At 44.0% G+C, this 57,671-nt stretch carries 55 protein-coding genes (1 of these 55 running past the window's edge); 16 read left to right on the top strand and 39 right to left on the bottom strand.

Annotation, left to right across the window (positions count from 1 at the left end; genetic code table 11):
- The first annotated feature begins 53 nt into the window (after nucleotides 1-53).
- From lexA to MKY63_RS24200, 4 genes are all read left to right on the top strand, one after another.
- Entirely contained in the window at nucleotides 54-680 is a 627-nt protein-coding gene (lexA, locus tag MKY63_RS24215) for a transcriptional repressor LexA (RefSeq protein WP_036687720.1), read from the top strand.
- Nucleotides 681-857: 177 nt separating this feature from the next.
- Entirely contained in the window at nucleotides 858-1,196 is a 339-nt protein-coding gene (locus MKY63_RS24210) for a L,D-transpeptidase (protein ID WP_036687722.1), read from the top strand.
- A gap of 152 nt (nucleotides 1,197-1,348) precedes the next feature.
- Nucleotides 1,349-1,729: a hypothetical protein gene (locus tag MKY63_RS24205; RefSeq protein ID WP_038571576.1), complete on the top strand. Its 381-nt coding sequence runs from the start codon at nucleotides 1,349-1,351 to the stop codon at nucleotides 1,727-1,729.
- A 219-nt stretch (nucleotides 1,730-1,948) separates the two neighbouring features.
- Nucleotides 1,949-2,527 carry a hypothetical protein gene (locus tag MKY63_RS24200; RefSeq protein ID WP_036687725.1) on the top strand — a complete coding sequence of 193 codons (579 nt, stop codon included), beginning with the start codon at nucleotides 1,949-1,951 and terminating at the stop codon, nucleotides 2,525-2,527.
- A gap of 48 nt (nucleotides 2,528-2,575) precedes the next feature.
- On the opposite strand, the gene MKY63_RS24195 is transcribed toward MKY63_RS24200, so the two are convergent.
- The 17 genes from MKY63_RS24195 to mutS form a co-directional block, all read right to left on the bottom strand.
- On the bottom strand, nucleotides 2,576-3,358 hold the full coding sequence (locus tag MKY63_RS24195) for an MBL fold metallo-hydrolase (protein WP_076213478.1): 783 nt from the start codon (nucleotides 3,356-3,358) through the stop codon (nucleotides 2,576-2,578).
- The gene (locus tag MKY63_RS24190; RefSeq protein ID WP_052097084.1) at nucleotides 3,359-3,850 is read right to left on the bottom strand and encodes a cupin domain-containing protein; all 492 of its coding nucleotides are present in this window, start codon (nucleotides 3,848-3,850) and stop codon (nucleotides 3,359-3,361) included.
- A gap of 34 nt (nucleotides 3,851-3,884) precedes the next feature.
- Entirely contained in the window at nucleotides 3,885-4,088 is a 204-nt protein-coding gene (locus MKY63_RS24185; RefSeq protein ID WP_076098761.1) for a DUF5316 domain-containing protein, read from the bottom strand.
- 425 nt (nucleotides 4,089-4,513) lie between these two features.
- On the bottom strand, nucleotides 4,514-5,203 hold the full coding sequence (locus MKY63_RS24180; RefSeq protein ID WP_076213476.1) for a hypothetical protein: 690 nt from the start codon (nucleotides 5,201-5,203) through the stop codon (nucleotides 4,514-4,516).
- A gap of 910 nt (nucleotides 5,204-6,113) precedes the next feature.
- Nucleotides 6,114-7,442 (bottom strand): type I glutamate--ammonia ligase, encoded by a 1,329-nt coding sequence (gene glnA / locus MKY63_RS24175; RefSeq protein WP_036687730.1) that lies wholly within the window; start codon nucleotides 7,440-7,442, stop codon nucleotides 6,114-6,116.
- Between the two features lie 33 nt (nucleotides 7,443-7,475).
- The gene (locus MKY63_RS24170; protein ID WP_019910684.1) at nucleotides 7,476-7,886 is read right to left on the bottom strand and encodes a MerR family transcriptional regulator; all 411 of its coding nucleotides are present in this window, start codon (nucleotides 7,884-7,886) and stop codon (nucleotides 7,476-7,478) included.
- Between the two features lie 62 nt (nucleotides 7,887-7,948).
- Entirely contained in the window at nucleotides 7,949-9,223 is a 1,275-nt protein-coding gene (locus tag MKY63_RS24165) for a methionine gamma-lyase family protein (RefSeq protein WP_036687732.1), read from the bottom strand.
- Nucleotides 9,224-9,356: 133 nt separating this feature from the next.
- Nucleotides 9,357-10,646 carry a GTPase HflX gene (gene hflX, locus MKY63_RS24160; RefSeq protein ID WP_036687733.1) on the bottom strand — a complete coding sequence of 430 codons (1,290 nt, stop codon included), beginning with the start codon at nucleotides 10,644-10,646 and terminating at the stop codon, nucleotides 9,357-9,359.
- 254 nt (nucleotides 10,647-10,900) lie between these two features.
- Nucleotides 10,901-11,875: an AAA family ATPase gene (locus MKY63_RS24155; protein ID WP_076098759.1), complete on the bottom strand. Its 975-nt coding sequence runs from the start codon at nucleotides 11,873-11,875 to the stop codon at nucleotides 10,901-10,903.
- A 317-nt stretch (nucleotides 11,876-12,192) separates the two neighbouring features.
- Nucleotides 12,193-12,849, bottom strand: a complete 657-nt coding sequence (locus tag MKY63_RS24150) for a YdcF family protein (RefSeq protein ID WP_036687738.1) — start codon at nucleotides 12,847-12,849, stop codon at nucleotides 12,193-12,195.
- A 2-nt stretch (nucleotides 12,850-12,851) separates the two neighbouring features.
- Nucleotides 12,852-13,406: a DUF402 domain-containing protein gene (locus MKY63_RS24145; RefSeq protein WP_036687739.1), complete on the bottom strand. Its 555-nt coding sequence runs from the start codon at nucleotides 13,404-13,406 to the stop codon at nucleotides 12,852-12,854.
- Nucleotides 13,407-13,592: 186 nt separating this feature from the next.
- On the bottom strand, nucleotides 13,593-16,154 hold the full coding sequence (locus MKY63_RS24140) for a PBP1A family penicillin-binding protein (RefSeq protein ID WP_036687740.1): 2,562 nt from the start codon (nucleotides 16,152-16,154) through the stop codon (nucleotides 13,593-13,595).
- A 139-nt stretch (nucleotides 16,155-16,293) separates the two neighbouring features.
- Complete coding sequence (gene hfq, locus MKY63_RS24135) at nucleotides 16,294-16,533, bottom strand: RNA chaperone Hfq (RefSeq protein WP_036687741.1); 240 nt, start codon at nucleotides 16,531-16,533, stop codon at nucleotides 16,294-16,296.
- Nucleotides 16,534-16,552: 19 nt separating this feature from the next.
- Complete coding sequence (miaA, locus tag MKY63_RS24130; protein ID WP_063829841.1) at nucleotides 16,553-17,533, bottom strand: tRNA (adenosine(37)-N6)-dimethylallyltransferase MiaA; 981 nt, start codon at nucleotides 17,531-17,533, stop codon at nucleotides 16,553-16,555.
- Nucleotides 17,523-18,302 carry a class I SAM-dependent methyltransferase gene (locus MKY63_RS24125; protein WP_036687743.1) on the bottom strand — a complete coding sequence of 260 codons (780 nt, stop codon included), beginning with the start codon at nucleotides 18,300-18,302 and terminating at the stop codon, nucleotides 17,523-17,525. The genes miaA and MKY63_RS24125 overlap by 11 nt, the downstream gene beginning before the upstream one ends.
- 44 nt (nucleotides 18,303-18,346) lie before the next feature.
- Entirely contained in the window at nucleotides 18,347-20,332 is a 1,986-nt protein-coding gene (gene mutL, locus MKY63_RS24120; RefSeq protein ID WP_076213474.1) for a DNA mismatch repair endonuclease MutL, read from the bottom strand.
- 42 nt (nucleotides 20,333-20,374) lie between these two features.
- A complete protein-coding gene (gene mutS, locus MKY63_RS24115; RefSeq protein WP_076213472.1) occupies nucleotides 20,375-23,104 on the bottom strand; it encodes a DNA mismatch repair protein MutS in 2,730 nt (909 codons plus the stop codon).
- A gap of 207 nt (nucleotides 23,105-23,311) precedes the next feature.
- Here mutS and MKY63_RS24110 point away from each other — a divergent pair, with 207 nt between their 5' ends.
- Entirely contained in the window at nucleotides 23,312-24,109 is a 798-nt protein-coding gene (locus MKY63_RS24110) for a GNAT family N-acetyltransferase (protein WP_076213470.1), read from the top strand.
- A gap of 16 nt (nucleotides 24,110-24,125) precedes the next feature.
- Here the strand turns inward: MKY63_RS24110 and MKY63_RS24105 are convergent, their stop codons facing one another.
- The 7 genes from MKY63_RS24105 to MKY63_RS24075 form a co-directional block, all read right to left on the bottom strand.
- The gene (locus MKY63_RS24105; RefSeq protein WP_179086364.1) at nucleotides 24,126-25,436 is read right to left on the bottom strand and encodes a hypothetical protein; all 1,311 of its coding nucleotides are present in this window, start codon (nucleotides 25,434-25,436) and stop codon (nucleotides 24,126-24,128) included.
- 150 nt (nucleotides 25,437-25,586) lie between these two features.
- Nucleotides 25,587-26,144, bottom strand: coding sequence for an outer spore coat protein CotE (locus tag MKY63_RS24100; RefSeq protein ID WP_036687755.1), 558 nt, complete (start codon nucleotides 26,142-26,144; stop codon nucleotides 25,587-25,589).
- Between the two features lie 226 nt (nucleotides 26,145-26,370).
- Nucleotides 26,371-27,393, bottom strand: coding sequence for an HD-GYP domain-containing protein (locus MKY63_RS24095; RefSeq protein WP_051491532.1), 1,023 nt, complete (start codon nucleotides 27,391-27,393; stop codon nucleotides 26,371-26,373).
- A gap of 164 nt (nucleotides 27,394-27,557) precedes the next feature.
- Complete coding sequence (locus MKY63_RS24090; protein ID WP_036687757.1) at nucleotides 27,558-28,544, bottom strand: aromatic acid exporter family protein; 987 nt, start codon at nucleotides 28,542-28,544, stop codon at nucleotides 27,558-27,560.
- Between the two features lie 93 nt (nucleotides 28,545-28,637).
- Nucleotides 28,638-29,474, bottom strand: a complete 837-nt coding sequence (locus MKY63_RS24085; protein ID WP_036687759.1) for an ABC transporter permease — start codon at nucleotides 29,472-29,474, stop codon at nucleotides 28,638-28,640.
- The gene (locus MKY63_RS24080; RefSeq protein ID WP_036687761.1) at nucleotides 29,474-30,250 is read right to left on the bottom strand and encodes an ABC transporter ATP-binding protein; all 777 of its coding nucleotides are present in this window, start codon (nucleotides 30,248-30,250) and stop codon (nucleotides 29,474-29,476) included. The genes MKY63_RS24085 and MKY63_RS24080 overlap by 1 nt, the downstream gene beginning before the upstream one ends.
- A gap of 50 nt (nucleotides 30,251-30,300) precedes the next feature.
- Entirely contained in the window at nucleotides 30,301-31,323 is a 1,023-nt protein-coding gene (locus tag MKY63_RS24075; RefSeq protein ID WP_076213466.1) for an ABC transporter substrate-binding protein, read from the bottom strand.
- Between the two features lie 271 nt (nucleotides 31,324-31,594).
- Here MKY63_RS24075 and MKY63_RS24070 point away from each other — a divergent pair, with 271 nt between their 5' ends.
- A complete protein-coding gene (locus tag MKY63_RS24070; RefSeq protein WP_076213464.1) occupies nucleotides 31,595-33,298 on the top strand; it encodes an alpha-amylase family glycosyl hydrolase in 1,704 nt (567 codons plus the stop codon).
- Here the strand turns inward: MKY63_RS24070 and MKY63_RS24065 are convergent.
- The gene (locus MKY63_RS24065; protein ID WP_076098755.1) at nucleotides 33,285-33,965 is read right to left on the bottom strand and encodes a hypothetical protein; all 681 of its coding nucleotides are present in this window, start codon (nucleotides 33,963-33,965) and stop codon (nucleotides 33,285-33,287) included. The two genes, MKY63_RS24070 and MKY63_RS24065, sit on opposite strands and share 14 nt — an antisense overlap.
- 142 nt (nucleotides 33,966-34,107) lie before the next feature.
- Here MKY63_RS24065 and MKY63_RS24060 point away from each other — a divergent pair, with 142 nt between their 5' ends.
- Nucleotides 34,108-34,347, top strand: a complete 240-nt coding sequence (locus MKY63_RS24060; RefSeq protein WP_036687997.1) for a hypothetical protein — start codon at nucleotides 34,108-34,110, stop codon at nucleotides 34,345-34,347.
- Nucleotides 34,348-35,648: 1,301 nt separating this feature from the next.
- Here the strand turns inward: MKY63_RS24060 and MKY63_RS24055 are convergent.
- Entirely contained in the window at nucleotides 35,649-35,876 is a 228-nt protein-coding gene (locus tag MKY63_RS24055) for a hypothetical protein (protein ID WP_038571602.1), read from the bottom strand.
- Nucleotides 35,877-35,998: 122 nt separating this feature from the next.
- Between MKY63_RS24055 and MKY63_RS24050 the strand changes: the two genes are divergently transcribed.
- Nucleotides 35,999-36,625 carry an FMN-dependent NADH-azoreductase gene (locus MKY63_RS24050; protein WP_038571605.1) on the top strand — a complete coding sequence of 209 codons (627 nt, stop codon included), beginning with the start codon at nucleotides 35,999-36,001 and terminating at the stop codon, nucleotides 36,623-36,625.
- A 103-nt stretch (nucleotides 36,626-36,728) separates the two neighbouring features.
- On the opposite strand, the gene rsgA is transcribed toward MKY63_RS24050, so the two are convergent.
- From rsgA to MKY63_RS24030, 4 genes are all read right to left on the bottom strand, one after another.
- Nucleotides 36,729-37,820 carry a ribosome small subunit-dependent GTPase A gene (rsgA, locus tag MKY63_RS24045; protein WP_076144727.1) on the bottom strand — a complete coding sequence of 364 codons (1,092 nt, stop codon included), beginning with the start codon at nucleotides 37,818-37,820 and terminating at the stop codon, nucleotides 36,729-36,731.
- A gap of 381 nt (nucleotides 37,821-38,201) precedes the next feature.
- Nucleotides 38,202-38,873 (bottom strand): HAD family hydrolase, encoded by a 672-nt coding sequence (locus MKY63_RS24040; RefSeq protein WP_038571611.1) that lies wholly within the window; start codon nucleotides 38,871-38,873, stop codon nucleotides 38,202-38,204.
- Between the two features lie 160 nt (nucleotides 38,874-39,033).
- Nucleotides 39,034-39,489: a DUF3939 domain-containing protein gene (locus MKY63_RS24035; RefSeq protein WP_036688004.1), complete on the bottom strand. Its 456-nt coding sequence runs from the start codon at nucleotides 39,487-39,489 to the stop codon at nucleotides 39,034-39,036.
- 120 nt (nucleotides 39,490-39,609) lie between these two features.
- A complete protein-coding gene (locus tag MKY63_RS24030; protein WP_036688006.1) occupies nucleotides 39,610-40,206 on the bottom strand; it encodes a metalloregulator ArsR/SmtB family transcription factor in 597 nt (198 codons plus the stop codon).
- A 179-nt stretch (nucleotides 40,207-40,385) separates the two neighbouring features.
- Here MKY63_RS24030 and MKY63_RS24025 point away from each other — a divergent pair, with 179 nt between their 5' ends.
- Nucleotides 40,386-41,390 carry a YpdA family putative bacillithiol disulfide reductase gene (locus tag MKY63_RS24025; RefSeq protein ID WP_036688007.1) on the top strand — a complete coding sequence of 335 codons (1,005 nt, stop codon included), beginning with the start codon at nucleotides 40,386-40,388 and terminating at the stop codon, nucleotides 41,388-41,390.
- Nucleotide 41,391: 1 nt separating this feature from the next.
- Nucleotides 41,392-41,835, top strand: a complete 444-nt coding sequence (locus tag MKY63_RS24020; RefSeq protein WP_036688009.1) for a DUF441 domain-containing protein — start codon at nucleotides 41,392-41,394, stop codon at nucleotides 41,833-41,835.
- 70 nt (nucleotides 41,836-41,905) lie between these two features.
- Here the strand turns inward: MKY63_RS24020 and MKY63_RS24015 are convergent, their stop codons facing one another.
- The 3 genes from MKY63_RS24015 to MKY63_RS24005 form a co-directional block, all read right to left on the bottom strand.
- A complete protein-coding gene (locus MKY63_RS24015) occupies nucleotides 41,906-42,841 on the bottom strand; it encodes a DUF4179 domain-containing protein (RefSeq protein WP_339810045.1) in 936 nt (311 codons plus the stop codon).
- Nucleotides 42,834-43,352 (bottom strand): sigma-70 family RNA polymerase sigma factor, encoded by a 519-nt coding sequence (locus MKY63_RS24010; RefSeq protein WP_076213462.1) that lies wholly within the window; start codon nucleotides 43,350-43,352, stop codon nucleotides 42,834-42,836. The genes MKY63_RS24015 and MKY63_RS24010 overlap by 8 nt, the downstream gene beginning before the upstream one ends.
- A gap of 188 nt (nucleotides 43,353-43,540) precedes the next feature.
- Nucleotides 43,541-45,289: an ABC transporter ATP-binding protein gene (locus tag MKY63_RS24005; RefSeq protein WP_076213460.1), complete on the bottom strand. Its 1,749-nt coding sequence runs from the start codon at nucleotides 45,287-45,289 to the stop codon at nucleotides 43,541-43,543.
- A 122-nt stretch (nucleotides 45,290-45,411) separates the two neighbouring features.
- On the opposite strand from MKY63_RS24005, the gene MKY63_RS24000 reads away from it, so the two are divergent.
- Nucleotides 45,412-45,927, top strand: a complete 516-nt coding sequence (locus MKY63_RS24000; RefSeq protein ID WP_038571616.1) for a hypothetical protein — start codon at nucleotides 45,412-45,414, stop codon at nucleotides 45,925-45,927.
- Between the two features lie 113 nt (nucleotides 45,928-46,040).
- Here MKY63_RS24000 and MKY63_RS23995 read toward each other — a convergent pair whose 3' ends face one another.
- A complete protein-coding gene (locus MKY63_RS23995) occupies nucleotides 46,041-46,358 on the bottom strand; it encodes a HesB/YadR/YfhF family protein (protein WP_036688019.1) in 318 nt (105 codons plus the stop codon).
- Nucleotides 46,359-46,851: 493 nt separating this feature from the next.
- On the opposite strand from MKY63_RS23995, the gene MKY63_RS23990 reads away from it, so the two are divergent.
- The 3 genes from MKY63_RS23990 (at nucleotide 46,852) to MKY63_RS23980 (ending at nucleotide 52,093) form a co-directional block, all read left to right on the top strand.
- Nucleotides 46,852-48,600, top strand: coding sequence for an ABC transporter transmembrane domain-containing protein (locus MKY63_RS23990; RefSeq protein WP_036688020.1), 1,749 nt, complete (start codon nucleotides 46,852-46,854; stop codon nucleotides 48,598-48,600).
- 58 nt (nucleotides 48,601-48,658) lie between these two features.
- Nucleotides 48,659-50,746: an ABC transporter ATP-binding protein gene (locus MKY63_RS23985; RefSeq protein WP_076213456.1), complete on the top strand. Its 2,088-nt coding sequence runs from the start codon at nucleotides 48,659-48,661 to the stop codon at nucleotides 50,744-50,746.
- A 108-nt stretch (nucleotides 50,747-50,854) separates the two neighbouring features.
- Complete coding sequence (locus MKY63_RS23980) at nucleotides 50,855-52,093, top strand: winged helix DNA-binding domain-containing protein (protein WP_076213454.1); 1,239 nt, start codon at nucleotides 50,855-50,857, stop codon at nucleotides 52,091-52,093.
- Here the strand turns inward: MKY63_RS23980 and MKY63_RS23975 are convergent.
- The 5 genes from MKY63_RS23975 to MKY63_RS23955 form a co-directional block, all read right to left on the bottom strand.
- Nucleotides 52,085-52,549: a hypothetical protein gene (locus MKY63_RS23975; protein WP_038571625.1), complete on the bottom strand. Its 465-nt coding sequence runs from the start codon at nucleotides 52,547-52,549 to the stop codon at nucleotides 52,085-52,087. The two genes, MKY63_RS23980 and MKY63_RS23975, sit on opposite strands and share 9 nt — an antisense overlap.
- A 44-nt stretch (nucleotides 52,550-52,593) precedes the next feature.
- Nucleotides 52,594-53,307 (bottom strand): hypothetical protein, encoded by a 714-nt coding sequence (locus MKY63_RS23970; protein WP_339810040.1) that lies wholly within the window; start codon nucleotides 53,305-53,307, stop codon nucleotides 52,594-52,596.
- A gap of 14 nt (nucleotides 53,308-53,321) precedes the next feature.
- Nucleotides 53,322-54,266, bottom strand: a complete 945-nt coding sequence (locus MKY63_RS23965) for an ABC transporter ATP-binding protein (protein WP_076213450.1) — start codon at nucleotides 54,264-54,266, stop codon at nucleotides 53,322-53,324.
- A 252-nt stretch (nucleotides 54,267-54,518) separates the two neighbouring features.
- On the bottom strand, nucleotides 54,519-54,866 hold the full coding sequence (locus MKY63_RS23960; RefSeq protein WP_036688030.1) for a four-helix bundle copper-binding protein: 348 nt from the start codon (nucleotides 54,864-54,866) through the stop codon (nucleotides 54,519-54,521).
- A 92-nt stretch (nucleotides 54,867-54,958) separates the two neighbouring features.
- Nucleotides 54,959-55,978, bottom strand: a complete 1,020-nt coding sequence (locus MKY63_RS23955; RefSeq protein WP_326046869.1) for a GTP-binding protein — start codon at nucleotides 55,976-55,978, stop codon at nucleotides 54,959-54,961.
- A gap of 165 nt (nucleotides 55,979-56,143) precedes the next feature.
- On the opposite strand from MKY63_RS23955, the gene MKY63_RS23950 reads away from it, so the two are divergent.
- Together MKY63_RS23950 and MKY63_RS23945 are read left to right on the top strand one after the other, a co-directional pair.
- The gene (locus MKY63_RS23950; RefSeq protein ID WP_036688034.1) at nucleotides 56,144-56,662 is read left to right on the top strand and encodes a molybdenum cofactor biosynthesis protein B; all 519 of its coding nucleotides are present in this window, start codon (nucleotides 56,144-56,146) and stop codon (nucleotides 56,660-56,662) included.
- 504 nt (nucleotides 56,663-57,166) lie between these two features.
- On the top strand, nucleotides 57,167-57,671 hold the start of the coding sequence (locus tag MKY63_RS23945; RefSeq protein ID WP_076103968.1) for a metalloregulator ArsR/SmtB family transcription factor. Its footprint extends 533 nt past the window's final position; the window shows 505 of its 1,038 coding nt (coding positions 1-505); the start codon lies at nucleotides 57,167-57,169; the stop codon falls past the right edge of the window.

Here is a 57,671-nt window from a genome sequence, read left to right as displayed (position 1 = left end):
CGGTAGTTCTATGTTATAATTTTCCCAAACATTACTATATGGGGTTGATTCCAATGTCAAAGATTTCAAGTCGCCAGCTGGCGATCCTGGAATTTATACGAAGCGAAGTCCGCAGCAAGGGTTATCCACCTTCCGTCCGGGAAATTGGAGAAGCTGTTGGCCTTGCTTCCAGCTCCACAGTTCACGGTCATTTGGACCGGCTTGAGAAGAAGGGACTTATTCGTCGAGATCCAACGAAGCCACGTGCAATAGAATTACTAGGCCAAGAGGATTCAGAGAATGTTCACCAATTCGCCCAGACCATCTCACGGATTCCTGTCGTAGGTAAAGTTACCGCCGGGGTACCTATCACTGCTACAGAGAATATCGAGGACTACTTCCCACTTCCTACTCACTATGTAGGTGACAACAAAGTATTTATGCTCTCAGTTATGGGTGATAGTATGGTGGATGCTGGCATTATGAATGGTGATTATGTAATTGTTCGCCAACAACAAACAGCGGACAACGGAGATATCGTTGTAGCCATGACTGAAGAAGATGAAGCAACCGTTAAGACCTTTTACAAGGAACGTGATCATATACGGCTTCAGCCGGAGAATCCAGCTTATGAGCCTCTTCGCCTTAATCGCGTAACTATTCTCGGAAGAGTCATCGGATTGTTTCGAGATATCCACTAAGTATGCACTCCTACCATAAAAGGCTGTTCCGCAAATGCGGAACAGCCTTTTTTCTGTGTATTTTGCTTTCTCAACCACTAACGAACATTTGTTCTCGTTCGCTAAAATGGGCATTTTCTATGAATAACCGTTTAGGCGTTCTGCTCATATCCTAATTAGAAAGGAGTGTTGTGCATAATGCCAAATTACCGAATTATTGTAGATCTGACCCAACGAATGTTATATCTTCTGGACAATGATATTGTGATTAGAGGTTTCCCTGTCGGCATTGGTAAGATGTTAACCCAATCCCCAGTGGGAGAATTCACGATTATTAACAAACAACCCAATCCAGGCGGTCCCTTTGGTGCCTTTTGGATGGGACTGTCTAAACCACACTACGGGATTCATGGAACGAATGATCCTTCCTCCATTGGGAAAGAGGTATCCCACGGCTGTATCCGGATGTACAACGAGGATGTGTTAACACTCGCAGCTATCGTCCCTATAGGAACACGAGTAACGATAAGGAATTGAATTCGCTGAGGACGTCACAACCCCCAAATCACCATATACAGAATGGGGGTCATTACATAAGTAAGTATTTTTTCATTAGCATACTAGGAGTTTGGTGATTATATGTCGAATATTGTTAACAGGATTGCAAATTGAAAAGGATGTGTTTAGTTTTGAATAACTCAAAAATTAGAACCCTCGTCGATTTTAAAGTCGATGCACTGGGTAAGCTGTCCGGTTTACTTTTAAATGATGAACAAGCTAGTGGAAAAAAAGTGAATTTGCTCACCTCTTTTGGCAGCATTCAGGGAATCGTCTCTCCAGCCGTCTCCAACAAAGAGGATGTATTTGATTTAAAATCTTTGATGGATGATGTAATAGTAGACGAATACATATCTTATTTGGGAGCAGAACACCCTGATAAAAATTTCAGCTATAACTTTGTTGTCCTCAATGACGTTACTGTAAGACCTTATGCTAGTTATGGGACTCCGATCGAATACAAACAGCTGATTGTTTATACCGATCATATCACTGCCTTCAATTTTCTATAGGTTACATACTTACCTTAAAAAGCACCCTTGCAGCAACCCCCAATTTTGCGCCATTTGCAGAATCGGCAGGTTTCTCCGGGTGCTTTTTTTGGGCTAATTCCGAAGCCGATCCTATAATTCCACGAATTTCCCTTTTAAAAGATACTAGTGGGGATCATTCAGGCATATCTTTCAATAAGCAACAATTTGAGTCTAATGAGATAACTGGGAGGTGATTATATGCTGATTATCTTAGTGTACTTATTTGCTATTTTAGGAGTTGTTTTAATTCTAAGTGCCGCCATTATAAAATTGAAAACGCTATCCACTTCATCTGATATTTCTATGCTAGTTAATGCGGCTGCATCCTTTAACATCATTTTCACCAAAACATTCATTCCCCCCAATCAATCTCACTTGATCGCACTTAACGAACCTAATAAAAAATTAGCAATAGGCACCAGAAATCCGAAGAGCAACAAAAAAGCAGTAGCAAAGCTATACTCTTTCGATAATGTAATGGGATCCGAGATTGTGGTTAACGCACTTACCCTTTCAAAAGTCTCCAAAAGACAACAAAACAGCAAAACAACTGCAACTAGTGCAGATATTAACGTCCTTAAGGAACCTGATGAAGAAGCTAATGTGATAGAAGAACTCACGCTTAAAATATATATGAACAGCAAAGAAACGCCTGTGTATTGTATTTCCTTCTTGCCAGGTTTATTGCCTATTCGACAATCCGACAACCAGTACAAGGAAGCTTACTCCCAAGTACAACAATTACATGCACTGTTCAGATCAATCGTATCTGAATAATTAAGTTGTTATCGCCACACCTCTCATTTGTTTTCGACATTGAAAGAACTAAAATTGCACACTGAACCCATCAAACTGGTGAATACCCGTACCATGTGCCACTTCCTTTTGCTCACGCAACTCACGAACTGCCTTTTTGACCCCTTGCAAAATAGATGGATCTAAACCCAGCGTATTATGAGAGCCGTATACTTGGGTAACCCCTGGAATTTCTGTAATCTTCTCTAAGGATGCCACTAAATCAGCCGGACTAGTCGAAGGGTAAAAAGCATAGATTGGCGTAACGTCATACAATAAATCACCTGTAAACAGATATCCGTTGGCATGATCAAATAGGCTGATATGACCTGGCGAATGACCTGGTGTGTGGTAAATTTCTATTTCGCGCCCACCTATGTCGAGCACATCCCCCTCTTGTAAAAGAGCCGTTGGTTTCCCTTGAAAAGGTATGTAGGTGTTAGGATCAAAGGTTTCAGGAACAGGAAGGGTGATGTCTCGACTCATATCCTTTCGAATCTGGGCAAGGGACAAGCCTTTTATTCCGTTAATCAGCCAATCCTCATCCTCTTTATGAACATAGATTGTCTCGAATTGTCCGTGACTGCCAATATGATCTGCATGCACATGTGTAGTTATGACAGCGATAGGTAAATCCGTTAACTGATCCGTTATTCTTTTTATATTATCAATACCTAATCCCGTATCAATTAACGCGGCTTGTTTTTGCCCCAAGAGTAAAAAAGAATGCACCTTTTCCCAATGTCCATATTCACTGATTGCATAGGTGGTCGGATCAATTTCCGTTACTGTAAACCAACGATCTTTAACCAATTACGCTCCCCCATTCCATTTTTCCCTTACATGCTCTTCTCCCTTATAATAATCCGCCTGTTCATCCGCTTGATAGATTTCTTGATAAGGCAAAATGTTGATTTTGCCTGAGTCTGGATATTCGCAAACATCTATTCCCTGATTCGTTCGGAGATCCAGATACCTGCATGGTGCATCCGTATGATTATAAAGCTGGTGCGCCCCTTCCGGTCCCATTTCGAAAAATATTACATCTCCTTCCGTAACCTCCGTAATACCCTCAGGCGTTCTTAACATCGCTTTTCCCGCTAAAATCACAAATATCTCTTCAGCATTTCTATGAAAATGATAAGGATAAGAATATTTATCAGGATCTAAAGATCTGATATCAAAAACTAAATGCTTGGAGCCCACCATTTCAGCTAATCTTTCACTCGTATGCCAAGCAAACTCTGGGATCGGGGACTGTTTTTGAGTAAATGAGACCGTATTTTCATTAAAAATCTTCACCATCTGCACACTCCTCCTCCTTATATTTTGCGTTCAATTACAACAAATAAAGAATCCCAGCTATAGCTAATGAAATAAGACCACCTAAAGCGGACCCATTCGCTACTTTGTTTTTAGTTTTACGGTCTTGCTTAGATTCCGAATAAAAGTTACCTCTTTGTTGTGTACCTGTCGTGAAGGCTCCAACACATATACCTGAAATTATAAAAAATCCCAAGCCTATGTAAATAAAAATTTGCATGAACTTACTCCTTCGCAGGTAAGAATTAGTTATCTATATACAAGATATTTTAACATTAAATTCCTCTGCTACGCGCCATGACTTTCGGACCCAGATGACGCTATTTGCTTATTTTCAGCCTTTGGAGCATGGTTTCGGACTCCAGTGACGTTATTCCTAAGAATGAGGCTCATATTGAGTGTTTTTAATGCCAATAGCGACTATGGGGTCCTTTAGTATCCAAAATGTGGGATAAAGCTTCATATAAGGTCTGCTGGGTCCTATACCGGGCTCATACGCGAAATTTGCAACCTCAGCAAATGGAAATTGGCGTTCAAATGAAGTAAGGTACCAAAAAGAAGAAGAAGTGTGCCAACAACCATTTTTTGATTATGGTTATGGCACACTTCTTCTACTCCATACAACCCCTTCGGTTCTGTTTACACTTAATTCCTTTCAAGTTCAAGTGTTGCCAGTGAAACCATCACCCAAGGTGCAAAGTTATTCGACGAATCACCCTTAGGATTGTGTATCCGAAAAAGAAAAGCTTCCCCCGCCTGATTTTTCCAGACCATATAATCTTCTATCCCCTTATCACTGGTAGCCTGCAGATATAATTCTGCAAAACCTAGAGGATGTTCAATTAGTTCCCCGCTATGGTCGTTTGCTTTACCAATTGCAGAAAGCTCGGTTTGTCCCTGTTGCTTCAAAGCTGTGAGATCGTAACCGGCAGGCAAGTGTTCAATTTCGGCATAATAGGTTGGATCCTCAGTTAATGATAAACGACCAGACTGTGAGTCTAGTGTGAAACCCTGAAAAACATACAGGGAATATCCATCACCTTGCCCAAGTGTACCTTCTTGCCCTGAGACCCCTCCCTCCTGTTCACCAAATGCTTTGGTCTTTGGTCGATCGGATGCTAGAGGATCAGTGGCCTCCGGACTGGCGGACTCCTGCGCCTCCATAGAAGGAGTAGCAGAAGGTTCGGGAGTGGTTGTAGCTTCGACAACTGGCGTAGGTGCTGCACTTGACGCTGTAGGCTCTGTCTCGTTTGTTGTTTTATTGTTACTACATGCACCGAGAATTGAGGCAGACAGAAGAATACTAGTAGCTGTAGTTAATAATATTTTTTTCATTACGCACCTCCTTATTACTATAATAGTTATTACCCACATGACTAACGTATCCTCTTATTCTTCAAATCTTTTCTTCATTTTTATTGCTACGGATTGAAAAATTTCATTCAATCGACTCACTCTTATTGACAGCTATGGAGTTGTGCTCGAAATTCAAATTGTTCCCGGACGATTCGGGCACCTACTATCTTAATTAATGCCACCAGATTCCATAAAGTGACCCATGAGATCTTAGTTCTTCTCGGTTTTATAAGGTTAATTGGACTGAGCAAGAGCAAGGTAGACGATAAATCAATTAAAGTGAAAAAAATTTACAATCACTTTTACTTTAACACTTTTAGAATATACAAAAATAATAATATAGCGACTCACAGCCAACCGCGGGGTGGTTCTGTAAATCGCCATCCTTAATGATCTGTAACTCAGATTTGTGTCAACACTCTTTGATAAATCCTTTTAAAGTCAGAGCGATGCGGGAATATAACCAATATCTGTCATGACTATGCAGACTCGTCTGAAGAGTTATTTTTTTGATTTATAACTTCTTACTAATAAACTTATACCTTTAAAAATCAAAACCACTAAAATCCCGAAAATTATCAAAGTTAATATTAAGTTTGACCAAACTATATCCAAATTCACTCCTCCGTCTCTGCATTTAATTCTTCTATATCAAATCATATCCCATTATTTATGATAAATGAACAACTTCTTACACGTTAAAATTGTTAATCAACAATATGCCAATTTTGATATTCACCTGTAAAACATCCTCGAATAACCTTAACCTCAGCTATTTGTGGGCATTTCGCGGGCATTTTTCGTAGACATATCATTGATGGTTACAAAACCACTATTTTGCCCAAACAAAAAAACCCTCAACACCAAAGGTGTCAAGGGTTTAAAGGTTCTAGTACAAAGTCATGTATTGGTTTCTTTCCCACTCGTGAACCTGAGTACGATAGATATCCCATTCGATTTCTTTCAGCTCGTAGAAGTGAGCCAGCGCATGTTCGCCGAGAGCTTCGGTAATTACATGGCTGCGGATCATTTCGCTTAGCGCTTCTTTCAAATCGGATGGCAAGCTCGGGATGCCTTCTTCAATACGCTCTTCCTCAGACATCACATAGATGTTACGGTCAATTGGGGCTGGAAGATCAAGCTTACGCTTAATTCCGTCTAGCCCTGCTTTCAACATAACAGCAAGTGCGAGGTATGGGTTAGCTGCCGGGTCCGGATTACGAACTTCAACACGTGTGCTAAGCCCTCTCGAAGCCGGGATACGAATCATCGGGCTACGGTTACTTGCAGACCAAGCTACGTAACAAGGTGCTTCATAACCAGGAACAAGGCGTTTGTAAGAGTTCACTGTTGGGTTAGTAATCGCTGCAAAAGCACGAGCGTGCTTCAAAATACCAGCCATATAGTAACGTGCAGTTTTGCTCAGACCTAGCTTGTCACTTTCATCGTAGAACATGTTTTCTTTGCCATTAAACAAGGATTGGTGAGCGTGCATACCCGATCCGTTAATACCAAACAAAGGTTTAGGCATAAAAGTTGCATGCAAGCCGTGTTGACGGGCAACCGTCTTCACAACGAGCTTAAAGGTTTGAATTTGGTCAGCAGAAGTGATCGCGTCAGCATATTTGAAATCAATTTCATGCTGGCCGGAAGCCACTTCATGGTGGGATGCTTCGATTTCAAAGCCCATTTCTTCAAGGGTCAATACGATTTCACGACGGCAGTTTTCTCCTAAGTCCGTAGGAGCTAAGTCGAAATAACCACCTTGGTCGTTCAATTCTGTAGTTGGGTTACCTCTTTCGTCTGTTTTGAACAAGAAGAATTCAGGTTCAGGTCCAACATTCATCGCTGTAAAGCCCATTTCTTCGGCTTCCTTCAGACAACGCTTCAGGATACCACGTGGGTCTCCAGCAAATGGAGTACCATCAGGCATATACACGTCACAAATCAGACGTGCAACACGGCTATCAGTCACCCAAGGGAAGATTACCCAAGTATCAAGATCTGGGAAGAGATACATATCGGATTCTTCAATCCGTACATAACCTTCAATGGAGGAACCATCAAACATCATTTTGTTGTCGAGTGCTTTTTCCAATTGGCTAACCGGAATCTCTACATTCTTGATAGTACCTAACAGATCTGTAAATTGCAGACGAATGAAACGAACATTCTCTTCCTTGGCAATGCGTAAAATATCCTCTTTAGAAAAGCTCACGTGATCCTCTCCCTTTCAAAACTCTGTATATTATTATTTATTAAAAAACCGGGATAACTCACCTTGAATAAGCGATACCTGTCCCGGTCTTTTACCGGAAACTAGTTCTTGCTTCAGCAAACGGTGAAGCTGCGAATCTGATAGCTCTCTACGTCTAACCTCTGTGTCAGGGGTAATCACAGTAGCTTCTTCGGATTCCTTAGAGACTGGGTTCATTACTTGCTTGATGCCAGCAATGTTAACACCCTTTTCAATCAAGGCCTTAATTTCTAATAGGCGCTCAACATCATTAAAAGAGAACAAACGTTGATTCCCAGATGTACGTGCAGGTACGATTAGACTGTGCTGTTCATAATAACGAATTTGTCTTGCAGATAAATCAGTTAACTTCATTACAATTCCAATAGGAAATAATGCCATATTTCTGCGGATTTCATCACCCATGACTCATCCAACCTTCCAATGATCTTTTTCTGATCTCATTGTACATTTCCTAATACAGCGTGTCAATGGTGTGTAAGATTTTCTGACAGTAATTTTCGATCACGCATACTTTGGAGTGCCATCAAAACGCCATATTTGACATGGGAGTAGGTTAATCCCCCTTGCATATAGCCGATATAAGGCGCACGGATAGGCGCATCTGCCGATAACTCTAAGCTACCACCTTGTATAAACGTACCTGCCGCCATGATGACAGGATGTTCATATCCCGGCATATCCCATGGTTCTGGAACTACATGGCTGTCTACCGCCGCAGCACGTTGAATTCCCTGCACGAAGGCAATTAAGTGATCCGGTCCATCAAAGGAAACCGCCTGAATCAAATCTGTACGAGGTTCATTCCACGCTGGTTTCGTCTCAAACCCGCAGCGCTGAAATACAGCTGCCGCAAAAATACTGCCTTTAAGGGCTTGTCCAACTGTATGCGGAGCCATGAACAGCCCTTGGTATAACCCGCGGGTAGTTCCTAACATTGCACCTACTTCGCCGCCGATACCAGGAGCTGTAAGACGGTACGCTGTAAGCTCTACTAGATCTCTGCGCCCACAGATGTATCCACCCGTCTCAGCAATTCCACCACCAGGATTTTTAATTAATGAACCCGCTACTAGATCCACTCCAACCTGTGGAGGCTCAAGCTCTTCAGTAAACTCACCATAGCAATTATCAACGAACACAATAACATCCGGTTTCAATGACTTCACTCTCGCTGTCATGTCACCTATTTCGGCTACTGTGAAGGAAGCACGCCAATCATAACCACGCGATCTTTGAATTCCAATTACTTTAGTCTTCTCATTGATAGAGAGAGTTACCTCTTCCCAATCAATCTTACCCTCTGCGGTAAGGGCAACCTCCCGATATGTAATTCCGAAGTCTGCGAGTGAGCCTGTCCCATCTCCTGCTTGGCCAATCACCTTGTGTAAGGTATCGTACGGACGACCTGTGATGTATAAAAGCTCGTCTCCTGGTCGCAGCACACCAAAGAGGGCTGTTGAAATGGTATGTGTTCCTGAAGCAAAATGCGGACGCACCAAAGCTGATTCCGCACCAAAAACGTCAGCATAGACAAGATCCAGCACTTCGCGTCCACGGTCGTTGTAAGCATACCCCGTTGAACCCGCAAAATGATAATCACTGACCTGATGACGTTGAAACGCTTCAATAACCTTCCATTGATTCTTATCGACAATTCGATCGAGGGCTTTGACTGCACCTTCAATTTCAACTTCTGCGGACTCTGCCGCTCCTAAAATATCTTCTGCAAAAACTGCCATTAGTTCTTATTCGCTCCTTACATTTACTTGCCATCATAATGACAGAAAGCGACAGTTGCCTGACGCTTTTTGTCATTAGCTATTATTTTATACCTATACTACAAGCATTTCCACTTTAGGGGAACAAAGAAGATTACGGTTGGTCCACAAAATCAGCAAGCATGTAACCCCATTTATCATAATCCTCTTTATTAAGACGGACGTTATAGATAACATCGTTCTCGTCATAGGTGGTTTCCAGAACCTCACCTACTCTGTAAAGCAGGGAAGAAATATCGCCACGGTCTCCAGGAATTCGAAAATTCAGCGTATCTCCGGCCAATTCATCAGAGATAATTTCGATAATCCGGGTTAAATCCTCAGGGTTAAACGCACTGATCTTCAAAAACCCTGTGCCGGTTGGCAGCATTTCCAGTTGCTCAGGCTCACATAGATCGATTTTATTAAAAAGCACTATTTGCGGTTTGCTGGCTGCCCCTAAGTCCTGCAAAATAGTTTGCACAATCTCCATCTGCTCCTCACGCATTGGAGATGAGGCATCCACTACATGCAACACCAGATTGGCCTCATTGACTTCCTCCAGCGTTGCGCGGAAAGATGCCACAAGATCATGCGGAAGATTCTGAATGAAGCCTACAGTATCCGTAAGCACTACCTCTTTGCCACCCGTTAGCTGAAGCACACGTGAAGTAGGGTCAAGCGTAGCAAACAATTGATTTTCAATATAAACATCCGCATCCGTAAGCTGCTTAAGCAGCGTCGATTTACCAGCATTTGTGTAGCCGACTAGAGCAACCTGCACTGCCCCTGCCTTACGACGGCGTTCACGGTGCAACTCACGGGTCTTAACTACCTCATCCAACTGGCGTTTCAACTCCGTAATCCGATTGCGAATATGCCGGCGATCGGTCTCAAGCTTACTTTCACCTGGACCTCTGGTTCCTATCCCCCCGCCTAATCTGGATAAGTTTTTGCCTTGACCGGATAACCGCGGCAAAAGATAGGACAGCTGTGCCAGCTCTACTTGAATAATACCCTCTCTCGTTTTGGCCCGCCCAGCAAAAATATCCAAAATGAGCTGCGTCCGATCAATAATCTTCAGATCCAAAGACTCTTCAAGGTTCCGTACCTGCGCTCCAGATAATTCCTGATCAAAAATAGCCGTATTAGCTCCAAGACCATCAGCGGCCATGCGGAGCTCTTCTACCTTACCTTTCCCGATAAACCATTTTGAATCCGGTGTTTCCTTATTCTGACGCAACACATCCAGGACTTCAACACCTGCTGTTTCTGCTAACTGTACTAATTCCTGCAGAGAAAGCTCTGGGTCAATACCGGTACGTTTAATTTTATCTGTGACGAGAGTGACCAATATCGCCCGATCTTGAATATCCGTTTCTGTATCATGCGTAGTTATTGCCATTTATTCATGCTCCTTATGACGGTAATAGAATCTTTGTGTACCATTTAATCAGTTTTTCACTTCTTGCTGATGTTATACAGATGAAACTGTTCATTCACAGCACTTCAAAACATTTTATCATAAGTTTCATTGGTAATATAGGCTGATAATGGAACGGCTCCCCATGCTGTCAGCATTTTCATTATGATAATCTTCAATCTTTTATAAAAGATAAACCGACTAAGCACGTATAAACTTAGCCGGTGTCAATTTATTTAAGAGATTATACTCTCCCCTTTTGAATAATCATCGACCGGAAGAACAAGGTCTCTCGGTAAGATCTCCATCAAAGATTGCTTGGATATTTTGACATGTCTGCTTATTAATCTAACCGCTTGATGGCGAATTGCCTGCTCGAGGATATTGCGTACATACCGCGCATTACTAAAATTTTCTTCAATAATTTTCTCATTAAGGATTAACTCTTTTAGTTTCCCGTTTGTTTCCGGAGTAATTATATAGTCTCTTTCAGCTGCCATTTTATGTGCAATCAATATCAGTTCATCTGTTGTATAGTCCTGAAAATCAAGTTGAATTGGAAAACGTGAGGGAAGCCCGGTATTAGCCTCCATGAACATCTCCATTTCATTTGGATAACCCGCTAAGATAATGATGAGATCATCATTCCTGTCCTCCATAACCTTTACAAGACAGTCGATTGCCTCTTTCCCAAAATCCTTATCTCCGCCTCTAGCCAAGCTATAAGCCTCGTCAATGAATAATACGCCACCCATAGCTTTCTTAACAAGGTCTCTGGTCTTTTGAGCTGTATGCCCTATGTATTCCCCCACTAAATCCGCTCTCTCTACTTCGATTAATTGACCTTTACTTAATATGCCCATATTCTTTAACAGCTTGGCAACGATCCTTGCTACAGTTGTTTTTCCAGTCCCGGGGTTGCCTTTAAACAACATATGATAAACCTGATTAACTACATTTAACCCCAGTTCTTGTCTCATTTTTTCCACTTGGATAAGCGCATGAATTTCATATATAAGATCCTTCACCTTTTCAAGACCGATAAGCTCATGAAGCTCTTGCAGGATTTCTTTTGTAGATTCTAAATGATTATTTTGAGCCAGCGCGCTCTCCAATGTTTCATTCGTAATATTTGTTGGGTCTTGATTTTTGAAAGTTATATTCATTCTGGAATCATTAATGGTTATCTTTCTTAAATTTTCTTCACCCATTGTAATCACCTCGTTAGAGCATTATATGCAATAACTGAATGACATCATGCACTTGTTTTAAAGAATGGGGTTTCGACATTGGATTCCCTGCTATCTCTCGCATCTTCTACGATGGTACACGAGGATAGAATGACCGAAATACATAAAAGCCATAAGCAAACGCTTATTTTTTTATCATTTTACACTCCCATTATTTTTGATATACAAATAACAAATAGCCCCCAGTTAGAGTTTAATCCATTTGGGGGCTGGCTTTTCTAATCAAGTCTCTTCCGGAATAGGAGGCGTTATTAGAAGATTCTGATATTCGGGAACAATTACAGGAACAACTGCTGGATTTTCCATTTCGTATAGGCTAGAATTTCACGCGACTTATGCCTTGTCATCGACAGAACAGTGGATTCTGTAAGTCCCAGTTCAGGATTCACATAACCGAGCTCGTCCGCGATTTCGTGTGAACGCCATCCATGATATGTATGCGTAATAATAATTGCTGAAGACAATCCCTCACTTGTCATAATGGCTTTGCTATACAGAAGATTCTCGTAAGTGCTGGTAGCTTTATTTTCAACAGAAATGGCGCTATCCGGAACTCCATGAGCTACTAAATAATTGCGCATGCCTTGACCTTCGGTATATTTAAGATCAGGTTTATCCAAACCTCCAGAAACTATGAAATGCGAGAACATCCCCTCTTGATAAAGCTTAAGCCCGTAATCCAATCGTTCCTTCAATCCCGGGCTAGGTTCATCTCCCCACATCGACATGCCAAGAATGATCCCTGTATCGGCTTTGAGCATAGGATCTGTCGTTGCGGCTTTATTGATATTCCTCAATGCGTACGCACACCACAACAATCCAACTACAACAATAAGCATTAAAGCAATAAGCAACGTTCGTTTAGACCAAATCCGGCGTTTTTTGGGAACAATCCGAATCGGGGAAGAGTCTCTTCCATAAACGTACCATTCCATCTTTATTTCCTCCTGAATTCTCCATGATGAAATAATTCGGCACGATGTTTCAAAGAGAGAGAGAAATAAGGGAAAGCATGAGCATCGATGCCACGTAAAATAGTATGGGCAGTCTCCCAGGCTAGCTTATAATCGCTTTCTGAGATATCTTGCCTCTCCAGTGCTTCCTCCAGTTCATCCTCATCGAGCAAAAACACCTCGCCGTTCCAAAGTACTACCACGTCCAGATACAAATCGTCAAACCAAGGCACACCTTGGTCAGTGACGCCTTGCACCTTACAGGTGTCTATGTACCATTGAACAATATTTTGTTTTTCGTCGAACATAGCCGTCACAATATAGTGACTGTCTTTCGGAAAATATTGCAGCCAGGAATAACCTTTATCTGCAATACGATATGTATGTCGTCCATAGCTCTTCCACAGTGGTTCTTTCAGCCCGTAGATGGTATAAAGCGTAATATATCCGCTGAATTCCCGGCTCTCCACATAGCGGCAGGCAAAATGGCGACGCGTAATCCGGCGCCAGTTGGCCCGGTCTCCGAATTTACGTTTCATAGAAATTACCCTCTCCAGTATGGTCTATTCAGCTTAACACATTTAGAGGATACACTCAAAACATCCCGCAAAATACAAGAAATTTTTCTTCTAAACCTAACAAAAACGGCAGCCTAGCTTCGCTTTTTAAATAAAGCGAAGCTGGGCTGCCATGGATAAAGCTTATTATTTGAAATTCAAACTCGTTTATTGAGCGGAAGAATCTCCGTTCACAAACCCCGCCTCTGGATCAGGGTTTGTGGACACATTCCCGCTCTCATCGCCGGAACCTTCTCCACCGATAGTGGGTTCTGGAGTTGGAGTCGGCACTGGTGTTGGCGGTGGCGGGGTGATTTCAGGGATCGTCCCTGTACCTCCGTCATTTCCGCCACCCTCGTTGCCGCCTCCGTTATTGCCACCATTTCCATTCTCTCCGTTGTTGCCACCTTCCTCTGGGGTCGGGGTCGGAAGATTAGGATCTATGGTTGGTTCAGGGGTTGGCATTTCATCCTGCACGGATACACTAACCACATTGGATGGTTCGCTCTCCACTTTCAGCGCAGGGTCATAAGAAGTTACATAATACTCGTAAACCAAACCAGGCAGTGCACTAAAATCCCCTGCGCTGGTAGTCACTGTATTTAACAGTGAGCCAAACTCAGCTTCCGATGTCTCTCTACGATAAATACGATACTCAACTCCGGAAATAGGAACTGCCTCCCAATTGAGATTTACAGTCATCGTAGAAGGATCATATGCTGCTGATAGTCCAGTAACGGTCTGAGCTGTTTCTGGTGTTTCTGTAGGCTCAGGGGCAATCTCGTTATCGATCTGCGGGAAGGATTTCTTAGGAACATCCTTCAGCGCTTCCTCCATGACCTTACCCCAGAAAGCAGCGGCAAGCGGACTGCTGTTCTTAAGCAGATGCTTTTTACTTGGCTTGTCATAACCCATCCAGACTGCTGCTGTCCATTCCGGCGTGTAGCCTACAAACCACACATCACGGTTCGAGCTGATTCCAGAATATCCACTTTGCGTCGTACCGGTCTTACCGGCCACAGGACGGTCAATCCTAGCTTTTCTACCCGTACCGCTCTCCACGACCTTCTGCATCATCTCAGTCATTTGATAAGCCGTTTCCTTACTCATCACACGCTCAGGCGTTGTATTCGCTTTGTAGACCGTCTCACCACTGCTGTCAGAGATGGATTTAATGGAATAAGCCTCTCTTAGTTCGCCGCCATTTGCAAAAGCGCTGTAGGCTTGCGCCATTTCCAGCGTATTGGTTCCTTTGCTCATGCCTCCAAGAGCCAGCGAGAGGTTCTTATCCTCGTCTTCCAATCCAATGCCTAGTTTCTTGGCAAATTTAAATCCGGTATTCACACCAATTTCATTGAGCAGCCAAACAGCAGGAATATTCTCTGATTTCTGAATGGCATCACTCATGTTGATGCTCTTAGAATATCCGTGCAGGTTGGTTGGACAATAGTTCGCGAAACATTGCTTCTCATTGCTTAGCGTTGAATTCATGGTGAATTTCCCAGATTCCAGCGCTGGAGCATAAGAGACAATTGGTTTGAAAGCAGAACCTGGAGAACGACGGCTGCCAGTTACACGACTGTAGCCTTTTTTCTCATAATTCCGTCCGCCAAGGAGTGCGACAATGCTGCCATTCTCCTGATTCACAATCGTCATTGAGCCTTGTACCAGCTCTTCATCTACACTCTTTTCAAAATTATCACTATCTGCAAAAGCATCTTCAACCGTTTCTTGAGCATGCTTATCCATGGTAGTGTAAATTTTGTATCCGCCGATATTCAGATCATCTTCTGACAATCCAAATTTTTCTTCCGCCTCATCTACTGCAAAATCAATAAATGCTTGATAACGCTGTTTCTTTTCTGGCGGCTTATAGTTATAATCTACGGCTTTTGCTTCGTCTCTTTCCTGCTCCGTTATGTACCCTTGCTCATACATAAGCTGAAGCACTACTGCGCGCCGTTCCTTCGAAAGATCTGGGTTACGCAGCGGGTTGTAACGAGACGGGCCTTTTGGCATTGCCGCCAATGTCGCGATTTCCCAGACCTTAAGCTGACTCAAATCACTTTTACCAAAATATCTTACTGATGCTGCTTTAATTCCGTAAATTGTACCCCCGAAGTTAATCCGGTTCAGATACATCGTAATGATCTCTTCTTTAGATTTCTGATTCTCAAGGGCTACGGCAATAGACACTTCAGTTGCTTTACGGAAAAACGTCTTGTCCCGTGTCAGGAAGATGTTTTTGGCGAGCTGTTGAGTAATGGTACTACCGCCCTCTACCATACTTCGTGCGGCGATATCCTTTACTGCTGCCCGGCCAATCGACCATAAATCCACACCAGAATGTTCGAAGAAACGTTTATCCTCTGTGGCTACAAAAGCATTAACCAATAACGGTGGAATTTCTTCATACTCTACTGGATCACTTTTCTCCAGTGATAATTCGCCGATTAAATTAGCATTGCGGTCATATACCTTAGTAGTTTCATTCACTGTTAGCTTATCTTGGTTCTCAAGCAGAAGCTTTTGACCATTTAGCATAATGAACAGATATCCACCTAATGCACAAAAAATGGCTAATGCCGTAGCGAAGAACAAGCTCCACAGCACACGCTTCTTCGTCAAAAATTTCTTTTTCTTTTTTGGTTTTGATTTTGGTTTTGATTTGGAACTGGACGATCCTCTATCTCTATTGTGATTCGTCCTGGATGTATCGTCTCTAGACATAATGCCTCCTGACTCCCTTTCGGAAATAAACATAAATGGTCTGCCATGAATGAAAAGAACAACCTTCACAGGTTGCTCTCTCACACTCTATTCAAACGATTTATAAACAAGAAAGGTTTCAATTCATTTTTGATAAATATTATTCTTCACTACTGCTGTCTTGCATCAGTGATACACTACGCTGTGGTGTGAACGTGGAAATTGCGTGTTTATACACCATTTGCTGGCGTCCATCACTGTCAATGACGATTGTAAAATTGTCGAATGCTTTAATTATTCCCCGGATTTGAAAACCGTTGGTCAGATATACCGTAGCAGGGATATTTTCTTTGCGTAGTTGGTTCAAGAATGTATCTTGGATGTTAATGGACTTGTTCATATGACGTACCCCCAATGGTTCAATTAGATTGTTCAGAAGTATATTCAAGACCTGAGAGAAACTTTCCTGCTATTATACCACGTATTTTTGAGAAATTCTCAGAAAAGTTTTGTTCACCTTCGACATCGATCCACTCGATTTCCTTCATGTGGCGAAACCATGACAACTGTCTTTTGGCGAATCGGCGAGTATCGCGTTTAAGCAGTATCACAGCTTCTTCCAGCGTCAGTTCTCCCGCCAGGTAAGCGGCAATTTCCTTGTAACCCAATCCCTGCATGGACACAAGGCTTCTGCTGTAACCGTTATCCAGCAGTCCCTTCACCTCAGCAACGAGACCATCCGCCAGCATGCTATCAATTCGGTCCTCAATACGTTTATATAGTATTTTCCGGTCCATTGTCAAACCTATGAGACATAAGTCATAGGGTGATTCCTTCTTTTGAGCAGCATGAGAAGCGGAAAGGGTAGTGTTTGTCTGGTGTTGAATTTCCAGTGCACGGATAATTCTGCGACGGTCGTTAGGATGAAGTTTGGCTGCGCTGACTGGATCAACCGCCTCGAGTCTGGCATGCAGTGCAAGCGCTCCATATTCTTCCGCAAATTGATCCTGCTCTTTACGGAAAGCTTCATCAGCCACTGCTTCCGAGAACTGAAAGCCGTAACATAAAGACTCAATATACAGTCCAGTCCCCCCTACGATAAAGGGAAGCTTCCCTCTAGCGCTTATCTCCTCGATAAGTCTAGTGCCCTGCTCTTGAAATTCAGCGGCAGAATACGCATCCTGCGGATCATGAATATCGATCAGGTGATGGGGAATTCCCTTCATTTCAGCGGGTGTAATCTTAGCTGTACCAATATCCATACCACAATAAACCTGCATCGAATCGCCGGAAATAATCTCAGCGTTATAAGCTGCTGCCAGCTCCAGACTTAACCGGGTTTTGCCTACGGCAGTTGGTCCTAACAGCACTAGAACCTTATGCCTTTCTTTAGTTGTCAATGTGTATCACCCCGTACGATGTTTTGGAGTTGCTTCGGAGCAGCTCAGTAAACCCTAGGCGTTCAAATTCGCCACTCAAAGCCTTTTCTTTTAAAAGAACAGTCTTACGGGCGACCCTAACCGCCTCTGCTACACTCTCTGTCGATAAGGCTGCACGGTTAGCGAATTGCCGCAGCGGGGAAATCGAGGCAGAACCCGTCAGAGGCACGCGAAACATAGGATCGAAGTAGACAATATCCACACTTCGATCTGGTTGAGACCGTAAATAATCCAAATGTTCACTATGCACGACATTAACTCTGCGTAAAGCCTCATTGACCTTTACTTGCCCAGAGGTGTAATGAGACATCCCTTCACTGAGCAGTGCGTACAGCGGTAATGAGCTCTCCAAAGCGGTAACCTCCGAGGACTCACCACCATGCACAGCAAACAGTAAGGAGTCGGCTCCTAATCCGGCTGTACAATCCAATACGCTATCTCCGGGAAGCATTCGAGCAGCAACAAGCATCGGCTCGATCTCACCCTTTAGGATTCGTTTAGCGCGAACGAAGCCCATGCTTGGATGAAACTCCATAGGCTCCATTCCTAAGCGGTGTAGTCGAACAGCGTCCTGAGATAGAATCAGAATATCCTCATCTCCGTAATGTTCAACCATCCTTGTAATTGAGAGTTTCTCACGTGAAGCATAACTACAACCCGTTCTCTCCGCAAGGCTTTGCGCGCGTTCTACTATTTCCATTATCGGGCTATACCCCGTAGTTATAATCATGGTGCCTCCAGTCTTGCTCTCAACAAATTTCAAAAAATGTATAATTACATAACCCGCTTGAACAATTTCTCTAAATCATAGGATGAAAAAGAGATCACAATCGGCCGTCCATGTGGGCAAGTATACGGTTGCTTGCACTCTGCAAGTCGGGATAACAGAGCTTCCACTTCCTGTTCTGTTAGTTTATGGTTGGCCTTAATCGAGGCTTTACATGAACACAGAATCGATGACTTTTCTCGTAGCTTCGCAAGATCAATCATACGCTCACTTAAGACCCACTCCGCCATTTCTTCAACGACCGCCTTCTCATCCCCTTCAGGAAACCAATAGGGCAAGGAACGAACGAGAAAGGTCTGTCCGCCAAAGTGCTCAAGGTATACCCCGGCCTGCTGAAACCAATGTAGACGTTCACTAAGCTGGCGACTTTCAGAAGGCGTGAACTCCAGCGTAATCGGCAGTAGCAGCTCCTGTGAGGCATCCTCCGGCCGACCAAATTTCTCATAGAAGTATTCGTAATTAATTCGTTCATGTGCCGCATGCTGATCGATTAAATAAAGCCCTCCATCATTCTGAGCAATAATATACGTCCCATGATGCTGACCTATATAATTAAGCTCAGGAAAGGCCGGAAGTCCAGGCTCTTCTTGTTGTGGTGGAGCCCATAGCTTCTCAACCGAAAGGAGCTGCTTCTGCGACATTGAGGTTTCTTGCGGGCGATAGCTATTGGAATAACTAGTATTCGCACTAGTTTGGCGCCCCTGCGAAGATGAAGACGGATAGCCTGACCCGTAAGCTGGAGCCACCTCGCGAGCCACCTGATGATCCGCCTGACCTTCCTTGCTAAAATCACGGGAATTACGGTCAAGGCTCGATGACTGTAGTCCACTTAAGAAGTTGGCAGATCCCGTGGGAGCTGTATCCTTCACATCACCAGTCGAAGATGACGGTGGAACGGCCCCTTTGGAAAAAGCAAATTGCTCCTGGATAAAGGAGCTGCTGCCCTTGGGTCCGATTGTTTCCTTGCTTGGACGTGGAATCAGACTTTGCCCCAGCAGTATTTTGCGGATCTCCTGCTCAACAAAGGTGTAAAGCTCATTCTCTTTACTAAATCGAACCTCCAGTTTTGCTGGATGTACATTGACATCTACCAAAGAGGGGTGCATATCCAGTTCAAGAACTAATAGCGGATAACGGTTAATCGGAAGCAAGGTATGATAAGCGCGCATGATTGCTGCGTTCAGACCATTACTGCGAATATAACGGCCACCGACAATAGTAGTGATTGCATTTCGATTGGAACGAGTCCATTCTGGACGACTAATATATCCGGAAATCCGGTAATCCAAGTCTTCTGCCGTAATCGGCAGCATTGCTTTGGCGGCATTGGTTCCGTAAACAGCTGCGATGACCTGCAGCAGATCACCATTTCCGAGCGTATGCAGCAGCTGATTGCCATTATGATGCAAGGTAAAAGAGATCCCCGGATGAGCGAGCGCCATGCGGTACATGGCATCTGAGATATGGCCCAGCTCCGTCTGAATACTCTTCATATATTTCAGCCTTGCCGGCGTATTAAAAAATAATTCACGAACGGCAAGATCACTTCCCCGGCCGGAAGGAGCGTCCTCATTTCGTATGAGATTGCCACCCTCAATGTCTACTAGGCGCCCTTTGCCGTCATCGGCAGTTGCAGTTAGAAGCGATACCTTGGATACCGCGGCAATACTGGGAAGTGCCTCTCCGCGGAAGCCTAAGCTTGTGATTTGAAATAGATCACGGCCATTCAGAATTTTACTTGTAGCATGCCGGTAAAAGGCGGTCTCACAATCTTCAGGATCAATCCCAGAGCCATTATCTTTAACGCGGATGCTCTGCAAGCCCCCCTCTTCTACCGATACCTCAATTCTTGTACTGCCAGCGTCAATCGCATTCTCGACAAGCTCCTTTACAACAGAAGCTGGCCGCTCTACTACTTCACCCGCAGCAATCTGGTTGGCAATATGCTCGTCCAATATATGAATTTTGGCCATTTCATTCACCTCTTATTTAGGCAATCAATTATTATAAAATCTTTATTGCAGATCCTTAACCTTCATCTTCAGCTCGTTCAACAGACTCATCGCCTGCAGCGGCGTCATATTCATAAGATCAGCGTCACGCACAGAAGAAATGAACTCTTTTAGCGCGGGATTCTCATGGATTTCAGTTACCGCTACTTGATGTGCACTACCTTTGCGGTTCTTGCGTGGTTCTTCCTCACCAAAGATAGACAACTGAACAACCTCATTTTCTACAGGTGCCTCAGTGATGACACTTACGGCTTGCGCCACGGAAGATGTGCTAGCAACTTCTCTTACAGCCGCCTGTCTTTCGAGGCTTCCCCCGTAATGAAGTTCAGTACCACCAGGATGGGCTGCCTGCTCAATGCTCTGTAAGAGACCATAAGCTCGGTCAATAATCCCTTCAGGAAGACCCGCAAGACGTGCACAATAGATCCCATAGCTGCTGTCAGCCGCTCCAGGAACTAGCTTGCGCAGGAAGTTTACTTTATCGCCGCTCTCTTGAACAGCCATAGAGTAATTCCGAAGTCCTTTAAGACTCCCTTCCAAATGAGCCAATTCATGAAAATGCGTCGAAACTAGAGCTTTGCAAGAAATAACATCATGTACATATTCAATAACCGCCTGAGCGATGGCCATACCTTCACTGGTCGAGGTACCTCTTCCCAGCTCATCAATAATAATCAAGCTGCGAGCTGTTGCTTTCTCTGTCATAACCTGGATGTCAGCCATTTCCACCATAAATGTACTTTGACCACCGATCAAATCATCAGCTGCTCCAATACGAGTAAAGATCCGGTCTATAAGCGGAACTTCAGCACTGTTTGCTGGAACAAAACATCCAATCTGAGCCATGATGCAGATCAGCGCCACCTGACGCATGTAGGTGCTTTTGCCCGCCATATTAGGACCTGTAATTAGAAGAATGTTACCTGCTTCCTTACTCAGCGTGCTTCCATTTGCAATAAACGCGGAATCTTTAAGCACCGCCTCCACAACGGGATGACGGCCCCCTTCAAGCCGAAGATCATAACCATCCGAAAGGACTGGCTTCACAAAACGATGTTCGGCACTAACTGCCGCCAAGCATTGATACACATCAATCTCGGCAACCTTTTCTGCAAGATTTTGCAGGCGGGGGATTTGCCCGCTGATGCGATCACGCAGCTCGGTAAAGAGGCTGTATTCCAAATCCGTCATTTTATCCTGAGCTTCAAGAATTAGTGCTTCCTTCTCTTTAAGCTCAGGTGTGACAAAACGCTCTGCGTTAGCAAGCGTCTGTTTGCGTTCATAACGTCCTTCCGGCAATGCAGCCAGATTGGATTTGGTGATCTCTATGAAATAACCGAAGATTTTGTTATAGCCGATCTTCAGTGACTTAATGCCAGTGGCCTGTCTTTCCTTAGCCTCCAGTTCAGCGATCCAACGTTTACCGTTACTGCTAGCTTCCCTAAGCTCGTCCAAACGTTCATGATAACCGGAACGGATAATTCCACCGTCGCGCACAGACACCGGGGCATCCTCGACGATTGCACGGTCAATGTCCTCTCGCAGCTCGGCGCATTCATCCATGCTTGCACCGATCTCTCGTAAAGTAGCTGAACCGGAGGTCATACATAATTCCTTCAATGCAGGAATTTGCGCCAGCGATAATTTCAGGGCATTCATATCACGGCCATTGGCGCTGCCAAAAGCAATACGACCCACCAACCGCTCCAAATCATAAATTTCTTTAAGCGCTAAACGCAGGTCCTCGCGAACGATAAACTGATTGTACAAATAATCGACAGCCTCTAGGCGCCGTTCGATCGGAGCTCGCTGCAATAGCGGCTTATCAATTCTACGGCGCAACAGACGGGCGCCCATCGACGTTTCCGTTCGATCCAGCAGCCAGAGCAAGGATCCTTTTTTGGAGCGTTCGCGAACCGTTTCGGTTAGTTCAAGGTTCCGGCGTGTAAATGGATCTAGAATCATATAATTGCCTGGTTCATAAGGAGAGATCTGACTAAGCTGCCCTAGCGAACGCCGCTGGGTCTCATTCAGATAAGAGATCAGAAGCGCCAGACATTGTCCACGTTCCTTCTCTAGACGTACCCATGCCGCTTCACCGAACTGACGACGTGCCAGCTCCTCCTCGCGTTTCTCCCAAGGGGTGTAAACTACAGGTTTGGCTAACAGCGGCGTTTCGCTTCGCAGAATCTCCAACAGTGCAGCGTCTCCGATGATCTCAGCCGGTTCATAGATGCCAATCTCATCACGCAGCCATTCGGCTCCAGATAATACCGAAGTAACATATAGCTCACCAGTTGTTAAATCGCAGGCAGCTAATGCCATCATTCCGTCACTTTCGGTAACGCAAACGAGGTAGTTGTTGCTCTTGTCAGCAATGATTTTTCCATCCATCACGGTTCCTGGTGTCACGACGCGTACAATATCCCGCTTCACCATGCCTTTCGTGACTGAAGCATCCTCTAACTGCTCACAAATGGCGACTTTATATCCTTTTTCTATCAGGCGTTGAATATATCCCTCGGCGGCGTGGTAAGGCACTCCACACATAGGGATTTTCTCCTCGCCCCCGCCTTCGCGGCCTGTCAACGTAATCTCAAGCTCCTTGGAAGCCAAAATGGCATCTTCAAAGAACATTTCATAGAAATCGCCCAGTCTAAAAAATAGGAAGGCATCCTTAGCCCCTTCCTTTACCTTTAAATATTGCTCTATCATCGGCGTATATTGTGCCATGGTCAACCTCCATGCCTATTTAATGCTGTCCCCCATTATAACAGAAAATTGGTGGACAAAGTTACCCTGAAACCTCACATTAGTACAACGAAAGACTAGAATACTTATCAGACAAACACTTACAGGAGGTATATTCTTCTGCTTTTAAATATTGTAAAATATTAACACAGAGCATCAGCCCATATGAAAATCAAAGGAGAATACAATATGATACGAAAGCTAACGAAGGATGATCAAGAGCTGCTGATGGCATTGCTGCGGAAAGAGCCGGCGCTTAATTTATTTATCATTGGCGATGTGGAGAATTTTGGGTTTGAACAGGATTTCATGGATTTGTGGGGAGAGATTGATCCAGCTGACGGGCGGATAAAAGCCGTTCTGCTGCGCTTCTATAGAAGCTACCTTCCTTATGCAGATGGCCCTTTTGATGTCGAGGGGTTCGCTGAGATTATCCGAAAGGATAATGACATGCATATGATCTCCGGAGCCTCAGAGGTGGTGAAGGCTTTTGACGGGGAAATTAATTTCAAACAAGTAAAACAGCTGTATTTTGCTGAATTAAAAGATATGAACAATAAAATAAGTGAGTCCTTCTCTGCAGCTGAGCCTATCAAAAAAGCTACAGTTCAGGATGTAGAAGCGATTTGCGCACTCACCGATACCATTGAAGAATTTGAAAGCAGCCGGAATGGTTCAAGAACCAGCCTGCGTAAAACGCTGGAAAGCAACACCGGCCGCACGTATTATATGGAACGGGAAGATAAGGTCATTGTCACAGCTTCAACTTCAGCGGAAAATTCCATGTCAGCGATGATTGTCGGGGTTGCCACACATCAAGCATTCAGAGAGCAAGGCCTTGCTTCGCGCGTAATGGCACAGCTATGTGCAGACCTGCTTCATGAAGGAAAGTCATTATGCCTCTTTTATGACAACCCACATGCCGGAGTTATTTATAAACGACTTGGCTTTCAAGATATCGGTTCATGGACCATCGTTAACATGTAGACCAAATAGTAAAATATCACACTTTTACTTTGCTGCACCATAACTCACGTATATCACGCGACTCATCCCACGTCCGCTCAGCGGCAATATATTCGAATAAAGGCTCGATATAGGGGGCGGCAATCTCGTAGCCGCCTAGGGAACGCAGCTGCGCCAGCAATGGGGGGATTGCGGCGCGCAGCGGAGGTTTATCGCCGCTGTAGTAGGCGATATGCAGGTCTTCCCGGTCGAGCGGGCGTTGCGTCAGGTCCTCATAATGGCTCACGATTAGGTGGGCCAAATAGACCGCGCCTTTAGCGATGACCGGGGATACCAGGAAGCTCGGCAAGGTCCGGTACTCGAAGCCGCCATGCGGCTGAGTCCGGAAATCGCCGAGCACGCCGTATCGGGGACGACGCGCCCCTGCGCGGACGTCTTCGAGCAGAAGCATGGGCAGCGCGAGATAGTTATCGAGCGCGCGCAGCAGCGGCGCCGTCAGCGTCACGCCGCTGAAGTGCAGATGGCCGCCGAGGGCCCAGCCCGTCAGCGGCATGCCTCCCGCCCGCCAGCGCAGCGAGCGGTCGGCGATGAGCCGGTCCGCCAGCGCCGCGGCGGACATCAGCTGCGCCAGCAGTGCGCGCGGTTCCCCGCGCGGCTGAGGGCGCAGCTCGGCGACCGGGAACGCGCCGCGCGTTCCCGGAGGTCCGGCGTCGCAGCCTGCGACGCCGTCCGTGGGCAGGTACCGCGACGCAGGCACGACGCGGCCGGTGGATTCCCGGAGGATGATGAACTCCGGGTCCATACCCATCAGCAAGCCGCTGCGGCCCGGCTGCTCCAGAGCCAGCTTTCGTTCCAGCGCTAACGCTGCGGAACGATAAGGCTCGGGCAATCGTTGCCCGGAGGTCTTTACTAGTGGAGTGACTCCCTCCACCACATACCTCCGGTTCCCCATTGCCCTCAGCAGTACCTCACCGCTATCCAGCCCCAAGCTGTACAGCGTGCGGACAGCAATCCGCTGGAGCAATTTCATCACCCCGCGAAGCTCTCCCCGCACTCGGCCTCCCGTGGTATTGCTCTCGGCATTAGCAAAGCTCACAGCTTCGCTATAATTATCGGTGGCCGCACGCATTCCAAGACCCGCTCCAAGCAAAGAGATGTGGAGCACAGTCAAATGATAAACCAATATCTTATAACACTGCCTGTGCCCCTTCTCAGTAGCGTGTAAAGCATATGTATCGACAAAACGTTTTACAGATGGCGTCAGCGTTGCTTCAACTCCGCTTCTAAGCAATCTAGACTCTCTCTCTGCCACAGACAATTCTGAATACACCTTAAGACCTTCATTCATACTCTTTAGCGCCTCCATCCGAGCGTGAACCTTTTTTCATCCTAAAAATAAATAAAAAAAAGGAGGGCATTCGCCCTCTACGCCGCCGCACTCCCTACATATAATGGACCATAACCCATTGATACTCAGTTAACGGCGGCGTATCCTTCCTTACAGCTCATCATCCAGATTGTCAGGGTCCAGATCATCGTAATCGAAGCTATCACCTTCAAAATCATAATCCTTGTCTTCTGGATCATCACTTTGCTCAGTGACATACACACGGACTTTGGTCTCAGCCACCAACTCCACTTCGAATTCGCGCTCTACGCGAAGTGTCACACTGCCTCCGCCTGGCGATACGCCCGCTTCTACACAGTTGGGTTCCTGCGTTGCCTCCGCAGAGACCTCAACTGTTGAAGTGCGGTGTCTCGTGTCCAGGTAGGAAAGCGGGATGAGCTCCACATAAGAGACTGTTTCCTTTGCTACCTCGGTCTGCTTGTTCTTGTCGTACGAGTACCAGATGTTTACATCATAAGTACCAATTACTTCGATTCCGTTCCCGGCGGCAACCGCTTCGTATTGGTGGTTGATAATCCAAGCCCCCAAAATACTAGTCGGATGATGTGGCGGAGTCACGGTATGGGTTGCTGTAGAGAACTTACGACCTTTGCCGCAAATTGCCTTCGTAATGATCTCCCTTGTTTGACGTTTATGGCTTAATGACATCTTTGAACCTCCTCCATACAATCATTCACTATCAAGTGTATGCAGGTTCTAGGCATTTGTTGATTGTTAGACTATAAATAAATTTGAGTAAGCCCTCAAGAAGGCTTTTTCAGGAGACTCATAGTTCATTTTATTTCAAAATTTGTACATATATGAGTAGATTCCAAAAATGGTCCAACCTGTTCCAGAGCCATTCCTGACCCCTAAAAAAACCTTAAAACACCAGCTATTGCGGAATTACCCGCACAATTCCAAGCGATCTATGTTTGCTTAAGTCAATAAAATCCTCATCAATATTCACCAGTGGCCGCAAAGGGTCTGTAGCAAGAATCATAACAATTTTTCCTTTTCGCCCATCTGTCAATTCCACTTCGTTCCCTAGCATTGACTGCATTAACTTATTAATAAACACTCTGCAAATATAAGGGTCGAGCTTACCGAACACACTCTCCTCCATTTGCAGTAATACTTCGTATAAAGGAGCCGCTTTGCGATAAAAACGGTCGGAGGTCATCGCGTGAAACACATCAGCCACAGCAACGATTTTACTGAAATCAGTAATCCGGTTCCCAAGCACACCAAATGGATAACCACTGCCGTCCATTCTTTCATGATGCTGTAAGGCTACTAGCGCTTGGGTATGGTTTGTGCCTACCGTATCCCTGATCATCTCATACCCAAAGGTCGTATGCTTTTTCATCAGCTGAAACTCTTCGTCGGATAATGGACCGGGCTTGGTTAATATGTCATCCGGGATTCTCATTTTGCCGATATCATGAAGAGTCGCTGCAATGGTCAACATGCTCAAATCCTCAGACTTTAGCTTCAGCCATTTGCCTAGCAAGGTAGATATTATGCCCACGGCTACATTATGTCTGTATGTATAATCATCTTTGGTCTGCAAAGCAGCCAATACTCCGTAGAAGTCATTCTTTTCGCTTACCTGCTGGATAAACGGAATCACTTCATTTCTAACTTCCAGCATAGGAATTCTTTTATTTTTGTTATGACGAATCTGTTCAAAAATATTCTCAATCGCAGCTGTACAATCATCAATTGCAAGCTGGAAAAATTCCGCGCTATCCAGCTGGACGACGTCATGAGATTCCAGAGTGATCTTATGTTGTCGAATTAATCTAATATGTTCAGCACTCAATAAAGTCAATGCGGGTAAAACAAATACTCCTTTGTCATTAAAGAGGTTAGCTACAAGTTGTTTTCCGATAAATGATTCCATATCTTTGTCCATACGCCTCACCTGCCAATGCGGAAAATTCGTATATGAATTTCCTGCTTGAATTTGAACTCACCCTATAATTGTTAATCCCTTTCGGAGATCAACTTTTAGTTCATACATATTTTATCGTGATTTCAGGGGCGAATGTTAATACTTCACTTTATTAAAGCCTAATTTTAAGCTTTTTTCCGGGTGAGCAAACGTTTCTCAGGCTTATAGCTGACCGGTATTTTATGGCGTTTCGCAATTTTCAAATAAAGTGCCAATTCTCTGCAAAGCTGCAGAATCGCTGATCGCACTTCGAATTCCTCACGTGTCTCCGGCAAATCCATGCTTTCAAATTCTTGTTCAAGCTCTTCCAGCAAATGTTCCGTGCGGCCTGTATATTCTTCAGCCAAAACATCTCCGCTAAGCTGGTCGAACAATTCAGCTACCATCTCTCCATGCGGTAAATGGCGATATACTTGAGAAATCAGCTGCATCATGCTTTGAATCGATTCCAGCTGCTCCTTACGCATATAGAAATAGACATTCCAAGCTTCATCAGGATGAATCACATGATTCTCCATCTCACGAGTAGCGGCAGTCAGTCCCCGCTGCACTGCATTATCCGCATCAATTAATTCTTTGCCATCCCACATATACGCAGGTTCACGCAAAGTACGGGCCATCTGAGTAAAAATAACTGAAAAGTATCGATCCACTTCCTTGCGGATTCCATAAATAACTCCCCCGGTCTGTGGCATGTAAATCAAGTTAACCACCCCCGCTGAACCGAGACCTATGGCCAGAAGCTCTACTTGCTGCAACAACACATGAAGCGATAACTCAGCTTGTCCAAAAACACGAAACACAATAACAGAGCTAGTGACAATCCCTTCCTTGTAGCCAGACTTCACAATCATCGGAAAGCCAACCAGAACGTATAGTCCAAGCACCCAGTAATGAAATCCTAATATCCAAAATAAAATACACCCAAAAAAGAGTCCCACGAGCGAGGCCAAAAAACGCGCCGTTATCGTCCGGAAACTCCTTTTCAAGGTAACCTCCACACCCAAAATGGCTAAAAGCCCTGCACTTTGTGCATTGGGTATGCCTACTGCAGACGCGAGAAGAACGGACATTAACGTCGCAGCAGCTGTTTTAATCACACGAAATCCCATAACCCTATCTCTCCTTAAAAGCACTAACTGTTAATAGGTAAAGATATAGACATGTTACAAGATTTTGTGTACGGACACAACGTTACATTAGACTTACCGCCGGTATAACAAGCGCTTCTCCAGATACACTACCAGTTGATACATTGCCGTTGCTACGGCTGCGATAATCAGCAGACTGGACATCACAAGCGTGAAATTAAACACCTGGAATCCATATATGATCAGGTACCCAAGACCGGATTTTGCTACTAGAAACTCTCCCACGATAACCCCGACCCATGACATACCCACATTCACCTTTAGGGTAGAGACAACCGTTGGAAAAGATGCCGGAAGAATCACTTTAAAAAACACCTGAACTTTAGAAGCTCCAAAAGAACGAACCACCTTCACTAGATTAGGATCCACACTACAAAAGCTATTGTAAACAACAAGTGTAGTAATGATCACCGTAATCGATAAGGTTGTTACAACGATAGCGGTGAAACCCGCCCCGAACATTACGATAAAAATCGGCCCCAAGGCCACCTTCGGCATACTGTTAAAGACAACCATAAACGGATCAAGCACCGCTGATAAAAACGGAGACCACCAAATAATCACTGCCAGCAGCGTTCCTAACAAGGTTCCCAGAACAAACCCTACCGCAGTCTCTCCTACCGTCATCCCCAAATGAGGCCACAAGCTTCCACTGATCATATCCTGCCAAATCTGCTTGAAGATTTTTGTCGGGTAGCTGAACAATAACTCATCAATCCAGCCCATTCTTGCTCCCGCTTCCCACAGCACAAAGAACAGCAGCAACAGACTGCTTCTTACAGCAATTACCTGATTACGCTGGCGCTGCTTTCTTTTTTTGAAATCCACATGCATTTGCTGCAGCCACAGTTCACGGGAAGCTAAAACTCCCGCTTGCTCTGTTCGTTTCATTAGCTTTCCCTCCCTGCGATCTCCATCTCTGTCCATACTTCATGAAAAAGCTCCGCAAACCCTGGCTGATCACGCGCATACAGCGGTGGGGCTGAGCGGATTAGCTCCGGAACAGGAAACACTTTACGAATCTTCCCTGGATTTCGCTGCAATAAAATAACCCTACTGCTGACCGCAATCGCTTCTGACAGATCATGCGTGACCAAAATAGCCGTGGTTCCCCGGCTGCGTAAGGTCTCTGAGACTAAATCCTCCAGCTGAAGTTTGATCTGATAATCAAGTGCCGAGAACGGCTCGTCTAGCAGCAGCAGTCCTGGATTGGTAGCTAATGTTCGTACAAGAGCCACCCGTTGCCGCATCCCTCCGGATAGCTGAGAAGGATAGGCATGTTCTTTCCCTTCTAATCCCATCTCGCGAAGCAGCTCCAAAGTCCGTTTATGGCTCTCCTCGTTTATGCTTCCGGTCAGCTCCAGTCCAAGCACAGCATTGTCAAGAATACTCCGCCAAGGAAAAAGATAATCCTGCTGCAGCATATATCCAACCTCAGGTGAAGGGCCTAGAATGGGTTGGCCATTTACGAATACTTCACCCTCAGAGGGCTGCAGCAGTCCGGCAATAATCGATAGGAGAGTCGTCTTGCCACAGCCACTTGGACCTACTAAGCTGACGAACTCTCCCTGCTCGACATTAAGATTTAGATCCTCAACGGCCAGTGAAGCTTCCCGATCGCCGAGATAGGCATGCGTTACTCCCTTTAATTGCACTACTGGAAGCAAGGTCATCCCCTCCTTATAGTTAACAAAATCCATTTAGGATCTTATCTCTCTTATTTAGAGCCACTGCTCTTTATGGTCTTTTCAGCTTTTTCAGCAAAAGTATTGTTCACGATTTTTTCTGCTGGAACACGTTCTTTAAGTTCACCTGCGTTATCCATAACATCTAGCAGATTATTCCATTCTTCATTATCAACAATCGGATTAATGGCGTAGGTGTCCTGTTCCTTGTAGCGTTTTACAGCAGAAATCACAATGTCACGATCCGTTTTATCAAAATAAGTTATTATGGCATCCGTAATTTCTTCAGGACTATGTTCCTTCACCCAAAGCTGAGCACGCTGTATGGCATTAGTGAACTTTTGCACGGTGTCCCCATTTTTGCTTATATAGCTGTTCTTTGACATAAATACTGTGTAAGGTAAATAACCGCTCTCTACCCCAAACGATGCCACTACAGCTCCCCGGTCTTCTCGTTCGAAGATAGAGGCCTGCGGCTCAAACAGCTGCACATAATCACCAGTACCTGAAGCAAATGCACCGGCAATATTAGCAAAATCGATATTTTGGATCAAGGTAATATCCTTCGCAGGATCAATTCCTTTTTTAGATAAAGTAAACGCGCCTGCCATTTGTGGCATTCCGCCTTTTCTTTGACCTAGGAAGGTAGAGCCCTTCACTTTATCCCAATTAAAATCTCCATCAGCCTTCCGGGCGAACAGGAATGTTCCATCCCTTTGAGTCAGCTGTGCAAAATTAATGACCGGATCATCCGAGCCCTGCTGATACACGTAAATGGAGGTTTCTGAACCAACCAACGCCACATCAATAGCTCCTGAGAGCAATGCAGTCATCGTTTTATCGCCACCGGGAATCGTCTGCAGTTCTACATCCAGCCCTTCATCTTTGAAGAAACCTTGAGTCAAGGCAACATACTCGGGTGCATAAAAGACAGAGCGGGTAACCTCCCCAATCTTCACCTTTACCGTCTCTGACTTTCCGCCGCAACCGGCAAGTACTGAAAAGCATAAAGTAATGATCATGAGCGACAATGACAGCTTTTTCCGAATCTTCATTCTTCATTCTCCTTTCTTACCGGGTCCTTCGCCCTTGCTTAAAGCATATGCACATGCCTACTGAAAGGTTAAAATCCCGAATATCGTGGGGAATTAAAAGAATATCCATGATATCAGCAGTTTTTATTGAATTTATGGATAAATATCACTGGATTTGCTGTTTTTATATCTGTGCAAACGTTTTACCTGAGGATTTGATTACAGTACTATAAGAATTAAAGCGCTTACCATTTCCTTTATAGGAAAATTGCAGCAGAAGGGGTTATTTTATATGGATAAACGAGCAACACCTATCACCAAAAAACACACAATAAACGGACTTTTGGGTCTTAGCTTAACTGCCTTTCTGCTCTCCGGGTGTTCAGGAAATAATAACAATATTTCTTCCTCTGCCTCCCCTTTTCCATCGCCAAAAGCAAATACTGTTCAGGATACTACAACACCTCCCGCTGCAAAAACGATAACTACTGACGAACAACCCTCAACGGTTTATTATGAGATTTTTGTTCGTTCATTCTATGACTCTGACGGGGATGGCATCGGTGACCTCAAAGGGATTACCAAAAAATTAGATTACTTAAATGACGGAAATCCTGACACCACAGACGATCTGGGGATCGGTGGGATATGGCTTATGCCTATCAACCCTTCACCAAGCTATCATGGTTACGATGTGACTGATTATCGTGCAATCAATCCAGATTATGGGACGATTGAGGATTTACAGGAGCTCGTTACGGAGGCGCATAAACGTGGGATTAAAGTAATTATGGATTTGGTCGTGAATCACACCTCCAAAGAACATCCTTGGTTCGTAGATTCCGCTAAAAATAAGGACAGCAAATATCGCGACTGGTACATATGGGCTGAAGATCAAGGACGTCCTGCGAATGGAGCCAGTGCCGCTGGTAGTGGCAATGCATGGCACTCTTTACTGGGTAGTCATTATCTAGGTGGCTTTTGGGAAGGCATGCCTGATCTAAATTTTGATCATACGGAAGTTCGTAATGAAATGAAGGATATCGGCAAGTTTTGGCTGGAACAAGGGGTTGATGGATTCCGTTTAGACGCTGCTAAACATATTTACGAAGACCTTCTAACCGACAAAAGCCAAGCCACAACCCATAAAAATGTATTTTGGTGGCAGGATTTCCGCAAAGCGATGAATGAAGTGAATCCTCAAGCTTATATTGTTGGTGAAGTATGGGAGAATTCTGCAGTCACCGTAGGGGCTTATTTGGATCAAGCCTTTGACTCCAGCTTTAACTTTGGTTTAGCGGAGACTCTTATTAATTCCGTGAAAACTGAAAAAGACAGCGGGACTGCCTTTACGCTGGAACGTACGTATAATCTGTACTCCAAAATATCTGAGAGCCATTTTACCGATGCGATTTTTTTGACAAATCATGATCAAAACAGAGTCATGAGTCAATTAGACGGCAATCTGGATCATGCAAAAATGGCAGCAGCCCTGCTGTTAACCTTGCCTGGAAATCCTTTTATTTATTATGGTGAAGAAATAGGAATGCTTGGTGTAAAACCAGATGAAGGAATTCGTGAGCCCATGAGATGGATGACAGCGGATCAGGGTGAGGGGCAGACTACTTGGGAGGTCGGCAGCAATAACGCTGATGATGTTAGCATTAATGTCGAAAGCCAGACTAACGACAGCAGCTCACTGCTTAAAAGATACCGCGAACTCATTGCGTTAAGAAACGAAGTCCCTGCGCTCCGTGATGGCGGAATTCGAGACTACACTTCTGGCAATGTAGGGGTAATGGCCTACGAACGTATAACAACAAAGGATCAAGTCCTCGTTGTTCATAACCTAACTGGAGATGAACAAATCATTACGCTTCATCCAAATGTCGAAGGTATCTCTTACACCAAGATCCAAAAGACAACTGCTGACAAAGTGACCTTAAATTCAGATCAGCTTACTCTTCCTCCCTATTCAACGGTTATTGTGAAGTAGGAAAAGAGGAGGAATCTAATACCCACTCTGCCACTGAACTACATAATTGTGCTTTCGATATAGGAAGAGCTACAATCCAGTCTTGGGAAGGATCGCTGCTCATTCGCAGCAACCAGCCACTTGAATGATCGCTTATGAAGCTAGCATACTGAAACTTCCAGCCATTATCACTAGAAATGCAAAGTCGTAATTCTCCCTCTGCGTCGAAGCATTTCATCACTCGTGCAAGATGGTTGGAATGGACGTCATCCCCTGTCTCTGCAGCTAAACACTCTGAGAGTCTGTGAACCGTAGAGGAATCCGAGCCTTTTTTCAGCTCCTCAAACCTTTTTTTTGACATTAGCAACGCCGGAATCCCGTGAGCAAAGGGCTCCATCGCTCTCTCACATTCGAACAACTCGAGACAAAAGCTCTCTGTTTCATCTCTGCTCTTCAGCACACACGGAGGAGAGTCCGGTGTATTATTGCAGTAGGCTAGTATTTTATCCTTATGTATTTGCAAACACAGATCTTTAGTTTTCTCCTTCTCTCTATATTTGAATCTACCTATCCTTTCTGCTGTAGGCGCAGTATTTAACAATTCATTTAATACTACTTGGTCGGTTACCCGATCTGGAAATAAAAATTCCGTTAAATCCGTTAAATCCGTTCGTTCTTTCTCATTCACATTATTGTATCCTTCCTGTATTACATATAAATGTATATTAAACTAGCAATCTTTATGTTATCATAAGCTAATTTTAAGGTAAAATTAAGAAACAAGGGGTATGATCATTAACATGAAATACTTGTAGCGAGGTGATTTCAAAATGAGAATGCTCATCACATTTCAGAACAAACTTGTACCTGTGTATTTCACAACAGAAAATAAACAGCCCACTCAAAAAGTACTTAGATTACTTAACAGTACGCTGGAGCTCAAAATTCAAAAGGGCAAAAGTGCCCTCCAGAAATGCCTCAATTCTCTGATTAGTATCGAAATTAAAGGCTCTGAAGCTATATTGCACAGTTACAGTGAAAATGATTCATTGGCGCTATCCCTCTATTAATGGAGGGGTAGTTTTTTTGTCACAACATTGCAGTCCTAAGCTTCTAATAAAGAGCGTCCTAAGCAACTAAGAATTGCAGCTTAGACTCGTTTTCTTTTTGAAGCTAAACTTGATCCAAAATGACACTCCGTTTGATTTAGATACCATTTGCGCATACATAGCTTCTACTATCAAAATCAGCGACCTTGCTTCTGCTTGGTGCTATTTTGTACTGCTTTGTGCTATTTCATAGCACATTTTAGATTGCTGCTTGCCGGCCATCCCCATAGCCGACTGCTATCGGACCCAGAAGACCTTAATCGCAGCTTTTTGACTCATTTGGAATCCTATTGGACCCCAGAGTCGCTATTGGTACGAAAAACACTAATTATCGACCTCAAAAAGCTGAATAGCTGCGCTGGAGTCCGAAACTCTGCTCTAATGCCCATAACTTCGCATATAACGTCATCTGAGTCCGTTGGCTGCGATGGATGTTTATTACTCGGTGGTGCAGATGTATGTATAGCGGGTTACATGACATTCCAGGGAGTTGTCACTTAACACTATAATAGCCGCTGGGACTCTCGACCATTTTGGAGCTCCCTCTAGCATCTTGATCTAAATCCGAGCCATCATTTGTATTAGATACCATTTACACATACATAGCTTCTACTATTAAAGTATGCGACCTTAGTTCTGTCTGGTTCTGCTTGAGTTCTGCTTGAGTTCTGCATGGTTTGCTTTGGTTCGACTTGGGACTGCTATATAGCAAAATTGAATTGCTGTTTACTGACTAGTCACATAGCTGACTGCTATTGGACTCATTGTTGGATGCTTTCGGACTCAATTGACCTTAATCGCAGCTTTTTGGCTCATTTGGAATCCTATCGGACCCCAGAGTCACTATTGGCACGAAAATCACTAATTATCGACCTCAAAAAGCTAAATAGCTGCGCTGGAGTCCGAAACTCTGCTCTAATGCCCATAATTTCGCATATAACGTCATCTGAGTCCGTTGGCCGCTGAGGATAACTTGGAAGGTGACTTAGTGTGTAACTCGACAAATGACTTTGCATTTGTCAGCAGATTAGAGGTAGCGGGTTACCTGACGCTACAATGTCACTTGCCAAAGTAACGTTTGTGGTCGGTCAGCTTCCTTTGCTGATTCTAAGCTGAAACAATCTGCCCAAGACTAAAAACGCAGAGCAGTGATCCCCCCTTAACGGGAGGATCACTGCTCTGCTATATTTACGGACTTTTTTAACCCAAGGACTCTGTCTCATTCAGCGAAAAATCTACTATTAGGAAGAGCTAAGCAATTATCAGCTGATCTTGTAATTCTTCTGCTCTGCTTTTTCAGCTTTTTGGATTCGAAGTCTAAATAGCTTCACTAAATTCTGACGCGTATGCTCTTCGTGACAGCTGTCCAATTTTTTAATGATAAACCGATCGATGGACATGTCAATCGCTCCTTTTAGATCATTCTGGAACTTATAGAGACAGGAAATTATTTCCTGTTCTCTTGTATCACCTATTAACCTTGTTTTCATTTTTTCAAACTCCTTGAGCGTAAACAAATTTCAATGACAAAAAAATAATTTACAAACAAAAGATTACATGCTATATTAAATATAGTTAATATTAAATACACACATGCAAGGGAGAAATCATAATGTCTAAAGTTCTATTTATTAAAGCAAACAACCGTCCAGCAGAACAATCCGTAAGTGTTAAGCTTTACAATGAATTCTTGGAGAGCTACAAACTCAACAACCCAGAAGATGAAATCACTGAGCTTGATCTGTTCGCAGAGCAACTTCCATACTACGACAATACCCTGATCACTGGTATGTATAAAGCCGCTCAAGGATACGAAGCAACACCTGAAGAAGCAGCTGGTGCCGCTATCGTTAATAAATATCTTAACCAGTTCATCGCTGCAGATAAGGTAGTATTCGGTTTCCCACTGTGGAACATGACTGTACCTGCTGTATTGCACACTTATGTAGATTACCTTTGCCAAGCTGGTAAAACATTCTCTTACACTGCTGAAGGTCCAGTTGGTCTTTTGACAGGTAAAAAAGCAATCGTTCTGAATGCAAGAGGCGGTATCTACTCTGAAGGTCCTGCAGCAAGTGCTGAAATGGCAGTAAACTTCATCGTTGGTAACCTTAACCTGTGGGGAATTAAAGATATTACACAAGTAATCATCGAAGGCCACAACCAACTTCCAGCACAATCTGCTGAAATCATTGAAAACGGATTGCAACTGGCTAAGGAAACTGCTGCATCCTTCTAAACCATAACCGTTTAGATTCAATTCAATAATTAAGGGCGCCCCTTAGCTGTCAAAAGCTAAGGGGCGCCTTTTTCCAATGTCTATGCCGTTATATCAATTCTTTTTAATATTCATCCAGCTCTTTACGCCATCCGTATCCTCTGGTTCTGGATGAACTCACTTTAGTGGAAGCTGCGCTTTTTCTCTTAAGCTTGGCTTCTTTATTATTTTGGTACAATACTTCTCGTTGTGTTTTTCGGTAGTTGAATAGTCTCTTCTCTTCCAGTTCACCTGTTTGGACTGCTTCAAGTACAGCACAGCCCTCTTCGCGTTCATGACTACAGTTACTAAACCGGCACTTAGTAGCTAGGCCGCTGATATCACTAAAGGCTAGATCAAGACCACCTTCATCTTCCCAGAGCTGCAGCTCCCGCATCCCCGGTGTATCTACGATAATCCCCCCATCCGGCAAAACAAACAGTTCACGGTGGGTAGTAGTATGACGTCCGCGGCTATCCCCTTCTCTAACATCCTGAGTAATCTGAAGGTTCTTCCCGCATAGCCAGTTGACCATTGTCGACTTCCCACAACCGGAGGAGCCCGTTAGAGCTACTGTTTGACCCTCACCAATGTAAGGCAGCAGCTTCTCGCGCCCTTCATCTTGTATTGCACTAACAGCATGTACTGATACTCCGGGAGCCGCGCTCTCCATTTCAGCGATTTTACTGTCTGCATCCGGACAAAGATCCGCTTTAGTGAGTAGAATAACTGGATTTGCCCCACTATTCCAAGCCATGATCAGATATCTCTCCATCCGGCGAACATTAAAGTCATCATTCAACGCGCTGACCAGAAATAACGTGTCTACATTGGAGGCAACAATTTGCTCATCTTGTGTATTCCCTGCGACCTTGCGTGAGATCACACTCTGCCGGGGCAATACGCCATGTATAATTCCATGCTCGCCGCCATCTTGCATTGCTAATGCTACCCAGTCTCCAATGGCAGGAAAATCACCCGAGGCTACAAATGTGTGTCTCAGCTTCCCGGCAAGCTCTCCCCACGTCTCTCCTACATCAGTTAACACTTTGTACTTACTGCCGAAATCACCAACGATTCTCCCGGGTATAAATTGTTTATCCTCTGCATGACTCCACTTTTCATTCCATTTTGTACTCCAGTTTTCATTCCAACCATATTGCTTTATGCTATTCATTCATTTCCTCCTAAAAGATATGTTTATGTTTTTTCTTGCCCCTTGGCGTTTTCCGAGAACACAAAAAGCCGCCGGAAATAAAGACTCCGGCGGCGGTATATAGACATGTGGATTTATTACACCAAATCCAATCTTTCTACACACGCAAAAAAGCCACCGGACCCTATACGGTTCCCGGCGGCTCTAATAAGCGTAATTGAGCTTACCTGCTAAACTGCACGAATCAATTATTCGGCAGCAGCTGTTCCCGGAAGACACGTATCCACAACAGTTGAGTTCATTACATTTAAAACTGTCATAAAACATCGTCTCCTTCCGAAATTTAAGATGCTGTTATCATAATTGGTGCAGCAGTAAAATGTCAACCCCAAATTTTCCAGATTACAAAATAGCCTTTAATTCTTTCAGCTCACGGATCATTTTCCAAGGTTGGATGTCCAGCTGATCGTCCCAAGGATGTTTCCTTTGCAGCCAAATTCCTTCAAGGCCAGCCTTACCTGCACCCCAGATATCATTTACCGGATGATCCCCTATAAACAAGGTTTGATCCGCAGAGGCACCCAGCTTGTCTAGTGCCAATTGATAAATCGCAGGATCAGGCTTCGCAATGCCAACTTCTCCAGATATAACTATAGCCTTGAAGTACTCTCGCAGGCCGAGAATATCGATTTTGGTGTTCTGGATTTCTTTTTTACCGTTGGTGACCAGCCCCAAAGTATATCCACGCTCCACGCAATACTCCAGAACCTCCAAAGCATGCTCCATGACTGCGCCATGATTGATGTAGCTCGCATCATAATACGCCCGGATATGTTCAGCCGTCACAGGCTTTTCCCAAGGCAGGATCTCACTAAGTTCTAAGAAAAATCCGTCTTTATCACGATAGCCATCAGCGTCTCTGTGGATCATATCCTCAATCACGGCCTGCGCTTCCGCAGGTTTCAGATGCCCAAGAAAATCCTGCACGAACTGAGTGCTAAAGCTGCGAAATGTATAGTCGCGATCCATTAAAGTATTGTCCAGATCAAATAAAATAGCTTGTACTTCCTTCATCAAGCGATTCCCCTTACATGCTGTTAATTTTCAAACCTAACCTACAGAATGTAATTGTACTATGCCTTAAGAGACAAAGAAAAGACTATTCAACAAAAAGGATTTATGGCTTCCCTTTTACTGAACAGTCTTTATGAAGATTCGTATCTGCGTCATTCCTTTACTCGAAATGCTCTGCCCGATGGGTCAGCATCATTTCTTCATCCGTAATATACAGCGGAAAAGGAGGTGTTTCTTTTAGATAACTTTCTGTAGATAACAATCGATAATGAACCTCTGGCAACCAGGTGTCTTCAAGCAACGGTAGCTTGCCTGTATCACTAATATAACTGTCTACAGCAGCCTGAACTAAATCCAGATAATACGGCACTAACTTGTCTTCTTCCTCGAAAATTTCATAGGTCTCTCGTGACATATAGAAATTCCGTTCGGGTATTCCACCCAAATAACGTTTCAGGCGACTCATATCGATTCTTTTGTCCTCTAAGATTAATGCTGTTCTATTAATAGGTCCAGGCATATCTTCTTCGAACTTTCGAATCGCCTGTTTCACTTGGGGTAATGTGACGGTTACATGATCTGATTTGGGTTGCTTTTTTGTGCGTTTAAATAACATAACGAAAGTCTCCTTTCTAAATATGTCTCAGATAACGCTTACAATTCCATTTTATTCGAAATTCGAATAATTAATCAGTACATTTCAAATCGACACAGAATGTTAATATTTAAAAGATCATTATTTGACATATTCCCACCGAGTCCATACTTCTCGAGGATTTAGTTCATACTTGTCCTTCTCACGATACATAAACTGATGCATGATGAATTCACGACGAATAGTAGCGAAATCTTCATGAAACTGCTTAATAAACTCATTGATTTCCTTTTCCGTATAAACAACTCCTGGCTCCAGCTTCTCAACCATGTATTGAAGCGCTATCAATTTCTTCTTGTATTGTGCTGGAATTTGCCGCAGCCGGCCATCTTTAGAGAAAAAATTACGAATTACAGTATCCTGAAGACTATTCTCAGGCAATTGCTCTTCCATATTCTCAGCTCCTTTCGAAAAAATAAACTGCAGTGAAGCCTCAGCACCATTATTGATAAACTCCGGATTCAACTTAAAATAAACTGTATTTTTGTCGCGTCTTTCTTTTATTAGAGCCGCTTCACGTAATTTAGCCGCATGATGAGTGACTGTAGGCTGCGATAAATTCAACTTCTCAGCCAGCGCTTGCCCGTGCATTTCTCCTTGGGACAGAAGCAACAATAAGCGAAGACGCGTTGGATCAGCTAAAGCTTTATGATAACTCACGATTTTCTCCAACTGCACTGGGTTCACGCTCCTAGAATTTCACAATAAATTGAAACATTAGATATATATCTAATTATATAATAATCAACGTTATTCTTGCAATGGTTATTATACTCAATCTGCTCTTATGGAAAAATTCATGAATTTAGGGTAGGATTTAAAGAAAAGATAGTAACAATCAGGAGGTAACCCGCTTTATGAAAGATGTCATTATTATCGGTGCAGGTCCTTGCGGCCTCTCGGCAGCTATCGAATGCCAACGCCAAGGCCTGTCCAGCCTTATCATTGAAAAAAGCTTTATTGTACACTCCATTTATTTGTATCCAACAAATATGCAATTTTTCAGTACGGCTCAGTTATTAGAAATCGGGGATGTTCCGTTCACTTCGACCAACGACAAACCTTACCGTCACGAAGCGCTTGTCTATTATCGCCGAGCCGCTGAGCAATATGGTCTAGAGATCGCCGCTTATGAAGAAGCTTTATCCATTGAGCCGCTTGAAGATGGAACCTTTGCCGTACATACGTCAAATATGCGTGGTGAGCATCAGAAACGTATCACTGCTAATGTAGTTATAGCAACAGGTTATTTTGATCAGCCGAATATGATTGGCATTCCAGGTGAAGAACTACCTAAAGTTACTCATTATTTCGGTGAAGCTCATCCTTACACGGGAATGAAGGTAACTGTAATTGGCGGCAGTAATTCCGCAGTAGATGCAGCGCTGGAGCTTATGCGTGTAGGAGCTACGGTAGATATGGTATATCGTGGTGAAAGCATCTCAGAGAATATTAAACCTTGGGTTCGGCCAATCTTTGAAGGCATGGTGCAAAAAGGGAAAATCACTCTGCACTTAGGCTCGCGTGTCACTGAAATTACTGCGAGCTCAGTAATTGTTACGGATCATAAGGGGGACAAGAAAGCATTGGATAATGATTTCGTTCTTGCCTTGACTGGCTTCCGTCCTAGCCGTACCCTCCTCACTTCAGCGGGTGTGATCATGGATGACGACATGGATAAGCCTGCTTTTAACACCTCTACCATGGAAAGTAATGTTCCAGGGTTGTATGTTGCTGGAGTAATCGCCTCCGGCCGCAATGCTAACGAAGTGTTTATTGAGACCGGAAGAGGGCATGGTAAGCTTATCGCAGATCACATTGTGTCAAAAGAAAGTTCTAATCCTAAGGAGTTGAAACATTAAGATGGACATGACCTCTTTGCTTTTGCTTGGACTTGCAGCGCTTGGAATTATCAGCAGCAATTCCCCTGTAACAATAGCAATGGTCGTCCTATTACTGCTAAGAGTACTTGGCCTGCAGCAAACCTTTCCTTGGCTAGAAAAATACGGTTTAACCATCGGGATTATCATCCTGACCATCGGGGTCATGACCCCATTAGCCAGCGGCAAAATATCGTTGCAGACAGTCGGTCAATCCTTCTTGCACTGGAAGTCCTTGCTTGCTATCGCTATCGGCATTCTCGTCGCTTTTCTTGGAGGCCGCGGTGCTACGCTCATGACCAACCAACCCACAGTTGTTGCAGGTCTACTGATTGGCACGGTGATCGGGGTTGCGTTATTTAAAGGCGTTCCGGTCGGTCCGCTGATCGCAGCCGGCATTTTATCACTTATGATCGGCAAAATGTAATAGAACAGCACAAAAAAGACCGCTTTTGGCGGTCTTTTTTATTGTGCCTTTTATACAACCATCTTTCTCTCTATTCCTCCACCTGAGAAATGGACTGCGGAATTTGCTGTACTGCTCTTTTTTCAACGACTAATAAATCTTCAACGCCATACTCTGTCTTAATTTTCTGCAACTGCTTCAAAGCCTCTTCTTCTGTATTAAAATATCCTGCTTCCACGAGATATAAGCCTTTCTGATCCTTTAACATCCGCATATCCTCTAACCCATATAACATTTCTTCAGCCATACCCAGCGCCTCACCAGAAGGCTGTGAGACCGTTCTTAAGGAATATACAGAGCCCCCTTTTGCTTCGTCTCCTTTCTCTTTTAACGTAATCACTACCTGTGCTGGCTCTTTATATTCTTTCACCTCATAAGCAACCGAGTCCGTAAGTGTGACATTGAACCGAATGGCCGAATCATCTAGTGTAATTAGTGGATAAGCATCCTGAACATATCGGCTTTGTTTTAATGTCTCCAGATCTTTGACTGCTGAGAATTTTCTGGCCCCACTTACTGTAATCGTCATTGTTGCCGGATTTTCCGTAAACTTTACGTTATATGAGCTTGCCATCTGTTGAGTTTCATCCGGATTTGCAAAATTCAAAATCAATTGATCGCTATTCTTCAGTTGTTTGACCGAAATAAAATTCACATCTACTCCATCCTGAATGGTTCCCCCTCCTGCGCTTCCCTCCGTAAATTGCAGAACACTGACCAGCTTACCTAGAACCGGTATTTGATCCATACTACTCGCAAAAGCAGGAACCGTATTTACACCCACCGTAAAAGAAATCAATACAGCAGCAGCTACTGATCCTGTCCATTTCAAGGCACGTTTTGAAGAACTGTTTTTCTGTTTATAGATTTTCCCTCTTTCAATTCCTTTACGAGAAGCGAATGATAGTTCTTTAGGAATTTCAATCTCATTATAGGCTTGTTGTAGACGTTCTAGTTGCTTATCCAAAGTTCTCACTCTCCTCCATACTTATTTTTAATTTTTCCAAACCTCTATAAATAACGGTTTTGACGCTGCTCAGGGGCATATCGAGAACCTCTGCAATTTCCTTTATGGGCAAGTCCTCCAGATATCTCATCACAATCACCATTCTTGATTTTTCATCAAGGCCGCTGAGCGCTTCATGCAAGTCCAAAACTTCTTCCCTAGATTTCGGAGCATAGCTGCCTCTTAGCTCTTGATCTATATACACGATTTTTTTAGATTTACGGATAAAGTCCAGCGCACAGTTGACAGCAATCTTGGTGAGCCAAGTTTTAAAATATTGCGGTTGCTTCAATTTATGAATGGAGATATAGGCTTTGAAGACGGTCTCCTGCACAATCTCCAGCGCATCCTCTTGATTCCGCACATAGGAGTAGGCCATTCGGTATAAACGCTCCTGCATGCCGTCAATAAGAACAGTAAAGCTGTCTTCATCACCAGCTATCGCCTTTTCCTCAAGCGTGGTTTTATTCACGTTCCTCACTTCCTTTCATGATGTTTATAAGCTTTAGACGCACATGATCTCCGAAAAGACTCAATTCCCCTGTAGAATTTTTGCCATAGTATAAGTTACTGTGTGCCACAAGCCTGATTGGAATTCAAAAAAAGTGGCCTTCTCTTTCGAGAGGACCACTAAGGTGTTTAATTATTTTCCAAAACATATTAAGCGTCTAAATGCTGTACGTTAAATAATCGCGCATAACTACCCTCTATCGCCATCAGCTGTTCATGCGTACCCCGTTCAGTAATTTCACCATTCTCAAGTACGACAATCTGATCTGCATGTGTAATCGTTGACAGTCTATGCGCTACAATTAGTGTAGTACGTTCCGAAGAAAGGGACTGCAGCGCTTGTTGAATTAAATGCTCCGATTCCAGATCCAGCGCCGAAGTAGCTTCGTCTAATATAAGAACCTTCGGATCCTTGAGAAATACCCTTGCGATAGCAACCCGCTGCTTCTGTCCTCCGGATAGCTTTACACCACGTTCTCCCACTTCTGTCTCATAACCCAGTGGCAGCTGCTCAATAAAATCATGCGCATTGGCAGCTTTCGCTGCTGAAATGACCTCTTCTTCCGTGGCGTTAGGATTACCGAATAAAATATTCTCACGCACAGATCCGCTGAATAAGAAATTATCTTGTAAGACCATACCGACAGACCTGCGCAAGCTTTCCTGTGTTAATTCCTGTATATCATAACCATCCATTTGGAGGCTGCCTTTACTGATGTCATAGAATCTCGGGATCAAGCTTATAAGGGAGGACTTTCCTCCACCGCTCATTCCGACGAACGCAATGGTCTGTCCGGGCTGAATACTCAGATTAATATCTTTTAAGACCCAATCATTCTCTTCGTTATATTTAAACCATACATTCTGAAAAGCAATCTCACCACGTGCATCCTTCAGCACTTTTGCTCCCGGCTTGTCTACAATATCATAAGGCTCATTCAGCAGCTCAAGCACCCGTTCAAGAGAAGCAGAGGCTTGTGTAAGCACCGTCGAGGAATTAATCAATCTCCGCAGCGGGGAATACATCCGGTCCAGATAGCCAAAGAAAGCTACAAAGGTACCTACTGTCAAATTGCCATGAATGACCTGATATCCACCATATCCGATGACCAAAAGAGGTGCTATATCCGTTAATGTATTAATAATTGCGAAGGTCATAGCGTTCCAGCGAGTTTGCGCCATCGCTTTTTTTAGAAAGTTACCGTTGATGTCTTCAAACTGCTTCTGATCCACTTTTTCCATCGTAAAGCTGCGGATAATTGATATCCCTTGAATCCGTTCATGGAGATAACCTTGAATGCCAGCCAGAGCTTGGGAACGATCTTTCGTTAAAAGCTTAAGCCGCTTATACAATTTGTTAACAGCAATTGCGTAAAAAGGCAATACCGAGATAGACACGAGCGCCAGCACCGGATTTAAATAAAACATAAATCCCAAAGCAAAAACTAGCGTAAACGTGTCGAGCCATACATTCATCATGCCGACTTCGACCAAATTTTTGGTCTGCTCAACATCGTTAATAAATCTGGAGATGGCTTCTCCCACCTTGGTATTCTGATAATACCGCAGTGACAGCCGCTGTAAATGACTGTAAAGCTTATTTCGCATATCGAACAACACTTTACTTGTGATAAGTTGAGCAAAGTATTGGCGATAATACTCCACGGGTCCTCTTACGATAACAAATAAAATTAAGGCACCACCCAGAATAAGCATCAAATGCGATACCCGTTCCTCAATCCCCATGCTCGGGTTCATTAGGAGGTCATCAACCACGTATTTCAGAATCATTGGCAGTGTTAGCGGAATGCTGAATTTGATCATGCCGATAAACAGCGTAAACACAATCAATTTCATATAAGGTCGTACAAAAGTAAAATATGATTTCCATTGCTTCACAGGAATATTCTGTCCCTTCTCTTTAGTGAGTTGCTAAGTACAGTTGACTTTTGCTCTCTACAGTGTTTTTATAATTTTAGATCATAAGTACAATTGCAGTACCGAACTTCAGGAGGATAACGATGTCTAGACAATTTGTGACGGAAGCCGTCATGATGGCGATTTACGGCCAGCTTCTCGTATCGAGCAGCCCTGTAGAATATATAGTGCCTTATACTACCGTGATGGAATTATACGAACTGCGAGACAGCGATGATCCGTTGATGAACCGTCCGGACGACGACAAGCATGTTAAGTTGAAGATTAGTGAGCTCATTGCTTATTTTGAAGAACCGCTCAACGCGAAGAAGATCAACCGCTGTTTAGCTGTGCCATGGGCAAAAAGCTCAGGTATTCTCCTTGGCGGGCAATCCAAAATCACCATCATTAACAGCATGGATACCGCTGTCTACGGTGAGATGTTCGATCCCATCGAAACAGAGCTTCTGCTGTCCTCACAACGTGAGAAAGTACCTATCCTAACGGATCAATTTGAATTGATTCAACGGATCATCGAGGGTGGAGTTCCAGTTCAGGTGTACGATATTGACGACTTCGACTTCGCTCTGGAGGAAGAAACCTCTCGCAATTTGCACTGATAACACCTATGTATTTCCAACTGGAATACCCTCATTTTTAAAGACAGCATTTGAAAAGCCCCTGCCTTTTGGCAAGGGCTTTTCCTGATTAAAATAAACAATCATTAAGACAACTATACCTGCACTTCGCCGGATACCGGCTTTGGTTCGTACTTATATTCAATGTCATCCTCTGACTCAGAGTATACGATAGATAGGTCATAACCTTCCATATACCACAAGTCCTGCTCCTCCATGTAGAACACAATATCATCCTGTTTGACCTGAATAGCTGGACGCCCAGGCGCTTCTGTAGCAATGCCCAGCGAAAAACCGGGGTGAAGTCCACCGCCCGAGCTATAACGGGGAAATAAACGAATATAGTCTCCATTCTTAAGGTCCAATTCTCTCTTAAACCAAGCTGCCGCTGCTTGACTAATTTCCATGTTCATTTCTCTCAGCTCCTTTGTATATTCTAATCATAACGAAAATAAGTCGATATTCAAACAACTTTATGCAATTAATGATTTCCCAATCCATTTAAAATTAAGTTTGACAAATTCGCGAACCGGATGATAAACTCTGAACATAACTAAACGTCTTCTAGTTATTACCAAATTAATGAAAGGGGTGAGCGCGGTGTTTACGAAGTTACAGCCATATTATTTTACTATTGTTGGAATTTTTACTCAACCGAATACCGAAGCAGCCCAAGTGATTAAGCCATCCTGAAGTTTTTGCGAGTCTTATGGACCGTATAACTTTAGTTCTTGAAGGTCTCTCACATGCTTGGTGCTGTAACGCACCGTGCGCATGATAGCTGTAAATTACAGGCATATCGTCCGTTTTCGGATGATATGCCTTTTTTGTTTGCTGAAGAGATAATCACTTGCGCTTTTATCAGCATCACAAGCAATCATTACAACCTGAAAGGAAGGGATTTACTTGTTCTCTGTTCTTCGCGATCTCGGCTGGTTTTTTCGCCGAGAAAAAAGGCGTTACCTGATTGGACTCATATTACTCATAGGTGTAGGCGTTCTTGAATTACTCCCTCCACGTCTGCTAGGCAATGCCATTGACGACATAGTACGCGGTTCGATTACTACAGCTTCGCTTGCCAAATATATCGGCATGATCTTTATTTTGCTGCTAGTTATTTATTGGATTACCTACATATGGATGCACAAACTTTTCGGAGGTTCCAACCTTGTTGAGCGCCTGCTGCGCTCCCGATTTATGAATCATCTTATGACTATGACACCCTCGTTCTTCGAAAAAAATAGAACTGGTGACCTCATGGCCCGGGCAACCAATGATATCAGAGCCGTCTCAGCTACCGTAGGATTCGGGATGCTTACACTGGTGGATTCTACAATCTACCTCACGGTTGTGCTGTTTGCGATGGGCTTTCTCGTGAGTTGGAAATTGACCCTTGCAGCAGTATTACCATTACCCCTAATTGCAATAGCTATGATTTTTTATGGTAAAGCTATTCATGATCGATACAGCTTAGCGCAGGATGCATTCGGAGATATGAATGACCAAGTACTCGAATCTGTCTCTGGTGTGCGCGTAATCCGTGCTTATGTCCAAGAGCGTCTTGATGAAAAACGTTTCTCGGATATTACTGAAGATGTTTACAACAAAAATATGGCCGTAGCTCGTGTCGATGCTTTCTTCGAACCAACTATCCGCTTCTGCGTTGGACTCAGCTACATTATTGGTCTTACTTATGGGATTTACCTTGTATTCCGCAATCAGATCACACTGGGTGATCTAGTCTCCTTTAATATGTACCTCGGTATGATTGTATGGCCGATGTTCGCTATTGGAGAATTGATCAACATTATGCAGCGTGGTGGAGCTTCCCTCGAACGTATCGACGAGACGTTAAACTCCAAACCCGATGTTCAAAATGCTGCCCATCCTGTTCAAGTTCCCCACCCTACTCGAATCGAGCTTAACGATGTGACTTTCCGTTATCCTTCTTCGACGATAGACAATCTAAGCCATGTCAACTTAACCCTGAATCAAGGGCAGACATTAGGTGTAGTCGGGCGTACAGGAAGCGGGAAATCTACACTGCTCAAACAATTGCTCCGCGAATATCCGACAGGTAATGGAGAGATCCTTATCTCTGGCGTGCCTATTCAACAGATTTCCCTGGATCAGCTGCATAGCTGGATGGGTTATGTTCCGCAAGAGCAAATTCTTTTCTCCAAATCCGTTCGGCAAAACATTCAGTTTGGTCTAGACAACGCCGATGACGATACGATTATGCAAGCCATTACAGCTGCCGCTTTCCAGAACGACCTGGGCACATTGTCCGATGGTCTGGATACTCTGGTGGGTGAACGTGGTGTATCTCTCTCCGGTGGACAAAAGCAACGTGTCTCTCTGTCCAGAGCTTTTATCGCTAATCCTGATATTCTTATTCTGGACGATGCCTTATCAGCCGTTGACGCTCGTACGGAAGCTCAGATTATCGACAATATCCGGAATGAACGTGCCGGAAAAACCACATTAATCTCTACTCACCGTCTCTCCGCCGTCCAACATGCCGATATGATTGTTGTACTGGATAACGGACAAATCGTTGAGCGAGGTACACATCAGGAGCTGTTGGATTTGAATGGCTGGTACCGTGAACAATATGATCGGCAGCAAGTCGAAAATAACTTATCGAATGATTAAACTACAACCATAAATAAACGAGCTACGACTACGCAAAACATTTTAGGAGGTGTCACGGTTGACACAAAGTACAGGCAAACGCCTGCTGGAATATGCATTGACCGCAAAGAAAACCTTTATCGCAGCCCTTCTGCTGCTTTCAATCGGGGTAGCGGCAGAGCTGGCAGGTCCATTTATAGCCAAAAGCATGATCGACAATCACATGCTGGCCATCGAGAAGCCCTATTTCAGCACCACGTCTCCCGATAAGGCGGCTGAATATAACAATAGTTTATACAAACGCGGCGATCGCTTTGAGCCTGGTGAAACTAAAGGCCGAGAAATTCGTGTTCTTCAAGCAGGGAGAAGTTTTTATTTTATTAACGAAGCTGTAACACAGCCTGACGGTGAACGAAAGTTCATCGATGGAGAGATGCATATCACCCGTGGTGATAACGAAGTTATCTATCCGGCGGTTAAGCTATCGGCCGATGAGCTGTTCGCTTTTTACAAACCTGAGCTTCCTGGAATCTATCAGTTGGTCGGAATGTATGCTATTTTTCTTGTAATCTCCATCTTTGCTGAATTCGGAAAAACCTACTGGCTGCAATCTTCGGCGAATCAGGTAATCCGGAAGCTGCGAACAGATGTATACGCACATATCCAGCGACTACCCGTTCATTTTTTTGACAATTTGCCTGCTGGTAAGGTAGTGTCGCGGGTTACAAATGATACCGAGGCGATTAAGGATCTATTCATTGCCGTCCTTTCCAATTTCAGCACCGGTATTATCAATATAACTGGCGTATATATCGCTCTGTTCTTACTTGATGTCCGTCTGGGTCTGATCAGCTTGTTCATTGTACCTATTCTTGTGCTGTGGATCGTGCTCTATCGCAAAATTGCGACCAAATACAATACGATCATTCGCTCACGTCTAAGTGAAATTAACGCCATTATTAATGAATCGATTCAGGGGATGTCAATCGTCCGGATATTCCGCCGTCAGAAGCAGCTTAGTGCAGAATTTGAGAACCTGAACGATGATTACTTGAAATATCAGAATAAAATGTTAAATCTGAATGCTTTCACGTCCCACAATCTGGTGAACTCACTTCGTAGTCTCTCTTTTGTGATGGTGCTTTGGTATTTCGGACATGGCAGTATTACTGGTTCAACCTTTGTATCCTTAGGCGTTCTGTATGCCTTTGTCGATGTGCTCGGACGTTTGTTCCAACCTATCACAGGTATGGTGAACCAGTTGGCGAACCTGGATACTTCTATGGTATCTGCGGGACGTGTGTTTACGCTTATGGATGAACCTGGAGAGAATGTTACTGACGGCTCCATGCCACGCTACAAAGGAAAAGTGGAATTTAAGAATGTATCTTTTGCTTATAAAAAAGACTACGTCCTTCGCGATATCTCCTTTGAAGCACGCCCGGGTGAAACTGTCGCTCTTGTAGGTCATACGGGTTCCGGCAAAAGCTCAATCATCAATCTGCTGTTCCGGTTCTATGATCCACAAAAAGGCGATATTACGATTGACGGTCAAAAGGTTACGGATATTCCGAAGCAGTGGCTGCGGAATCACATGGGCATCGTGCTGCAGGATCCGTACCTCTTCACGGGCACCATTGCTTCGAACGTCAGCCTAGGGGATGAACGAATTTCCCGGGAACGGGTAGAACGTGCATTGCGTGAGGTTGGTGCGGATAAATTACTCGCTCATCTTCCACAAGGATTTGATGAACCGGTAATTGAGAAAGGAAGTACTTTATCTGCGGGTCAGCGGCAATTGATTTCTTTTGCGAGAGCTCTCTCCTTTGACCCAGCTATTCTTATTCTAGATGAAGCTACCTCCAACATCGATACAGAAACGGAAAGCGTCATTCAGGATGCGCTGGAAGTTCTCAAAAAAGGACGCACCACTTTCATCATCGCTCACCGCTTATCCACGATTCGCAGTGCAGATCAGATTCTAGTCCTACATCACGGAGAGATCGTAGAACGCGGTAGCCACGATGAACTGATGGCGCTTGGCGGAAGATACTTCCGTATGTACCAGCTGCAAGTAGGTGCCGCTGCTAACAGCTCTGACGATAACGCTGGCGCAAGCAACCGTCCAGCACTCGGAAACTTGCAACCCTCTCTTGAGAAAATGTAATTTACAACCCTGAGTCACTTCATTGTGATTCAGGGTTTTTTCCTGCTTGATCTTAGAACAGATGTTCTGTATTATGGAAATTAATACATATCCTTGGAGGAGTAAACGATGCTTACTTATAATCTGACTAAGAAACAAGCCAGGCTTTTTCTGCTATCTCATCAAAAGTTAACTGCCGGAGCTATCCCTTCCGGAAAACTTAGTATTTATGACTATGTTCGTCACGTAGGCTGCATCCAATATGACCCCCTTAATATTGCCGGCCATAATCATGAGCTGGTCCTCCAAGCACGGATTCCGGGATTTACGCCAGAACTGGTCCAAGAGCTTCTGTATAAAGACAGGTTGCTCGTTGATGGCTGGGACAAGAACATGTCTATTTATTGTACAGAGGATTGGCCTTATTTTAAGCGGAGAAGAACAGCTGCTGCCTCCCACCATCAGGCTAATGAGCCTGTAATGGTCGCTGTAGCACAGGTTCGTGAAGAGCTTCAGAAGCGTGGTCCCCTCTCCTCTTTGGATTTAGACGGAAAGGAGAAAGTAGATTGGGCTTGGGCTCCGACAAGATTATCACGAGCTGCAATGGAAAGCATGTACTTTTGGGGAGAGATTGTTGTCCACCATCGTGTACATACTCGGCGATATTATGATTTCGTTGAACGTTTGTTACCCTCAGAGCTGCTGAGTTCAGCCGATCCAAATGTCACGGAAGAACAATTTCACGATTGGTATGTGTTACGTAGAATAGGAAGTATCGGCTTGTTATGGAATAAATCTGGAGACGGATGGCTGGGCATATCCGGACTGAAGAGCAAAGAGCGTGCGGCGGCGATTCAGAGATTGCTGGAGAAGGATAGTCTCAGAGAAGTTTGGGTCGAGGGGATTAAGGTTCCGCTTTATATCCGCAGTATAGATGCTCCAACCTTGGAGTCTGTGATGCTGCAAGAATCTGAAGAGATTGGGCTTCAACCACGTGATTCATTTGCGGCTGTTTTGGCTCCGCTGGATAATTTGTTGTGGGAACGCGAGCTGGTTCGGCAATTATTCGGATTTCATTACCGCTGGGAGGTCTATAAGCCGGCAATAGAACGAGAATATGGTTACTATGTACTGCCAATATTATATAATGATCGTTTTGTTGGCAGATTTGAACCGGTGATGGATAAGAAGAACCGAACATTGAATATTAACAATTGGTGGTGGGAACCTGGAGAAAGCCTAACACCGGAGATGATTCCGGCATTAGGCGAAGCTTTAACTGCACTCTCTCGCTGTGTTAGAGCTTCTTCGGTTCATTTTAGACCAGAGGTTGTAACAGCTTGCGGCTTAGAAGGATTATTACAATAAGTTTTCCTCCTCTAATCCAAGCTTCGTGAACATTTCTGTGCAGTAGCCTTGCAGTTTAACTTCAAGTCTACTTGCTTTATTTTTAAAACGTTTCAGCTCCCGAATCATTTTAGCTCTTCCGGCAGGCGTAAAGGTTTCCTGTATACGCTCTTTAAAGTAATCATGAACGATGTAATTACGTTGTTTCCACACTTCCTCCAACTGAGCGGTTTCTTGCTCCGAGAAAGGAAAATGATGTTGGATTTCTTTGATGAGTTGGCCGAGTGAATTGCTGAGTTTTCGCTGATAAAGGTCTGTCAGATCTGCTTCTGTTGGCGTTTTTCCTTGTGATAGCTTAGTAAGCAATAGCAAGTTGGTAAGCTGCTGCTCGAGGGCCTGTCCATAATAAACTGCCAGTCCAAAATAGGCGAATAACTCTTTCGATTGTTCACTCTCAGGTACATATGTATCCTTCATCTTTTCCCCCACTTCTGTATCCTTGTTCCTTTTATCTATACAAGTTATGTTTTGTTGTAATCCCTCTGTCTTGATCTGTACAAATAAAAACCGATAAGCAGTGTTATATATACTAATGCTTGTGCAAATGAACCTAACAACTCCGCTAATGACAATGTATCAGCTTTCATCATGGCCTCCATTACAGGAGTTACTGGCGGCAACAACCAGATCAAAAAATGAAATATACCAGGCAAACTTTCGCTGATTTGTGCTCCACCCAGTGATAGTACAATGATAGCTAATAACATACCTGTTGCGTGACTGCCTTTTTGAATCCAAGAAGATTGAAAGAATAGGGCAATAGCCACACCAAGCATACCCAACAATCCATGTCCTATAAGCGCTAGAATTAACCGATATGCCCCAGGTGATTCTGCGAAATGACCTGTTACCCAAGGATAAAGGACAATCAATAGATCTAACAGCAGCGTTAGAAATGCAAGCGTTAAGATACCACCTGCACTATGTTTTGCCGCACTTCGCATGTGAACAACTGCAATCTGCCGATGAACAGCGTGCTCATGATTCAAAAAACTAAGACTCATCCAAGCGCAGCTTATAAAGAGCATTACTGCTGTAGCGGCATAGCTATTCATAACTGGATTGGGCTTATAAGAATACAATATCAAGACTGCAATCACAATCCCTGCTAACGGGCCGAAATAACGCTGAGATCGAGTATAACTTCGCAGCATGTAAACGATAAACGGATACACGTAAGACCCCCTGTTCAACTTCTAGGATTCATCCATTTTTCTAAGTCATGCGATCCTCCGCGAGGTTCTACCGATTGTATTGAACCACCCGACTCCAAGATAACCCGCAAAAAAGCATCTGATTCTGAACTTGTTACTGTCAATGCCGTACGGGCTATGTTACAACTATCCTTAAACGTATTTATTGCAATGAAACCTGCCATTTCCTTCAATTGCTGCAGTTTCTGAATCGACAGATTAGACAATAGTATGTATGTAGAGGGTTTAAAGTTCAGCTTCTCTGACCCCTGAATTGACTTTACAATTTTCCCTTCATGTATCACATGAACCTGATCCGCAAGCAATTCAATCCATTGGGGTTCATGTACAGAGAAGACTATAGCAGTACCCTTATTTCTCAAACCAATAAGAAGATCAGCTAACTTATTCATTGAGGGGAGATCAAGGCCCGACATAGGTTCATCAAGAAGCAGCAACGAGGGACTTCCCAGCAAGCTTTGAATCAAATTAATTTTTTGCAGCATTCCTTTGGAGAAATTTAGCATCGACTGCTTGCGAAAGTGCTCCAGCTTAAAAAGTTGAAATAACGTTGTTAGCTCCTGCTCGATCAGGACTGGCGCAAGGCCGCTAATCTGTCCCATACTTCGCAAGTACTGTTCTGGGGTCAGCTTCAACCCTGGAAACATCTCAGGTGCATAACCAATTCTCAGATTTGAATCCTTACAACTCAGCTTTCCAGAGGAAATATGGACCAGTCCAGCTAAGATTGACAACAGCGTACTTTTGCCGGATCCGTTCCGTCCGATCAGAGCAGTTGCAGTCCCCTTTTCAATAGTAAACGATACATCTTCCAATACGGGTCGGCGTCCATACTGTTTACTGATCTGTTCTAATTCTATCAGGGGAATAGCAACATCTATACTACCGCTGGCAAAGTTACGATCTACTAAGTTCGCCACTTAACATTCTCCCTTCATATCTACTGTTAATTCTCCGGTTCCCTACGAATTTCCTCTTCTAGGAATCAAAAAAATGAAAGAACTGCCATAGCAGCCCTTTCTAAAACTTCCTTTCTATCCAGTATTCCTCCCCTTTTTTTCTACCAGTAGCATTAATCAAACAGACCTGGATATAAAAAACCAGACTATTGCTATATTTCTACAGCAACAGTCTGGCTATTAGTTCATATATGAGAGTTAAGCTATACGATCTTACGCATATACCTCAACAGCATCGCTAATCAAACGGCATGCCTCTGCAGCTTTACGGCAGGCATTAATACATTCTTGGCAGTGATTATGTATATGCTTGCTGCTCTCATCTGCGCATGCTTCACAAATCTCCGCACATAGTTTTAGAATTCCAGATACAAACGGACTTTGACGAGTCATTGCTTGAATGGCATAAGAACAAATATCCGCACATTCACGATCGAGTCGCATGCTCTCACGAAGTGATGCAAGATCATATTCTTTTAGGCTTGAGACATAGCTGTAGTTACAGGCATTCATACTTTCGAGACAAGCGTCAATGCACTCCTGATATTGAATTCGGGTCATAGCCTTCAACCTCCTGCATTTTTAATGGGTATGCCTTACTATTAACCTACAAGATTAGGAATGAACCACAGCTTCTTCTGAAGCAGAACGGATTACAGGCTTCTTTTGATCGTGCCAGGCCGAACTAAAATACGTCCTTCCATCTCCAGCAGCTTCGTGCGTAACTCACTGGATGAGAAGTGTTCCCCGATAAATACAGCTACGTCTGGGACTTCGCCTTGAGGTGTGATTTTCATAAAATCAGCTTCACGGTAAGCATATTGAAAAAGAAAACGACTGGAGGTGTCATTAAAGGTCACAATGCCTTTAGCCCTATAAACATCACGCGGAAGCTCCTTGACGAACTGTTCAAAGGTCTCGCTGTTGACAGGTCGTTTGAAGTAATGTGTGTATGCCATCACGTGATCATGAGAAGCATGGGTGCCTCCTAAAGGCAGTTGAGCTTCCTCATGCACTTGGCTTTCGCTGTCGCTCTCTTCAAACTGTGTATCCGTAAGAACTCCACCTGCACTACGCAGGAGCTCCTCTGTGTCGATCTCACAACGCTCCGCTGGCATAATCGGTGCATAAGAATTCCATTTTCGCAGAACAGTTGTGATCTCTTCCGCTTCATCTGCTGAGACACGGTCAGTTTTATTCAGAATCAAAACAGATGCGCAGCGAATTTGCTCCTGCATCAGTCGATAGGTTGCCCCCTGCTGCGCACGGTACAATTCGAGCAGATGCGCGGCGTCAACGACAGTGATCAAGCTTTTTAGCTCGACTTTTTGATACAGTGAAGTTTCGGTTACACCATCTACAATTTCCAACGGGTTCGCCGCACCTGTGGCCTCAATAACAACCACATCAGGTGATTCCTTCTTGATAAGAGTAGTTAGCTCTGTGCTAAGATCCCCTCGGATAGAACAACAGATACAGCCGCCGAGCAGCTCTGCCATAGGAACGGTTTGCTCAACCAGCAGCCCATCCAGGTTCACTTCACCCAGCTCATTCATCACTACGGCCGGGCGCAAACCCTGATCTTTCCAATGTTCCAGCAGGCGCTGCAGCAGGGTAGTTTTGCCGCTTCCCAAAAAACCTGACAATATATACACAGGTACAACCTGTTCCATGATTCATCGCTCCTTGCAAATTACGGGTATGGTAGCGAGTTTACTACATGATGCCAAAGCACGCAAGCGGCACACCTATAACCTCAAAAGAATAGCGATTGATAACAAAACTTGTCTTTGCCTTCCCCATACCCTATCATGAGAACATCTCTAATTTAGGAGCTGATCTCATTGTCATCCGTTGAAGAACATCGGAAGGAAGCACCACAATCCGTTTCCTGCTACATCATTACCGTCTCAGACACCAGAACTACTGAAACAGATACCGGTGGAGCATTAATCAAATCCATGCTCGAGGCTGCCGGGTATGAAGTTATTGGTCATACCATTATCAAAGACAACTATCAGGACATTCGTGAACTACTCTATAAAAACGCTGATCACACTGAAGTTGAGGCCGTGTTGCTGACAGGTGGAACAGGAATCTCTCCCCGTGATACCACCTACGAAGCAGTTTCATCCTTGCTTGATAAAACGCTACCGGGCTTCGGTGAGATTTTTCGAATGTTAAGCTACACAGAGGACATTGGTTCGGCGGCAATCCTTAGCCGGGCAATTGCAGGTACGATTGGCAACACAGCTGTTTTTTCTATGCCTGGCTCCACTGGAGCCGTTAAATTGGCTATGGAACGGCTCATTATCCCGGAGCTTCGTCATGTAATGCGAGAGATATACAAACAATAATCCCACCCATTTTTTTATAAACTAGACAAATAACCAAGCATGCCTTTGTTCTGTGCGTATAATACGGTAAGTTCACACACAAAGGAGCTGAAGGAAATGTCAGAAGGATGTCCAAAATGCCCGGCCCAAACTGTCACTGACCCACCTAAGGTGGTTTATCAAGATTACTACCACCCTCAAGTTGTGAATGTTATTCATCCGGTAGAAATCGTTAGACGCCATCACTGTGTCCCAGTTCCTCGTCATTGCTACACCTATTCTGTTAAAGATATCATGTGCGATAACTCCATGATGCCTAGAGGCAGAAGATAACTCTACTTCATAACTCTATCAAAAGAATCCTATAAGTGAGAGAAACATCATCCATGTCCATCGCATGGGGATGTGCTCTCGCTTTTTTCTGCATAAAAGATTTGACAATCCTGACCAATCCCCCTATAATTTTGAACACTTTACGCGAAAGTGGTTTTTGATTAACCAAACAGTTAATCGGAGAGGAAAGAGATGAGCTCACTCCAAACTTTAAATCGAAAGATCAAAACGGTCGTCAGTCCTTTTCATGAGTTATTATGCAGTCTGCATGTCTTCCATCAACCAGAACACCATCCAACAAGATTACAATGGGCTCTGGAGCTCAAGAAAAGGATGCCTCTTGCTCTACAGGAGAACATCCACACACTTGGGCAGTTGTCAGACCGTTGGATCGCTCTGCTAGATTTACCGGACCGTATGGGTGTCCCTATTTCTTGCAATCAAGGAATCACCCTACTCAAAAAACTTCCGGATGCAGAGCTAGTGTATCTATTTATGAATCAAGAAATTGCACTAAGTACCCTAGTCGAATGGCTGAATGAATCTGAAAGCAAGCGTTCGCTGATGAAGTTGAGTGGAAACGTGAAGTACCTGATAAACAATCTGGCTAGTGTTCGCAAGCTGTTAATCTCAACATTAATTACATACGAACATGATTATTTCGGGCAGGAATGGGACTATATTGAACCATTTATGA

Source organism: Paenibacillus sp. FSL R7-0189 (assembly GCF_037969925.1).
In the GTDB taxonomy this organism is placed as follows: domain Bacteria; phylum Bacillota; class Bacilli; order Paenibacillales; family Paenibacillaceae; genus Paenibacillus_AQ; species Paenibacillus_AQ odorifer.
The sequence above is the reverse complement of the archived record's forward strand: the minus strand, read 5'-3'. Positions and strand labels throughout refer to the sequence as shown.

Coding starts and splice junctions, on each gene's coding strand:
- MKY63_RS23975 (WP_038571625.1), bottom strand. CDS start 52,549: ATGAAGGATACATATGTACCTGAGAGTGAACAATCGAAAGAGTTATTC.
- MKY63_RS24140 (WP_036687740.1), bottom strand. CDS start 16,154: ATGTCTAGAGACGATACATCCAGGACGAATCACAATAGAGATAGAGGA.
- lexA (WP_036687720.1), top strand. CDS start 54: ATGTCAAAGATTTCAAGTCGCCAGCTGGCGATCCTGGAATTTATACGA.
- MKY63_RS24095 (WP_051491532.1), bottom strand. CDS start 27,393: ATGGACAAAGATATGGAATCATTTATCGGAAAACAACTTGTAGCTAAC.
- mutL (WP_076213474.1), bottom strand. CDS start 20,332: ATGGCCAAAATTCATATATTGGACGAGCATATTGCCAACCAGATTGCT.
- MKY63_RS24040 (WP_038571611.1), bottom strand. CDS start 38,873: ATGAAGGAAGTACAAGCTATTTTATTTGATCTGGACAATACTTTAATG.
- MKY63_RS24200 (WP_036687725.1), top strand. CDS start 1,949: ATGCTGATTATCTTAGTGTACTTATTTGCTATTTTAGGAGTTGTTTTA.
- MKY63_RS24170 (WP_019910684.1), bottom strand. CDS start 7,886: ATGGGTGATGAAATCCGCAGAAATATGGCATTATTTCCTATTGGAATT.
- MKY63_RS23955 (WP_326046869.1), bottom strand. CDS start 55,978: ATGGAACAGGTTGTACCTGTGTATATATTGTCAGGTTTTTTGGGAAGC.
- MKY63_RS24050 (WP_038571605.1), top strand. CDS start 35,999: ATGTCTAAAGTTCTATTTATTAAAGCAAACAACCGTCCAGCAGAACAA.
- MKY63_RS24060 (WP_036687997.1), top strand. CDS start 34,108: ATGAGAATGCTCATCACATTTCAGAACAAACTTGTACCTGTGTATTTC.
- MKY63_RS24085 (WP_036687759.1), bottom strand. CDS start 29,474: ATGAAACGAACAGAGCAAGCGGGAGTTTTAGCTTCCCGTGAACTGTGG.
- MKY63_RS23995 (WP_036688019.1), bottom strand. CDS start 46,358: ATGAACATGGAAATTAGTCAAGCAGCGGCAGCTTGGTTTAAGAGAGAA.
- MKY63_RS24090 (WP_036687757.1), bottom strand. CDS start 28,544: ATGGGATTTCGTGTGATTAAAACAGCTGCTGCGACGTTAATGTCCGTT.
- MKY63_RS24055 (WP_038571602.1), bottom strand. CDS start 35,876: ATGAAAACAAGGTTAATAGGTGATACAAGAGAACAGGAAATAATTTCC.
- MKY63_RS24185 (WP_076098761.1), bottom strand. CDS start 4,088: ATGCAAATTTTTATTTACATAGGCTTGGGATTTTTTATAATTTCAGGT.
- rsgA (WP_076144727.1), bottom strand. CDS start 37,820: ATGAATAGCATAAAGCAATATGGTTGGAATGAAAACTGGAGTACAAAA.
- hflX (WP_036687733.1), bottom strand. CDS start 10,646: ATGGCAATAACTACGCATGATACAGAAACGGATATTCAAGATCGGGCG.
- MKY63_RS24150 (WP_036687738.1), bottom strand. CDS start 12,849: ATGGAATGGTACGTTTATGGAAGAGACTCTTCCCCGATTCGGATTGTT.
- MKY63_RS23980 (WP_076213454.1), top strand. CDS start 50,855: ATGCTTACTTATAATCTGACTAAGAAACAAGCCAGGCTTTTTCTGCTA.
- MKY63_RS24020 (WP_036688009.1), top strand. CDS start 41,392: ATGGACATGACCTCTTTGCTTTTGCTTGGACTTGCAGCGCTTGGAATT.
- mutS (WP_076213472.1), bottom strand. CDS start 23,104: ATGGCACAATATACGCCGATGATAGAGCAATATTTAAAGGTAAAGGAA.
- MKY63_RS24075 (WP_076213466.1), bottom strand. CDS start 31,323: ATGAAGATTCGGAAAAAGCTGTCATTGTCGCTCATGATCATTACTTTA.
- MKY63_RS24070 (WP_076213464.1), top strand. CDS start 31,595: ATGGATAAACGAGCAACACCTATCACCAAAAAACACACAATAAACGGA.
- MKY63_RS24025 (WP_036688007.1), top strand. CDS start 40,386: ATGAAAGATGTCATTATTATCGGTGCAGGTCCTTGCGGCCTCTCGGCA.
- MKY63_RS24000 (WP_038571616.1), top strand. CDS start 45,412: ATGTCTAGACAATTTGTGACGGAAGCCGTCATGATGGCGATTTACGGC.
- MKY63_RS24190 (WP_052097084.1), bottom strand. CDS start 3,850: ATGGTGAAGATTTTTAATGAAAATACGGTCTCATTTACTCAAAAACAG.
- MKY63_RS24035 (WP_036688004.1), bottom strand. CDS start 39,489: ATGTTATTTAAACGCACAAAAAAGCAACCCAAATCAGATCATGTAACC.
- MKY63_RS24100 (WP_036687755.1), bottom strand. CDS start 26,144: ATGTCATTAAGCCATAAACGTCAAACAAGGGAGATCATTACGAAGGCA.
- MKY63_RS24210 (WP_036687722.1), top strand. CDS start 858: ATGCCAAATTACCGAATTATTGTAGATCTGACCCAACGAATGTTATAT.
- hfq (WP_036687741.1), bottom strand. CDS start 16,533: ATGAACAAGTCCATTAACATCCAAGATACATTCTTGAACCAACTACGC.
- MKY63_RS23960 (WP_036688030.1), bottom strand. CDS start 54,866: ATGACCCGAATTCAATATCAGGAGTGCATTGACGCTTGTCTCGAAAGT.
- MKY63_RS24145 (WP_036687739.1), bottom strand. CDS start 13,406: ATGAAACGTAAATTCGGAGACCGGGCCAACTGGCGCCGGATTACGCGT.
- MKY63_RS24165 (WP_036687732.1), bottom strand. CDS start 9,223: ATGGCAGTTTTTGCAGAAGATATTTTAGGAGCGGCAGAGTCCGCAGAA.
- MKY63_RS24155 (WP_076098759.1), bottom strand. CDS start 11,875: ATGGGTGAAGAAAATTTAAGAAAGATAACCATTAATGATTCCAGAATG.
- MKY63_RS24110 (WP_076213470.1), top strand. CDS start 23,312: ATGATACGAAAGCTAACGAAGGATGATCAAGAGCTGCTGATGGCATTG.
- MKY63_RS24125 (WP_036687743.1), bottom strand. CDS start 18,302: ATGATTATAACTACGGGGTATAGCCCGATAATGGAAATAGTAGAACGC.
- MKY63_RS24105 (WP_179086364.1), bottom strand. CDS start 25,436: ATGAATGAAGGTCTTAAGGTGTATTCAGAATTGTCTGTGGCAGAGAGA.
- MKY63_RS24180 (WP_076213476.1), bottom strand. CDS start 5,203: ATGAAAAAAATATTATTAACTACAGCTACTAGTATTCTTCTGTCTGCC.